The organism is Spirulina major PCC 6313 (assembly GCF_001890765.1).
Classification (GTDB): Bacteria; Cyanobacteriota; Cyanobacteriia; order Cyanobacteriales; family Spirulinaceae; genus Spirulina; species Spirulina major.
Genome location: NZ_KV878783.1, coordinates 2,288,583 through 2,346,253 on the forward strand (window position 1 = coordinate 2,288,583; position 57,671 = coordinate 2,346,253).

Annotated in this window: 52 protein-coding genes (2 of these 52 cut by a window edge); 33 read left to right on the forward strand and 19 right to left on the reverse strand. The window is 54.2% G+C overall.

Going from position 1 to position 57,671, the window contains the following annotated elements; all coding sequences use genetic code 11:
* From pipX to psaA, 3 genes are all read right to left on the reverse strand, one after another.
* Window positions 1–113, reverse strand: the 5' end (the start) of a protein-coding gene (pipX, locus tag SPI6313_RS09980; RefSeq protein WP_072620861.1) for a transcriptional coactivator PipX. The gene continues 160 nt to the left of window position 1, outside the view; the window shows 113 of its 273 coding nt (coding positions 1–113); the start codon lies at window positions 111–113; its stop codon lies off the left edge, out of view.
* Between the two features lie 652 nt (window positions 114–765).
* Window positions 766–2,994 (reverse strand): photosystem I core protein PsaB, encoded by a 2,229-nt coding sequence (gene psaB / locus SPI6313_RS09985; protein ID WP_072620862.1) that lies wholly within the window; start codon window positions 2,992–2,994, stop codon window positions 766–768.
* Window positions 2,995–3,155: 161 nt separating this feature from the next.
* Window positions 3,156–5,408: a photosystem I core protein PsaA gene (psaA, locus tag SPI6313_RS09990; RefSeq protein WP_072620863.1), complete on the reverse strand. Its 2,253-nt coding sequence runs from the start codon at window positions 5,406–5,408 to the stop codon at window positions 3,156–3,158.
* A gap of 479 nt (window positions 5,409–5,887) precedes the next feature.
* Between psaA and SPI6313_RS09995 the strand changes: the two genes are divergently transcribed.
* The 7 genes from SPI6313_RS09995 (at window position 5,888) to SPI6313_RS10025 (ending at window position 12,008) form a co-directional block, all read left to right on the forward strand.
* Window positions 5,888–7,288 (forward strand): hypothetical protein, encoded by a 1,401-nt coding sequence (locus SPI6313_RS09995; protein WP_139276605.1) that lies wholly within the window; start codon window positions 5,888–5,890, stop codon window positions 7,286–7,288.
* A gap of 103 nt (window positions 7,289–7,391) precedes the next feature.
* Entirely contained in the window at window positions 7,392–7,733 is a 342-nt protein-coding gene (locus SPI6313_RS10000) for an anti-sigma factor antagonist (protein WP_072620865.1), read from the forward strand.
* 140 nt (window positions 7,734–7,873) lie between these two features.
* On the forward strand, window positions 7,874–9,361 hold the full coding sequence (locus tag SPI6313_RS10005) for a PP2C family protein-serine/threonine phosphatase (protein ID WP_175551113.1): 1,488 nt from the start codon (window positions 7,874–7,876) through the stop codon (window positions 9,359–9,361).
* Window positions 9,349–9,783, forward strand: a complete 435-nt coding sequence (locus SPI6313_RS10010; protein ID WP_072620866.1) for an ATP-binding protein — start codon at window positions 9,349–9,351, stop codon at window positions 9,781–9,783. The genes SPI6313_RS10005 and SPI6313_RS10010 overlap by 13 nt, the downstream gene beginning before the upstream one ends.
* A 37-nt stretch (window positions 9,784–9,820) precedes the next feature.
* Window positions 9,821–10,090, forward strand: coding sequence for a hypothetical protein (locus tag SPI6313_RS10015; RefSeq protein ID WP_072620867.1), 270 nt, complete (start codon window positions 9,821–9,823; stop codon window positions 10,088–10,090).
* A 327-nt stretch (window positions 10,091–10,417) separates the two neighbouring features.
* On the forward strand, window positions 10,418–11,059 hold the full coding sequence (locus tag SPI6313_RS10020) for a YqiA/YcfP family alpha/beta fold hydrolase (protein ID WP_072620868.1): 642 nt from the start codon (window positions 10,418–10,420) through the stop codon (window positions 11,057–11,059).
* A gap of 49 nt (window positions 11,060–11,108) precedes the next feature.
* Window positions 11,109–12,008 (forward strand): alpha/beta fold hydrolase, encoded by a 900-nt coding sequence (locus tag SPI6313_RS10025; RefSeq protein WP_072620869.1) that lies wholly within the window; start codon window positions 11,109–11,111, stop codon window positions 12,006–12,008.
* 255 nt (window positions 12,009–12,263) lie between these two features.
* Here the strand turns inward: SPI6313_RS10025 and SPI6313_RS10030 are convergent, their stop codons facing one another.
* Window positions 12,264–12,995, reverse strand: a complete 732-nt coding sequence (locus SPI6313_RS10030; protein ID WP_217650561.1) for a glucosamine-6-phosphate deaminase — start codon at window positions 12,993–12,995, stop codon at window positions 12,264–12,266.
* 272 nt (window positions 12,996–13,267) lie between these two features.
* On the opposite strand from SPI6313_RS10030, the gene SPI6313_RS10035 reads away from it, so the two are divergent.
* Window positions 13,268–14,635, forward strand: coding sequence for a 16S rRNA (cytosine(967)-C(5))-methyltransferase (locus tag SPI6313_RS10035; protein ID WP_072620871.1), 1,368 nt, complete (start codon window positions 13,268–13,270; stop codon window positions 14,633–14,635).
* A gap of 6 nt (window positions 14,636–14,641) precedes the next feature.
* Here the strand turns inward: SPI6313_RS10035 and SPI6313_RS10040 are convergent, their stop codons facing one another.
* The 4 genes from SPI6313_RS10040 to SPI6313_RS10055 form a co-directional block, all read right to left on the reverse strand.
* Window positions 14,642–15,331: a Uma2 family endonuclease gene (locus SPI6313_RS10040; protein ID WP_072620872.1), complete on the reverse strand. Its 690-nt coding sequence runs from the start codon at window positions 15,329–15,331 to the stop codon at window positions 14,642–14,644.
* A gap of 86 nt (window positions 15,332–15,417) precedes the next feature.
* Window positions 15,418–16,152 carry a cobyrinic acid a,c-diamide synthase gene (locus tag SPI6313_RS10045; RefSeq protein WP_072620873.1) on the reverse strand — a complete coding sequence of 245 codons (735 nt, stop codon included), beginning with the start codon at window positions 16,150–16,152 and terminating at the stop codon, window positions 15,418–15,420.
* Window positions 16,153–16,383: 231 nt separating this feature from the next.
* Window positions 16,384–17,328: a glycosyltransferase family 2 protein gene (locus tag SPI6313_RS10050; protein ID WP_072620874.1), complete on the reverse strand. Its 945-nt coding sequence runs from the start codon at window positions 17,326–17,328 to the stop codon at window positions 16,384–16,386.
* 29 nt (window positions 17,329–17,357) lie between these two features.
* Entirely contained in the window at window positions 17,358–18,431 is a 1,074-nt protein-coding gene (locus tag SPI6313_RS10055; protein WP_084669195.1) for a ligand-binding sensor domain-containing protein, read from the reverse strand.
* Window positions 18,432–18,640: 209 nt separating this feature from the next.
* Here SPI6313_RS10055 and recF point away from each other — a divergent pair, with 209 nt between their 5' ends.
* The 5 genes from recF (at window position 18,641) to SPI6313_RS10080 (ending at window position 27,211) form a co-directional block, all read left to right on the forward strand.
* On the forward strand, window positions 18,641–19,762 hold the full coding sequence (recF, locus tag SPI6313_RS10060; RefSeq protein ID WP_072620875.1) for a DNA replication/repair protein RecF: 1,122 nt from the start codon (window positions 18,641–18,643) through the stop codon (window positions 19,760–19,762).
* A gap of 757 nt (window positions 19,763–20,519) precedes the next feature.
* On the forward strand, window positions 20,520–22,925 hold the full coding sequence (locus tag SPI6313_RS10065) for an ATP-binding protein (RefSeq protein WP_245788688.1): 2,406 nt from the start codon (window positions 20,520–20,522) through the stop codon (window positions 22,923–22,925).
* A gap of 116 nt (window positions 22,926–23,041) precedes the next feature.
* Window positions 23,042–24,496 carry a CheR family methyltransferase gene (locus SPI6313_RS10070; RefSeq protein ID WP_175551114.1) on the forward strand — a complete coding sequence of 485 codons (1,455 nt, stop codon included), beginning with the start codon at window positions 23,042–23,044 and terminating at the stop codon, window positions 24,494–24,496.
* A gap of 45 nt (window positions 24,497–24,541) precedes the next feature.
* Window positions 24,542–25,654, forward strand: coding sequence for a chemotaxis protein CheW (locus tag SPI6313_RS10075; RefSeq protein WP_072620878.1), 1,113 nt, complete (start codon window positions 24,542–24,544; stop codon window positions 25,652–25,654).
* Between the two features lie 39 nt (window positions 25,655–25,693).
* Window positions 25,694–27,211, forward strand: coding sequence for a methyl-accepting chemotaxis protein (locus SPI6313_RS10080; protein ID WP_245788690.1), 1,518 nt, complete (start codon window positions 25,694–25,696; stop codon window positions 27,209–27,211).
* A 352-nt stretch (window positions 27,212–27,563) separates the two neighbouring features.
* On the opposite strand, the gene SPI6313_RS10085 is transcribed toward SPI6313_RS10080, so the two are convergent.
* Together SPI6313_RS10085 and SPI6313_RS10090 are read right to left on the reverse strand one after the other, a co-directional pair.
* Window positions 27,564–28,514, reverse strand: coding sequence for an SPFH domain-containing protein (locus tag SPI6313_RS10085; RefSeq protein WP_072620880.1), 951 nt, complete (start codon window positions 28,512–28,514; stop codon window positions 27,564–27,566).
* 52 nt (window positions 28,515–28,566) lie between these two features.
* Complete coding sequence (locus tag SPI6313_RS10090; protein ID WP_245788692.1) at window positions 28,567–28,950, reverse strand: NfeD family protein; 384 nt, start codon at window positions 28,948–28,950, stop codon at window positions 28,567–28,569.
* Window positions 28,951–29,190: 240 nt separating this feature from the next.
* Here SPI6313_RS10090 and SPI6313_RS10095 point away from each other — a divergent pair, with 240 nt between their 5' ends.
* Complete coding sequence (locus SPI6313_RS10095) at window positions 29,191–31,278, forward strand: PP2C family protein-serine/threonine phosphatase (protein WP_072620882.1); 2,088 nt, start codon at window positions 29,191–29,193, stop codon at window positions 31,276–31,278.
* 135 nt (window positions 31,279–31,413) lie between these two features.
* Here SPI6313_RS10095 and SPI6313_RS10100 read toward each other — a convergent pair whose 3' ends face one another.
* The 3 genes from SPI6313_RS10100 to SPI6313_RS10115 are packed head-to-tail and all read right to left on the reverse strand — an operon-like array spanning window position 31,414 to window position 34,335.
* Window positions 31,414–31,998, reverse strand: a complete 585-nt coding sequence (locus SPI6313_RS10100) for a DUF3318 domain-containing protein (protein ID WP_217650562.1) — start codon at window positions 31,996–31,998, stop codon at window positions 31,414–31,416.
* A 37-nt stretch (window positions 31,999–32,035) separates the two neighbouring features.
* Window positions 32,036–32,854, reverse strand: coding sequence for a hypothetical protein (locus SPI6313_RS24750; protein WP_084668972.1), 819 nt, complete (start codon window positions 32,852–32,854; stop codon window positions 32,036–32,038).
* Between the two features lie 44 nt (window positions 32,855–32,898).
* Window positions 32,899–34,335 carry a NupC/NupG family nucleoside CNT transporter gene (locus SPI6313_RS10115; protein ID WP_072620885.1) on the reverse strand — a complete coding sequence of 479 codons (1,437 nt, stop codon included), beginning with the start codon at window positions 34,333–34,335 and terminating at the stop codon, window positions 32,899–32,901.
* 301 nt (window positions 34,336–34,636) lie between these two features.
* Between SPI6313_RS10115 and SPI6313_RS10120 the strand changes: the two genes are divergently transcribed.
* From SPI6313_RS10120 to SPI6313_RS10165, 10 genes are all read left to right on the forward strand, one after another.
* Entirely contained in the window at window positions 34,637–34,897 is a 261-nt protein-coding gene (locus tag SPI6313_RS10120) for a hypothetical protein (RefSeq protein WP_072620886.1), read from the forward strand.
* A gap of 63 nt (window positions 34,898–34,960) precedes the next feature.
* Entirely contained in the window at window positions 34,961–36,304 is a 1,344-nt protein-coding gene (gene accC / locus SPI6313_RS10125; protein ID WP_072620887.1) for an acetyl-CoA carboxylase biotin carboxylase subunit, read from the forward strand.
* A 57-nt stretch (window positions 36,305–36,361) separates the two neighbouring features.
* Entirely contained in the window at window positions 36,362–36,730 is a 369-nt protein-coding gene (locus SPI6313_RS10130) for a PDDEXK family nuclease (protein WP_072620888.1), read from the forward strand.
* A 134-nt stretch (window positions 36,731–36,864) separates the two neighbouring features.
* Window positions 36,865–38,379: an adenylate/guanylate cyclase domain-containing protein gene (locus tag SPI6313_RS10135; protein ID WP_072620889.1), complete on the forward strand. Its 1,515-nt coding sequence runs from the start codon at window positions 36,865–36,867 to the stop codon at window positions 38,377–38,379.
* A gap of 39 nt (window positions 38,380–38,418) precedes the next feature.
* Entirely contained in the window at window positions 38,419–38,880 is a 462-nt protein-coding gene (gene psbQ, locus SPI6313_RS10140; RefSeq protein WP_072620890.1) for a photosystem II protein PsbQ, read from the forward strand.
* Window positions 38,877–39,965: an NAD(P)/FAD-dependent oxidoreductase gene (locus SPI6313_RS10145; RefSeq protein WP_072620891.1), complete on the forward strand. Its 1,089-nt coding sequence runs from the start codon at window positions 38,877–38,879 to the stop codon at window positions 39,963–39,965. The genes psbQ and SPI6313_RS10145 overlap by 4 nt, the downstream gene beginning before the upstream one ends.
* A gap of 214 nt (window positions 39,966–40,179) precedes the next feature.
* Window positions 40,180–42,105 (forward strand): DNA topoisomerase (ATP-hydrolyzing) subunit B, encoded by a 1,926-nt coding sequence (gyrB, locus tag SPI6313_RS10150; RefSeq protein WP_072620892.1) that lies wholly within the window; start codon window positions 40,180–40,182, stop codon window positions 42,103–42,105.
* 59 nt (window positions 42,106–42,164) lie between these two features.
* A complete protein-coding gene (locus SPI6313_RS10155; RefSeq protein ID WP_139276606.1) occupies window positions 42,165–43,265 on the forward strand; it encodes a murein hydrolase activator EnvC family protein in 1,101 nt (366 codons plus the stop codon).
* Window positions 43,266–43,742: 477 nt separating this feature from the next.
* Window positions 43,743–44,465, forward strand: coding sequence for a cache domain-containing protein (locus SPI6313_RS10160; RefSeq protein WP_084668975.1), 723 nt, complete (start codon window positions 43,743–43,745; stop codon window positions 44,463–44,465).
* Window positions 44,466–44,668: 203 nt separating this feature from the next.
* Window positions 44,669–45,832: a methyl-accepting chemotaxis protein gene (locus SPI6313_RS10165; protein ID WP_072620894.1), complete on the forward strand. Its 1,164-nt coding sequence runs from the start codon at window positions 44,669–44,671 to the stop codon at window positions 45,830–45,832.
* Between the two features lie 5 nt (window positions 45,833–45,837).
* On the opposite strand, the gene SPI6313_RS10170 is transcribed toward SPI6313_RS10165, so the two are convergent.
* Window positions 45,838–46,152: a hypothetical protein gene (locus SPI6313_RS10170; protein ID WP_072620895.1), complete on the reverse strand. Its 315-nt coding sequence runs from the start codon at window positions 46,150–46,152 to the stop codon at window positions 45,838–45,840.
* Window positions 46,145–46,462, reverse strand: coding sequence for a hypothetical protein (locus SPI6313_RS10175; protein ID WP_139276607.1), 318 nt, complete (start codon window positions 46,460–46,462; stop codon window positions 46,145–46,147). Before SPI6313_RS10175 ends, SPI6313_RS10170 begins: the two co-directional genes overlap by 8 nt.
* Window positions 46,463–47,176: 714 nt before the next feature.
* Between SPI6313_RS10175 and rpoD the strand changes: the two genes are divergently transcribed.
* The gene (rpoD, locus tag SPI6313_RS10180) at window positions 47,177–48,322 is read left to right on the forward strand and encodes an RNA polymerase sigma factor RpoD (protein WP_175551219.1); all 1,146 of its coding nucleotides are present in this window, start codon (window positions 47,177–47,179) and stop codon (window positions 48,320–48,322) included.
* Window positions 48,323–48,413: 91 nt separating this feature from the next.
* On the opposite strand, the gene SPI6313_RS10185 is transcribed toward rpoD, so the two are convergent.
* Together SPI6313_RS10185 and def are read right to left on the reverse strand one after the other, a co-directional pair.
* The gene (locus SPI6313_RS10185; RefSeq protein ID WP_072620898.1) at window positions 48,414–49,265 is read right to left on the reverse strand and encodes a Clp protease N-terminal domain-containing protein; all 852 of its coding nucleotides are present in this window, start codon (window positions 49,263–49,265) and stop codon (window positions 48,414–48,416) included.
* 109 nt (window positions 49,266–49,374) lie between these two features.
* Window positions 49,375–49,911 (reverse strand): peptide deformylase, encoded by a 537-nt coding sequence (def, locus tag SPI6313_RS10190; protein ID WP_217650563.1) that lies wholly within the window; start codon window positions 49,909–49,911, stop codon window positions 49,375–49,377.
* Window positions 49,912–50,066: 155 nt separating this feature from the next.
* Here def and dnaA point away from each other — a divergent pair, with 155 nt between their 5' ends.
* Window positions 50,067–51,422 carry a chromosomal replication initiator protein DnaA gene (gene dnaA / locus SPI6313_RS10195; RefSeq protein ID WP_072620900.1) on the forward strand — a complete coding sequence of 452 codons (1,356 nt, stop codon included), beginning with the start codon at window positions 50,067–50,069 and terminating at the stop codon, window positions 51,420–51,422.
* Window positions 51,423–51,634: 212 nt separating this feature from the next.
* Window positions 51,635–51,928 carry a hypothetical protein gene (locus SPI6313_RS10200; protein ID WP_072620901.1) on the forward strand — a complete coding sequence of 98 codons (294 nt, stop codon included), beginning with the start codon at window positions 51,635–51,637 and terminating at the stop codon, window positions 51,926–51,928.
* Between the two features lie 167 nt (window positions 51,929–52,095).
* On the opposite strand, the gene SPI6313_RS22890 is transcribed toward SPI6313_RS10200, so the two are convergent.
* Together SPI6313_RS22890 and SPI6313_RS10205 are read right to left on the reverse strand one after the other, a co-directional pair.
* Window positions 52,096–52,278, reverse strand: a complete 183-nt coding sequence (locus tag SPI6313_RS22890) for a hypothetical protein (protein WP_139276608.1) — start codon at window positions 52,276–52,278, stop codon at window positions 52,096–52,098.
* A 102-nt stretch (window positions 52,279–52,380) separates the two neighbouring features.
* The gene (locus SPI6313_RS10205) at window positions 52,381–52,755 is read right to left on the reverse strand and encodes a single-stranded DNA-binding protein (protein WP_072620902.1); all 375 of its coding nucleotides are present in this window, start codon (window positions 52,753–52,755) and stop codon (window positions 52,381–52,383) included.
* A 361-nt stretch (window positions 52,756–53,116) separates the two neighbouring features.
* Here SPI6313_RS10205 and SPI6313_RS10210 point away from each other — a divergent pair, with 361 nt between their 5' ends.
* The 6 genes from SPI6313_RS10210 to SPI6313_RS10235 all read left to right on the forward strand — a co-directional run.
* Window positions 53,117–54,124, forward strand: a complete 1,008-nt coding sequence (locus SPI6313_RS10210; protein WP_175551115.1) for a rod shape-determining protein — start codon at window positions 53,117–53,119, stop codon at window positions 54,122–54,124.
* Window positions 54,125–54,196: 72 nt separating this feature from the next.
* Window positions 54,197–54,943 (forward strand): rod shape-determining protein MreC, encoded by a 747-nt coding sequence (mreC, locus tag SPI6313_RS10215; protein WP_072620904.1) that lies wholly within the window; start codon window positions 54,197–54,199, stop codon window positions 54,941–54,943.
* 107 nt (window positions 54,944–55,050) lie between these two features.
* Window positions 55,051–55,593, forward strand: a complete 543-nt coding sequence (gene mreD, locus SPI6313_RS10220; RefSeq protein WP_425443125.1) for a rod shape-determining protein MreD — start codon at window positions 55,051–55,053, stop codon at window positions 55,591–55,593.
* Window positions 55,594–55,617: 24 nt separating this feature from the next.
* The gene (locus SPI6313_RS10225; RefSeq protein WP_072620906.1) at window positions 55,618–56,490 is read left to right on the forward strand and encodes an S-methyl-5'-thioadenosine phosphorylase; all 873 of its coding nucleotides are present in this window, start codon (window positions 55,618–55,620) and stop codon (window positions 56,488–56,490) included.
* Between the two features lie 115 nt (window positions 56,491–56,605).
* Complete coding sequence (locus SPI6313_RS10230; protein WP_072620907.1) at window positions 56,606–57,358, forward strand: hypothetical protein; 753 nt, start codon at window positions 56,606–56,608, stop codon at window positions 57,356–57,358.
* Window positions 57,359–57,388: 30 nt separating this feature from the next.
* Window positions 57,389–57,671, forward strand: the 5' portion of a protein-coding gene (locus SPI6313_RS10235) for a Uma2 family endonuclease (protein WP_072620908.1). The gene runs 338 nt beyond the window's last position; the window shows 283 of its 621 coding nt (coding positions 1–283); it begins with the start codon at window positions 57,389–57,391; the stop codon falls past the right edge of the window.

The window sequence follows — 57,671 nt, forward strand, 5'->3', positions numbered from 1 at the left end:
AATAAGCGTTGAGCGTAGAGAGTCGTATAGAGTTCTTGATTATCTTCAATCGGACAAACCTTGAAAAGGAGGCCAAAAGTTGGATGATTGAGATATGTTTCGTTACTTTTCATTCGGTCTTGTCTAAAAGATTCTCCATGACTCATCGATGGCGGTAATCAAGAACTTCAATAGGCAATTAGCCTATAGATGGATCACCGAGCAATCCCAAAATCTGGCCTATTCAAACTTACGCTTCGACTACGCTCAAGATAAGACAGAGTCTATCTAACAACATTGTTTGAGACCTTCCCCAAGGTGACTTGCAACATTAAAGTGAATCTAAACGACTATGATATCTTGATTTGTCCCTTTTCAGGAAATTCCGTGCTCCTCCCACCTCAGCAAGACAGGATTCTAGCCCTGATTCTCACCCCGAAGTATCCCCCGATCGATGTCACTTGAGGTGGTTTTTGATGGGCAGGCAGACATTACTTTTTGGGGGCAATGTAGAGTGTTAATCCTAATCCAAAACCAGTCTAATCGGCTCGATCTATAGCAATCAACAAGGGCATTAGGACAGGCAAGGGGCTGATAAAGCCCCTTGTTCCAGAGTCTCTGAATGTCCTAACCGCTCTGGCTAGTGCTATACATAGCAGTTCCGGAAGTCATGGGGGACATCCATGCTGGCTGGATACTGCCCCAAGTCACCAACGCTACTACTCCATGCAAAAAGCCCCCACCCGGAGGTGAGGGCTTTGACAGCATTAAGCGTCAGCTAAACGGTTAGCCGAATTTACCCGCTGTTGAGGCAATCAAGAAAGCGGCGTAGGTTAGGACATACCCCACTGAGAAGTGAGCCAGACCCACCACACGAGCTTGAACGATGGAGAGTGCTACGGGCTTATCTTTCCAACGAATCAGGTTCGCCAGAGGAGTGCGCTCGTGAGCCCAAACGATCGTTTCGATTAGCTCTTGCCAGTAACCCCGCCAAGAGATGAGGAACATGAAGCCCGTTGCCCAAACCAGGTGTCCGAAGAGGAACATCCAAGCCCAGACCGACAGGTTATTCACACCGAAGGGGTTGTAGCCGTTGATTAACTGTGCGGAGTTCGCCCAGAGATAATCCCGGAACCAGCCCATCAGGTAGGTAGAGTTTTCGTTGAACTGAGCAACGTTGCCCTGCCAAATACCGAGGTGCTTCCAGTGCCAGTAGAAGGTTACCCAACCAAGAGTGTTGAGCATCCAGAACATGGCGAGGTAGAAGGAATCCCAAGCGGAGATGTCGCAGGTGCCGCCACGGCCGGGGCCGTCGCAGGGGAAGCTGTAGCCGAAGTCTTTTTTGTCGGGCATCAGCTTGGAACCGCGAGCATCCAACGCGCCTTTGATCAGGATTAAGGCGGTGGTGTGGAGACCGAGGGCGATCGCATGGTGAACCAAGAAGTCCCCAGGCCCAATGGTCAAGAACAAAGAGTTTGTTCCACTGTTGATGGCTTCTAACCATCCCCCTAACCAGACATTGCCAGAATTGGGCCAAGCGGTAGATGCAATACTGTCAGGGTTCGACAGCAATACATCAAAGCCATAGAGGAGTTTACCGTGGGAAGCTTGAATCCACTGGGCAAACACCGGCTCAATCAGGATTTGTTTTTCAGGAGTACCAAAGGCAACCACCACATCGTTGTGGACATAGAGACCCAGGGTATGGAAACCGAGGAACAGGGAAACCCAGCTTAAGTGAGAGATGATCGCTTCTTTATGTTCGAGCATCCGCGCCAAGACGTTATCTTTGTTGGCTTCAGGATCGTAGTCCCGAACAAAGAAGATCGCACCGTGGGCAAACGCACCAACCATCAGGAAGCCAGCAATGTACTGGTGATGGGTATAGAGCGCCGCTTGGGTGGTGTAGTCCTTGGCGATGAAGACGTAGGACGGCAGCGAATACATGTGTTGCGCCACCAGCGAGGTCACAACCCCAAGGCTAGCCAGGGCTAAACCAAGTTGGAAGTGGAGGGAGTTGTTGATTGTGTCATACAACCCTTTGTGACCTGCACCCAGTAGTCCACCGAAGGGCGTGCCTTTGGGGGGATTGTGGGCTTCGTGAATGGTCTTGATTTCGTGACCAATCCCGAAGTTGGTTTTGTACATGTGACCGGCAATGATGAAGATCACTGCGATCGCCAGGTGGTGATGCGCAATATCCGTCAACCACAACGATTCCGTCTGGGGATGGAAACCACCCAAGAAGGTCAAAATCGCCGTACCTGCACCTTCGGACGTACCGAAGACATGGCCCGCCGTATCCGGGTTCTGAGCGTAGACGCTCCAGTTCCCCGTGAAGAAGGGAGCCAAGCCCGCCGGGTGAGGTTTCACCGACAGGAAGTTATCCCAACCCACATGAATACCGCGAGATTCCGGAATTGCCACGTGAACCAAGTGACCCGTCCAAGCCAAGGAACTCACCCCAAAGAGGGCAGCCAAGTGGTGGTTGAGACGGTGTTCAGCCAACTTGAACCATTGCAAGCTGGGGCGGAACTTGGGTTGCAAGTGCAGCCAACCGGCGAACAGCATCAACGCTGACAGGATTAACAAGAAGATCGAACCTTGATAGAGGTCTTGGTTCGTCGTCATCCCAATGGTGTAGAACCAGTGGTAAACCCCGGAGTAGCAGATATTAACAGGGTTGCTCGCCCCGGCTTGGGTGAACGCATCGATCGCGCCACTCCCAAACTGAGGGTCCCAAATCGCATGGGCGATCGGACGGACATTCAGAGGATCTTTAATCCACTGTTCAAAGTTGCCTTGCCAAGCGACGTGAAAAATCGTGCCAGAGGTCCACAAGAAGATGATGGCCAAGTGACCGAAGTGCGAAGCAAAGATCTTTTGGTAAAGATTTTCTTCGGTCATCCCATCATGGGTTTCAAAATCGTGGGCCGTGGCAATCCCGTACCAAATCCGACGTGTTGTCGGGTCTTGGGCGAGATCTTGGCTAAATTTTGGAAATTTAGTTGCCATAAACCTTTTTAGGAAATACTCCTAGCGTGAACAATGATGCTTGAACAAGCAGCTCATTTGTTTGATGCCCCCCACCGAACTCCGTCCGGTGGAGGTCGGGTGCAAAGCGATCGAGGATCAGAACAGAATGTCCCTAGGGCGATCGCTTCTAGTTAGGATGTTCAACCGACGGATAGCATCCGCGCCAAGAAGAACGCCCACGTGGTAACAATGCCACCTAAGAGGTAGTGAGCTACCCCAACAGCGCGACCTTGAACGATGCTGAGCGCACGGGGTTGAATGGCCGGAGCCACTTTCAACTTATTATGTGCCCAAACAATCGACTCGATCAGTTCTTGCCAGTAGCCGCGACCACTGAACAGGAACATGAGGCTGAAGGCAAACACAAAGTGACCGGCCAGGAACATAATGCCGTAGGCCGACAGTGCTGAACCATAGGAGTTGATCACGTTAGCAGCTTGGGCCCAGAGGAAATCTCGCAGCCAGCCGTTGATCGTAATCGCACTTTGGGCAAAATTGCCAGCAGTGATATGGGAGACATTGTCACCGGAGACCGTTCCCCACACATCGGATTGCATTTTCCAACTGAAGTGGAAGATCACAATCGAGAGAGAGTTATACATCCAGAACAGACCGAGGAAGACGTGGTCCCAACCAGAAACCTGGCAAGTACCGCCGCGACCGGGCCCGTCACAGGGGAAGCGGAAACCCAATTCAGCTTTGTCTGGAACCAGACGGGAGCTGCGGGCATAGAGTACACCTTTCAAGAGGATCAACGCGGTAACGTGGATCGTAAAGGCGTGGATGTGGTGAACCATGAAGTCCGCCGTCCCGAGGGTGATTGGCATCATGGCAACTTTTCCACCGACCGCAACAATACCGCCGCCAAAGGCGTAGCTCACAGGCTCAAGGGCATTGGGTGCGGTCCCACCGGGAGCGAGGGTGTGCAGATTTTGCACCCACTGCGCGAAGATGGGCTGGAGTTGAATCGCCGTATCCGAGAACATGTCTTGGGGACGACCCAACGCACGCATGGTGTCGTTGTGGATGTAGAGTCCAAAGCTGTGGAAGCCGAGGAAAATACACACCCAGTTCAGGTGCGAGATGATCGCATCGCGGTGACGCAGAACGCGATCGAGGAGGTTGTTGACATTCTTGGCGGGGTCATAATCCCGAACCATGAAGATCGCACCATGAGCGCCTGCACCCACGATTAAGAAGCCGCCGATCCACATGTGGTGGGTAAACAGCGAAATCTGAGTTCCGTAGTCAATGGCTTGATACGGATAGGGGGGCATGGCGTACATATGCTGGGCCACAATGATGGTGAGTGAACCGAGCATGGCGAGGTTGATCGCCAGTTGTGCGTGCCAAGAGGTGGTGAGGATCTCATAGAGACCTTTGTGACCTTCCCCGGTGAATGGGCCTTTATGGGCTTCAAGAATTTCCTTGAGGCTGTGACCAATTCCCCAGTTGGTGCGGTACATATGACCGGCGATGATGAACAGCACGGCGATCGCGAGGTGGTGATGTGCCACATCGGTGAGCCAAAGGCTGCCCGTCACCGGGTTCAAACCACCTTTGAAGGTGAGGATATCCGAATAAGCACCCCAGTTGAGGGTAAAGAAAGGTGTTAACCCTTGAGCAAAACTGGGGAACCACTCTGCCATCTTGTCCGCATTGAGTACGTACTCATGGGGCAAGGGGATATCTTTAGCTGCCACACCGGCATCCAGCAGTTTGTTCACAGGTAAGGACACGTGGATCAGGTGACCCGTCCAACCCAAGGAACCGCAACCTAAGAGCACCGAAAGGTGATGGTTAAGCATGGATTCGGTGTTTTGGAACCACTCCAGCTTCGGAGCTGCTTTGTGATAGTGGAACCAACCCGCAAAGATACACAGAGCAGCCATCACCAGACCGCCGATGGCCGTTGCCATCAGTTGGTAGCTGGTGGTGAAGCCACAGGCGCGCCACAGATAGAACAATCCAGAGGTGATCTGGATGCCGTGGAAGCCGCCGCCAACGTCGCCGTTGAGAATGCCTTGACCCACGATGGGCCAAACAACTTGTGCACTGGGCTTGATGTTAATCGGATCATTGAGCCAAGCCGTGTAGTTGGAGAAGCGAGCACCATGGAAGTACATTCCGCTTAACCAAACAAAGACGACGGCTAGGTGACCAAAGTGAGCACTGAAGATTTTCCGAGAAATATCTTCTAGGTCACTGGTTTGACTATCGAAATCGTGCGCATCGGCGTGTAGGTTCCAAATCCAAGTGGTGGTTTTGGGGCCTTTTGCTAATGCGCGGCTGAAATGACCAGGTTTACCCCACTTCTCGGTTGAAGTGGCTACTGGGTCTTTATCTACCGTTACTCTGACCTTAGCCTCTCGTTCTGGAGGACTGATTGTCATGAGGATTCTCCTCCCTAGACAACGAAAATGAGCGTATTCCCGTTTGAGAATTTAGATGATGAATCGCAAACAAACCAAGGGGTTGTTGCTTTTCTTAAAGTATCCGTGGCTTGACGAGCAAGATTACGGATAGCGCAAGTTCAATCGGTTCTGATGACAGAACGCTTGTAGTAGATGATAAGTCTTGCTTTCACCCGATGCCGGAGAGGTTAACAATATTTAAAATTCCCCAATGTCTTGATTTGACTGGATTTGGTCGGTGTTTTTTGGGCTTGGCTCGTCAAGAATCTTCACGAATATGTTTACAAAATGAAATATTGTCTTAATAAAGGGAGGGTGCATTTTCAGGGGGAAGGGGGTATGGGGGAGGGTGGGGTTCTGGGGTGTTTTGGTCGGGGGGCTGATTCGGCTATAGTCCTATAGAGGAGGGCGATCGCAGGATTGGGTTGCCTCTGGGTTGATGCTGTGTTGGAGGGCGTATGAGGTCAGGATTACGGGCAGGAATTGCCATTTTCTTATCGTTACTGTTGGGGATTGGCGTGACGGGTTGTGGGGGCGATCGCCCTGCCGCTTCGACCTCTGATGCGCAGCAGACGGCGGCGACGATGCTGACGGAAATGGCCCCGCCGCAGTCGGTGCGATTGTTACAGCCTGCCCTTGAGGCCTATCAACCCCAAGTGATGATCCAACAGCCAGTGCTGGGCGCGGTTGTCAGCGACTCCACTGTAAAGGTGGTGTTGCAGGTGGAGGATCTGCCGCTGTTTCAGGGGTTAGATCTGGGGTTGGGGCCTCATTTGATGGTGGGGTTGGATAATCAGCCGGCGCGGCCTATATATAGTGTGGAGGAGGCGATCGCCTTTGAAGATGTTACGCCCGGAACCCATACCCTGCGAGCGTTTGCGGTGAAACCTTGGGATGAAAGTTTTAAAAATGAGGGGGCTTTTGCCCAAACGACGTTTAGTGTTTTAACCCCCAATCGCCAAAATAACCCTGATCCTGCGTTGCCCTTGATTACCTACAACAGCCCGGTGGGGCGCTATGGGGCCGAGCCGATTTTGTTGGATTTTTATTTGACCAATGCGCCGCTGAAGTTTGTGGGTGAGGGACCGGGGGCGATCGCCGACTGGCGGATTCGCGTCACGATTAATGATCAAAGTTTTGTGCTGGATCGCTGGCAACCGATCTATCTCAAAGGGTTTAAGCCAGGAACCAACTGGGTCAAGCTGGAGTTCCTCAATGCCCAAGGGGAACCAGTGGACAATGTGTTTAACAATGTGGTGCAACGCATTGAGTACCAACCGGGGCAACCTGATCCCCTGGCGGCGTTGATTCAGGGGCAGTTAAGCGATCGCCAACTCCGCGCCCTGGTTGATCCCCAACTTCCCCCAGCCGAATCAACCCCAGCACCCCAAGCGACAGAAATTGAAGACAGTGATTCTGAGCGTACCGAGGCCGAGGGCGAACCCCAAACCGAGGCGATGGAGGACGATGAACTGAAATCAGACGCGCAGGCCGAAGATCCTGCGATCGCTCCCGCATCTCCCAGCGAAGACCTTAAGAAACCCGATACCGAACCCACTGCGGCAGATGTTGAGCCTCAAATGGAGGGAACAGAACCTGAAGACGCTGAACCCGAAGACATGGATTCAGCCGAGGGTGAGGATTCAGCGATGGACGCTGATCCGCCACCCACTGTACCGGCAGTCACGCCAACGACCCCAGCGCCTGAGCTGACCCTAGAACGCCCTGCCGTTGAGGATCATTCCAGTGAGGCTGAGGGTGATGAGGCGGCGGTTGAGGAGGGCGCGATCGCCACGCCAGAAGCCGAGGAACGTTCCCTAGATCAATCCCGCGATTCCCCCATGGATGAGACGCTCTAGAGCTTAGCGATCCGGACAAGCCCCCGCATCGAGGAAAAAAACCATATACCCTATTAATCGAATAGCTCAGCGGTTTTTATCGTCCAGCCCCAACCCCGTCACTATGAAAATCAATATTAAAACGGTTGGTGATATCCAGGTCATTGCTCTAGAGGGTGATGTTGATGCAAATACCGCGCCCAAAGTGCAGCAGCGTGTCTTGTCCTTGGCGGAACCGAAGAGCAAAATTTTGCTCAACCTCACCGATGTTCCCTATATGTCCAGTGCGGGTCTGCGGATGTTGCTCTCTCTCTATCGGCAAACCACGACCAAACAAGGGCAATTGGTGCTTGTCGGGTTAGGAGAAGATATCCGGCGCACGATGTCCGTGACGGGCTTTCTGAACTTTTTTACCACCTGTGACACTCTGGAAGTAGGTTTAACCGTTTTTGACCGTAACTTCTAGGTTGCAGGGCTTGAGTCCTGGGCGGGGTCTGCTAGAGTTGATCAAGCTAGACCCCGCCTTGCAATCCAGGTCAAAATGCAATGGGGGTCAGCGATCGCAGGCGAAGGTCTTCGTCATTTTTTGGGGGGGGGATTGATCTGGTGGCTAATGGTTTACGAGAACAGATTCTGCTTCAGGAAATTGTCCGACTTCAGCAGAAAGTTGCAGAACTCACCCTCGCGCAAACGGCCCTCGAAGCCCAGCGACAACTACTCGCAGGGTTTGTGGAAATTGCGCGATCGCCCATTAACACCGAAATCCTCAAACAATTTCTCTTCGAAGCCCTCACCCTCTCCACCACCATGACCGGCGCGGAGCGGGGCAGCCTCCTGCTCGTGGATCACCACGGCAAGATTGAAGATGCCATTTTTACCCACGATCTCACCCAGACACCCGGCACGCTGTTTAATCAATTCATCGATCGGGGGTTAGCAGGGTGGATTAATACCCATCGTCAAATCGTCCTCATCCCCGACACGGAGCAAGACGAACGCTGGCTGAAGTGGCCCGATAATCAATACAAGGCGCGATCGGTGTTAGGCGTGCCCATCCTCAAAGAACAGACCCTCTATGGTGTGATCACCCTGCTCCACAGTGTTCCCCACTACTTCAGCCCGGCCACCGTGAATGTAATGGACATGACCGCCGGTCAAATGAGCCTCGTCCTCGAAAATGCTCAGATCTACGGTCGGCTGCAACGCTATTCCCAAAGCCTCAATATGGACTTGGAGAAAGGCCGCCAAATTCAAATCAATTTCCTGCCTGCCATGATTCCCCACGTACCAGGCTGGGAGATTGCCGCCCATTTTCAGCCGGCGGATCAAATGGCGGGGGATTTTTACGATATTTTTGAGTTGCCCCAGGGCCAGGTGGGGCTGGTGATTGCGGATGTCTGTGATAAAGGGGTGGGGGCGGCGCTGTTTATGGGGTTGTTCCGCAGTTTGATGCGGATTTTTTCGGGGCAGACGGTGTTAGCAGGATTGAGTGTTCAGTCGCTCGAAGAGCATCAAATGCTGGCGGAGCAATATGGCGGGGATGCGATCGCCCCCCCGGCCGATGCCTCCCACCCCATGCGCCTCGATGCCCAACACATGCTCGCCCTCCGCGCCATTCGCCTCACCAACGACTACATTGCGATTAATCATGGTGATTTGGGCATGTTCGCCACCCTGTTTTTTGGGGTCTTGAATCCGAAAACAGGCGAACTCACCTATGTCAATGCGGGTCATGAGCCGTTGATGGTGCTGACGGCAGCCGGGGCAGTGCGTGAAGAATTACGCGCATCGGGGCCCGCCTTGGGGGTGATGCCGAAAATTCCGTTTCGGATGCGGCGGACGGTGCTGACTCCGGGGGAAATGTTGCTGGGCTATACCGATGGGGTTACGGATGCGCGGGCAACGGATGAACGTTTTTTTACAAAACTCGAACTGTTGCGGCATCTTTCTCTGTCGATGACCTCTGCGCAAACCCTGTTGAACAATATTATGGCGGCGGTGCGGGATCATACTGGGGTGGCGAAACAGTTTGATGATGTGACGTTGTTGGCGGTGCGTCGTTTACCGAGGGAGGAGGACGGATGGAGGGTTTAACGGTGGCGGGAAATTTAGAGGCGTTGGGGGCGATCGCGTCCTATGTCCAAGCGGCGGCAGCATCGGCGGGCTTGTCCAAGGCGCGGACGTATAATCTCCGTCTCGCCGTCGATGAAGTGATCACCAACATCATCATCCACGGCTATCAAGAATCCGGGTTAACGGGGGATGTGTCGATTCAGGCGTGGATTGATGATGCGGCGTTGACGGTGTGTTTAGAAGATGCCGGAGCGGACTATAACCCCTACCACATTCAGGACGAACTGAATTGCGAGAAGGTTATTCATCAACCGCTAGAGGATCGACCCTTGGGCGGTTTGGGGGTGTATTTAGCGATGCGCAGTGTGGATCAGTTTCGCTATGAACGGATTGGCGATCGCAATCGCACCTCATTTGTCGTTTTCCGTCGATCTCCGTCATAATAGAAGCAAGTGATGTATTGTTTTATACGGGAAATTCATGCGTACTCTCAGTCGTCTCCTGCTCTTCGCTCTCCTCGCCGTGAGCATGATCGGCGGCATTCTCCTCAGTCAACCCCCTGCCCAAGCGACGGCGGATGTTGTCACCTATAGCTGGTCATATCCCAGCCTGGGCAGCCACGAACGAGTCTGCAAAGCCGTGACCACCCATCTGTTTACCCCCGATCGCGCCCCGGTGGATCAATCGGTGCAGCCGGTGAAGGTGCGATCGCAGATTGTCGATCCTCACTACTGTCAATCTGCCCTCTAAGCGTTTCTCTCCCATCCCAACGAGATCAACAGCCTTGGTTCAAGGCTGTTTTTTTGGGCTGATACCCAATCCACACTCCAAATCCCGATTGTATTTGGGGGTAGTCCAAATCTGGGGGTAGTGAGCCAGAGGCTCACACGACTATGATTAATCTGGATTAATGCTCTGTAGTGCGAGCTTCTAGCTCGCTGCTGTCTCTATGATTAATCTGGATTAATTCTCTGTATTCAGTGTTAGTGAGCCAGAGGCTCACACGACTATGATTAATCTGGATTAATGCTCTGTAGTGCGAGCTTCTAGCTCGCTGCTGTCTCCCCACTATCGTTTATGACTGATCCCTTTTGGCTCTATCTCCATGGCTTCGCCTCCAGTCCCCAATCGGCTAAGGCGCAGTATCTGAGCGATCGCTGCACCGAGCAGGGCCACCCCTTAACCATTCTCGACCTCAACCAAAACGACTTCACCCACCTCACCCTCAGCCGCCAACTCACCCAAGCCGCCGCCAGTTTTCCCCCCGATCGCCCCGTTACCGTGATCGGCTCTAGTTTAGGCGGACTCACGGCAGCCTGGCTCGCCCAGCAGCAGCCCCAAGTGGAGCGGTTGATTTTACTCGCGCCCGCCTTTGGCTTTTTAAACCATTGGTTGGCGCGACTGGGGGAGGATGCGATCGCCCAATGGCACAGCACCGGATTTCATCCCGTCTACCACTACGGCGCACAGCGCGAAATCCCCCTCCATGACGACTTCCTCACCGACGCTGAAGCCTACGAACATCTCGCCGCCCTCACCCGCCCCATCCCCACTCTGATCCTCCACGGCATTCACGACGACGTGATCCCCGTGGCTGCCTCCCGCGACTATGCCCAGTCCCGTCCTTGGGTAAAATTGATCGAACTCGACAGCGATCACCTCCTTGCCCATGTGATGCCGGAAATTTGGGAGGCGGTGCGATCGTTTTGCAGGGGATGAGTGCCATCGTCTGCGATCGCGAGTGTTCTTTCATGAATCTTGACCTCCCATGACCTCTACTCTCTTTCACCCCTGGCAATCCTACACCTGCGCCTACGATCGCCATCTCCCCCCCAACGGCGATCCCCAAGGCCCGCCCATCGTTCTTGTCCACCCCATCGGCGTGGGACTCTCCCGCCAGTTTTGGCACCGCTTCATCACCGCCTGGTACGACCACGGCCACCGCAACGCCATCTATAACCCCGACCTCCTTGGCTGTGGCGAAAGCTCCATGCCCCGCGCCGCCTACACCCCCGCCGATTGGGCAAGGCAATTACAAACCCTTGTCGATACCGTCATTCAAGAGCCGGTGATCGTGATCATCCAAGGCGCATTAGCTCCCGTGGGCTTGGAATGGGTGGCCCAAGCCCCCGACCAAGTGCGAGCCATGGTGTTATCCGGCCCCCCAGCTTGGCGGTTGATGACCAGCCCCACCAAACCCAGCCGCCAAAAATTAGCGTGGAATCTCTTTGATACGCCCTTGGGGAATGGGTTCTATCGCTATGCGCGGCGGGAGGCGTTTTTGCGATCGTTTTCCGAGCGGCAGTTATTCGGCACAGCGGCGGATGTGGATCAAGACTGGCTTGATTGCCTCCATCGGGGATCGCGGCAGATGGCCAGTCGTCACGCGGTATTCGCGTTTTTGGCGGGCTTTTGGCGACAGGATTATGGCGATGCGATCGCCGCTGTCCCCTGTCCCACCCTCGTCATCTTCGGCGAAACAGCCTCCAGCGTCACCCGTGGCTACGTGGAAAGCGCCGACCAACGCCTTGAAGCCTATCTCCACCATCTCCCCCAGGGCCAAGGCCGCAAAATCCCCGGCCGTAACGTCCTCCCCTACGAAGCCACCCAAACCTTCACCGAAGTCGTCGGAGAATTCCTCCAGTCCATTCACGTCAAAGTTTTGTAGTTTTGTAGGGTGCGTTAGCAGGCGAAAATTTTTGCTAGAAATAGCTTAACCTTGCTTCCTGCGTAACGCACCTGCCAAAGGCTTGCTATTGATGTGGTGTGTTACGGCGGATTTTAGATTGTTTGCTCTGATGTACAGTTTTAGCCGCCTAACACACTGGACTGTTTCAGCTAAAGCCAAAGGCTTGCTATTGATGTGGTGTGTTACGGCGGATTTTAGGAGGTATATTTTGGCTCTATGATAACGCCTGATTGATTAGTCCGGTGTTGGGGCGGCGGCGGTATCGAGGAGGAGGGTGGCGTGGGGATGACGGCGGAGGAGGGTGGCGGGACAGGTGGGATCAATGGGGCCGGTAAGGAGTTGGTGGACGATCGCACGTTTATGTTCCCCTTGAGCTAAACAGAGGAGGCGCTGACTTTTCGCGATTTGGGAGAGGGTGAGGGTGAAGGCGTAGGCCGGGACGGCGACGAGGGTGGGAAAATGACCTTGGTGGTATTGCTGTTCGCGGTTTTTCGCGTCGAGTTTAACCAGTTTTACAGCGACGGGATCATTAAAATCGGCGACGCTCGGTTCATTGAAGGCGAGATGGCCGTTGTTGCCAATGCCTAAACAACAGAGGTCAATGGGGGCGGTGTTGAGCAGTTGATTGTAGCGATCGCATTCCCGCAGCGGCTCCAAACAATCCCCGGCGAGATAGTGAAACCCAGCGGGATTGACCCGATCCGCAAGGCGCGTTTTTAAGTAGTGGCGAAAACTGGCGGGATGATCGGCGGCAATTCCTAAATATTCATCCAAATGAAAACAGGTGACGCTAGACCAGGGAATTGCATCATCTTTGATCAGGTAGCTTAAACAAGCAAGCTGAGAATTACCTGTGGCCCAGATGATCCGGGCATGGCCGTGAGTCGCGATCGCCTCTAAAATTACCTGCCGAATTGCCGTTGCGGCTGCGATCGCCACCTGATCCGCCGTCTCATAACATTGCACCTGTAACCGATCCACCTTCTGCCTGTTAATGATCTTTCCTCCACTTAACCCACAACATCACGCAACTCCCTAATCTTATGAAACTTAAGGAAATAATCCGGTAATTCCGTAATGCGAGCATCTTGCTCGCTAGAGGTTTAGAGCCTTTTTCAATGACCGGATTAAATAGTGAACCTCCATCAGATTAGGAGAAAATTAGCCCCCCTTGTTCCTAAACCCGCTATTGTTGAAAATCCCATTGATTCACGATGCCCACCGTTTCTAAACCCTCCATGACTGTTAACGCCCGCCAACTCGCCCTCACTGCTCTCCAACAAATCGATCGCCACGCTGCCTATACCGATATCGCCCTCGATCGCACCCTCGGCAAATATAAAAAAGATACTCTTGGCAAGGCCGATCGCGCCCTCACGACAGAACTCGTCTACGGTGTGGTGCGGCGACAGCGCACCCTCAATGCAATCATTGACCATCTCGGCGCGAAAAAAGCCCAGGATCAGCCGCCAATGTTGCGATCGATTCTCCAAATCGGCCTCTATCAATTGCGGTATTTGGATCAGATTCCGCCGTCGGCGGCGGTGGATACGGCGGTGGAGTTGGCGAAAACCAATGGACAGGGACGACTGGCGAAGGTGGTGAATGGGCTGTTGCGGCAGTATTTACGGACGATTGAGGCGGGGCATGAGGCGATCGCACTTCCCGATGATCCGGTGCAACGGGCGGCGATCCTCCACAGTTTCCCGGATTGGATGGTGGCGCAATGGTTTGAGCAGTTTGGCGAGACCGATGCGATCGCCCTCTGTGATTGGTTTAATCAAACCCCGATGTTAGATCTGCGGGTCAATCCCCTGCGCTCGACTCGTGAGGATGTCCAAGCTGCCCTTGCTCCGTCCGGTGCTAATGCGCAACCCGTGGCGACGCTGCCCCAAGCCCTGCGCCTCGTGGGTTCCGTGGGGGCGATTCCGAAATTGCCGGGGTTTAAGCCGGGGTGGTGGACGGTGCAGGATAGCAGTGCGCAATGGGTGGGGCTGTTGGTTGACCCGCAACCGGGGGAAACGGTGATTGATGCCTGTGCTGCGCCGGGGGGCAAAACCACCCATTTAGCGGAATTGATGGAGGATTGCGGCACAATCTGGGCCTGCGATCGCACCCCCCACCGCCTTCGCAAAGTCACCCAAAACGCCCAACGCCTCGGCCTCACCTGCATTAAAACCGAACTCGGCGACAGTGCCAAGCGCACAGAATACCGAGGCATGGGCGATCGTGTCCTCGTCGATGCCCCCTGTTCCGGTTTGGGAACCCTCCACCGTCACCCCGATATCCGCTGGCGACAAACCCCCACCACCATCGCCGAACTCCTCCCCCTCCAAGCCCAAATTCTCGCCAACGCTGCCACCTGGGTCAAACCCAGCGGCCGCCTCGTCTATGCCACCTGCACCCTCAACCCCCCCGAAAACGAGCAGCAAATCACGCAGTTTCTCGCCGCGCATCCCGGCTGGGCGATCGCGCCCCCTGCCCCCGATTCCCCCCTCGCCCCCTTCGCCCGTCCCGACGGTTCCCTCACGATCTTTCCCCCCCATCACCACATGGACGGCTTCTACATGGTTGCCCTCACCGCACCCAGCGATCCGAGCGAGTAACGCACCTTAAGCATCACTTTCAGGGTCAATTCCCAAGGCTTGCAAGCGGGATTTTAAGGCTGCGAGCCGGGCTTCGGCTTGGTTGGCGCGATCGCGTTCCGCATCGGCGCGTTGGGTTTCGGCGGCGCGTAATTGCCCCAATTCCACATAGGTTAAGAAGCGATCGCCCGTCGGACCATAGAGTTCTAGGGTTTCGGCAGTGAGTTCAAACCGAATCTGTAAACGCGGACTTACCCAGCCTGCCATATCATCAACGATCGCCAATTTTTCATCCTGGCGAATAAGGCCGGTTAAATCGAGGGTATCGGGGTTGTAGATGTAATATTCTTCAACGTCGTAGCGATCATAGAACTCTAATTTGCGCACCATTTCTGCGAAGCGATTACCGGGGGAAAGAATTTCAAACACCACTTGCGGGGCAATGTTGTCTTCTTGCCATTGTCGGTAGGAACCTCGGTCGCCTTTCGGTCGCCCGAAGACCACCAGCGCATCCGGTGCCACACGAATTTTCGGCTCACCCATCACCGGATACCACAGTAAATCCCCTGCCACGAAAACGTCATCCCGATCGGCATAGAGCAGTTCAAGATTTTCTTTGATCGTGACAATCCAGCGAAACTGTTGGGTATTGTCTGCCATCGGTTGACCGTCGCGCTCAGGGTAGATGATGTCCGATTTTTGGGGAGTGGAAACCATCGGCGACTCTCCAACATTGAGGAAAAATGTACTTAAACTCTAGCATGGGTGCTCAAGGGGGGCGATCTCACCTCCTGCCGCCCTCTTTACGTGAAAATCATTTCTTCTTCCGGGCGATAGATAAAGTCATAATCAAACGGAACCGGGCGAATATTGCGCACGATCGCAAACCCCAAATTACTCACTAAATCCGTCGTAAACGTCACCATCGCCAATTCCACTAACTTACGCTCAGAAATTTTCGGTTCTTTAATAAAATAGTTGCGCTGGGCAAAGAATAAATTGGCATCTTTGGGGTTAATAATGCCGTTGAGGCGATGGGCGTGCTGAATGGGTTTGACATAGGTGAGAAAGAATTCCTCTTGGTTATGCTGCATCAGATAAAATCGCTCTTGCTGCAACCAACTCATTTGAAAAATCATCTTAATTAGCTCAAATCCTAAAATATAGTTCAAGACATAATTTTTTTCCTTGGGACTGAGCACTAAGCGCAGGGCGGATTCTAAGAACTTGTCGGGTTTGCGGCGAGCATCTTGGGCGGAATGGATGTAGAACTGTCGAATGTAGTGGCGCAGAGTGTCGCTGGTGAGGATGGTTTGAATGTGGAAACTTTCTAAATGCCGTTGCACTTTGGCCTGGGTTTCATAGTCTTGGATGATTTTGGCAATTAACCCATCTGCGGTGTATTGATCGAGAAAATGGGCTTGATCATCGGGTGCGGCGGCACAGAGTAAATGACACAGCGACAACAGATAGCGACGCTCTTGCCAGGGCAGTTTTTCGGCCCATTTTTGGGCTTCATGGGGAAGTCGCTCAAGCATGATGTTTGGTAGATGCGGTGTATAGATGCACGGAAAAAGTGGCACTGGCGCAGCACCGTTAACACATCATGGGTTAAAGATGGAAACTATGGGGGTGAGGTGTTGGGCTGCGCGGGGAAGTGCTGTTGTAATCCTAGTGTGATCCTAGGAGATCTAACCCCGGATGCGTCAATGGTGAGATAGCTGAATCTTAGGTGGGTTGGGGGGGGTTGGGATGGGGGGAGTGGGGGGTTAGGGTGCGGGGCTGGATTGTTCGGCGTAGGCGGCGTAGAGGCCTTGGACGTTGTACCAGTTGAGGAAAATGCGGGCGATTTCGAGGGCGAGTTGAGGTTTGCCGCGATCGATTAGCCATTGCAGGAGGGGGGCCATGCGTTTTTCGTTGAGCCAACCGCGTAGGGAGAGGATATCCCAGAGGAGGCGGTGCATCCAAGTCATTTGGATCATCATCCGCACGTTCCAGGTGGGATGTTTGCGGTAGAAGAGAACGCCCATGCGGCCGCGTTGGATTTCTTTGTCGATCAGGGTGGGGATTTGGTCGAGGCTGAAGGGGGGATGCCAATGGTAGCCGACGGCTTTGGGGCATTTGATCAGGGTGAGTTCTAGCTGTTTGAGGCGCACGCCAAGTTCAAGGTCTTCCCAGCCGTAGAGTTGAAATTGGGTGTCGAAGAGTCCGGCGGCGAGGAGCCATTGTTTGGCGATCGCGACATTCCCGGTGGCAAAATAGGCGGCGGAAAAGTCGGTGAGTTTGTAGGGTTCGGCGGTGGGATGGTCGAAGTTGGCGGTATTAATCACCGCGCCGTAGGTGAAACAGCGATCGCTGCCGAGTTCTCGCTGGCCTTGGGTGAGTCCGTCGGCATGGGCTTGGAGAAAGGCGGGAGTCACGACGAGATCGCTATCAATAAAAATAATCGTGTCCCCTTGGGCTTTTTCCACACCAAGGTTACGGGCTTGGGCGGGGCCGGCGTGGTCTTGGGCATAGGTGACAACGAAGGGGAGTTCCTTGCGATGGGCGGCAATCCAATCCAACGTCCCATCAGTGGAACCGTCGTCCACGAGGATCACTTCGTAGCCTTGGATGGGGGTATTGGGGGTGAAGGTTTGGTGGGCGAGCGATCGCAAACATTTCTGCAAAATCGCCAAGCGGTTATAGGTGGGAATCACAACCGAAAAAAACATAGTCTTACCCTGAAATGACAACGACACCACTAAAACGGCGAAACCGGCGGCGGCACAAATCCTAAATGGGGCCGCACCAGTCCCGTGGTTTGGCTCACCCAGGCTAACCCCTGGCGCGTCCCGACCCATACTTTATTCCCCGTATCCGGCGACAGGGAGAGCACATGACCCGACGGCAAACTGGGCATTTCCCCCAGAATCGCGCCGCTGTCGGGTTGGACTTGGAAGAGGCCCGCTTCGGTGCCGATCCAGACGGTGCGATCGCGGGCGAACCGAATCGAGGTCACACTTTCGCCCCGAAACGGGGTCACCGATCGCACAATCCGCCGCTCTAGGGGATTAATTACCAACAGGGAGTTGGGGGTTCCCGCCCAGATCAGGCCATCGGGGGCCGTGGCGAGGGTTTGCACCACGCCGCCGGGGAGGTTGGTCATCCGCCCCATGGGGTAGGCGCTGGCGGTGTTGACCTGGACCAAGCCGTCGAGGGTTCCCACCCACAATTGACCCGTGGTGTCCACCGTGAGGGCGTTGGCACTGACTCCGGCCAAGGCTTGCAGGGTGGTCATCATTAAGCCTTGATCGGGGCTGATCAGGCTGAGGCCGCGATCGCCCCCCGCCCAGAGATAACCCCGCTGATCCACCGCCAAGGACAAAATTCGATTCGACGGCAACGCAAACTGATAGGCCGTTACCTCATTACTGCGGGGATCAACCCGGACAATGCCGCTATTCGTGCCGCCCCAAATCCGCCCGGCTCGATCCATCGCCAGGGACTCCATCCGATAATTCGGCAACCCCACCCGCGCCAAGATTCGGCCCGTATTGGGATCAATCCGGCTCAACCCCAACCAAGAGGCAATCCACAACGCCCCGGTGCTGTCTTCCTGTAAAGCCGTGACGCGAAAATCCCGGTCAAAGGGGTCGGGGCGGGTCAGATCGTCAGCAGCATCGGGGGGAGCCGGCGGGGGGGCATCACTCGCGAAGGGGGGCAGTGCCGCATCGGGTTCCGGGAGCCATTGGGCAAGACTTGGGGAGCCACTCCAGCAACCCACCAACACAGAACTTAACAGACTCCAACGGCTCAGCCAACACCAGCGCATCATTTCAGTTACACAATAAAGGGCGAGTTGGGGGATGATTCCAGCATGATTCAATCGGTTTCAAGCATAACTTGACCTTTGACTATTGTAACGATTGGGGCCCATGGGAGATGGGGCGGTCTGGATTCCGGGAGCGATAATTCGGTGAGTCATCGGATGGGTGATTTGCTACAGTGATTGCTGGCCAAACTGTTGAGCGATCGCTCCTTTCGATGTACCTTCAGCACCTGCATTTACGCAATTTTCGGAACTATCACGATCAGATCGTCCAGTTCCAAGCACCCAAAACCATCATTGTGGGTGACAATGCTCAGGGGAAATCGAACCTTCTCGAAGCGATCGAACTCCTGGCTACCTTGAAAAGCCATCGCGTCAGCCGCGATCGCGACCTGATCCGCCATGGCATTCCCGATGCTCAGGTGGCGGCCACCGTTGCCCATCGCTACGGCACGAATGATCTCGACATCACCCTGCGCGATCGCGGACGACGCACCATTCACCGCAACCATGAAGCCCTACGCCGCCAACTCGATGCCCTCGGCAGCCTCAACGCCGTGCAATTCTCCTGTGTGGATTTAGAGTTGGTGCGGGGTGCTCCGGACTGTCGCCGCCGCTGGCTCGATAGCTTAGTGGTGCAACTCGAACCCGTTTACGCCCATATCTTGCAGCAATACACCCATGTGCTCCGTCAACGCAACGCCCTCCTGCGCCAAAGTAAACGGGAATCCGCGTCCGTCCCACCGGATGCGATCGCCCTTTGGGATGCCCAACTGGCCACCACCGGTTCCCGCGTCACCCGTCGCCGCGCCCGCGTCCTCCAGCGTCTCGCCCCCCTCGCCCAGCATTGGCATCAGCAAATCAGCGGCCAACCGGAAACCTTAACCCTCCACTACGCCCCCAATGTGCCCTGGCAGGAGGATGAACCGCAGCAGGTGCAAGCCGCCTTTCTCACCCACATTCATCAACAGCAACGGGCTGAACAGCAGCGGGGCACAACGGTCGTCGGCCCCCACCGGGACGACATCGACCTATTGATTAACGACAGTCCCGCCCGGCTCTATGCCTCCCAGGGCCAGCAGCGTACCCTCGTCCTTGCCCTGAAATTAGCGGAACTGCATTTAATTGAATCCGTGGTGGGGGAGCCGCCCTTACTCTTGCTGGATGATGTCTTAGCAGAATTGGATCTTCAACGCCAAAATCACCTCCTCACCGCCATTCAAGACCGCTTTCAGACGGTGATCACCACCACCCATCTGGCCACCTTTGAGGCGGGCTGGTTGGCCGCCTCGCAGCAATTGCGCGTGGCGGCCGGTGCGATCGCACCCCTACTGTGAACGTTGCTCTGTTGCCCGCTTTAGCATCGAACCTGTGTTTGATCTCTTAAGAATTACAACAACTTGCGGATCACACCTCTCTGAGAGCGGTAATCAGACGAGATAATGAAACTCAAGGGACGGTGATCACTGGAATGATTGTCAAACACTCAATTCTCTGATCACTGTGACAGGGTGCAGCCGAAGCAATATGCTCAAAACTTGGGCAATCGTTAAAGAGTGCAACAATGGGGATGCTGGAACCATAAATAATTCGTGATGATTTGGTCTATATAGCAATCCTATTTGCTTCATGAACAGGCAAGGGGCTTAAGCCCCTTGTTGATGAGGAGATCAGATCTTCGATTGATTTAGGATCGCTATAGTCACGATTGTTAAAATGGAAAAGGACAGATTCTAAACACTCGTTTTTTTCCTAGGTTAAAACTAATAAGCTGATCGGCATTCAAACTACATTGTGCCAGTTGCGCTGAAACCCTTGTACAAAGGGGCTTAGAAAAACTAGGGTGCAATTTAGATGCTGATTAGCTTATCTAAGATTGAACCCATTTATTTGTAGTCCAAGTGTTCTACAAGTGTGTTCGAGTTTTGCTCTCTCTGGTCTTGATGGATCAAAATTTAAAGATAGATTGTCTTGTCTTGCTCACGATTTTGCCGCTGCGATCGCAACTCAATGACTGTTTTTCCCAGTGAGATTACCTAAGATTAAGTGAATCATGACCATCCGGAAGATTGGCGACTGGGGAGGAATTGTGTAATGGTTTTGAGCGTTATGAATGTGAGCTTTTTTGACAACGCTTCCGATGCTGTATTCAGCATTGACGAGCAATGGCAGTTTCTGGCGGCTAACCATGCAGCAGCCCAACTGCTGGGCAAATCCATCAATAGCCTCGTGGATGGCAACCTCTGGCAACTGTTTCCCCAATGGCTGGGCACTATTTTTGAGGCGGAATATCGGCGGGTGATGAGCGACGGGGGCACGACCCATTTTGAGGCCTTTTCCGCTGTGGGCAACTGCTGGCTTGTGGTGAATTTGCAGCGCAATGATGCCGGTCTGTTTGTGTATTTGCGGGATGTGAGCGATCGCAAACGGATCGAAGCCGATGTCCTCGAACAATCTCGCCTCGCCCATCTGATCAATCGCGTCAGCCGCTTTCTTGTCCATGCCCACGGCCTCGGCGACAGCCTCCAATATTGCACCGATGCCATCATTGACGAACTCGACGGCGCAGTGGCCGCCATTTGGGTCTACAACAGCCAAGGCGACTACCTCGAACGTCAAGGCTTTAGCTACAACCCCGACACCAGCGCCCCTCTCCTCACCTCACGTCTCTTTAAATCACCCATTCTCGCCCTCGACCATTCGATCATCGGCACCATTGCCAGAACCCAAAAACCGATCATTGATGTGGTGTTCCCTGCCTTTGGTGATCCGCTCCAATCCAATGCAGTGGCGATCGCCACCGCCCACCATCCCGAAGCCTCCGTCTTCTGTAACCTGAGTAACCACCCCAGCAGTCCCCCCACGAAACTGCATCTGATCAGTTACCCAATGGTGCTAGACGATCGCCTCATTGGAGTCGTTGCCCTCTGGACCTATCAATCTCTGCGGCCCTTTATCCATGAGGGGATCGCCTCCCTGGCCGATAGCCTTGCCATCGACATTGATCGCTGCTGGGCCCGCACCGCTCTCCTCTCGCGCCGGGAAGCCCTGCTCTTTCGCCTCGCCAACCAAATCCGCAACTCCCTTGACCTCAACACCATCCTCGACACCGCCGTGTTTGAGATTCGCCAACTGCTCAAGGTGGATTCTTGCACCTATCTCTGGTGTTGGTCTCAGGAAGAGACAATCAGCTTGATGGTCAGTCATGAGGCGGGCAAGGATGCCCAATGTGGCCAGCGGATTTCCACCTGTCCTCCGGAACAGTTGAGTTTTTTAGCCAAGCAAATCAGCCAACAGAAAATTCTGCGCATTGATGATATTCAACAGCCGCCACAATTTCCCAGCTTGAGTCCGTCTGAACAGGATCTGTTGATGGCGCTGTTGCAGGATCTAGAGATTCAGTCGCTGTTGTTGTTGCCGTTAAAAACGCGGTCGGATCATCTTGGGGCGATCGCTTGCAGTCAACGCCATGACAGTCGGCACTGGAGTGACCAAGAAGTGGAAGTGCTCCAAGCCGTGGTGGATCAATTGGCCCTCGCCATTGACCAAGCGGAACTGTTCGCCCAAACCCGCGCCGCTGCCCTTGCCGCCCAAACCCAAGCCCAACAAATTGAACTCACCCTCCAAGAACTGAAACGCACCCAAGCCCAACTGATTCAAACCGAAAAAATGTCCAGTTTGGGGCAAATGATCGCCGGAATTGCCCATGAAATTAATAACCCGGTGAATTTTATTTCGGGGAACCTGAGCTATACCAGTGAGTACGTGAACGACTTGGTGCGGTTGGTGGAAACCTATCGGAAATATTTACCGGAAAACGAGGAAATTACCGCGCTTGAAGACGAAATTGATCTTGAATTTGTGATTGAAGATTTGCCAAAAACCTTGGCATCGATGCAGATTGGGGCGGAGCGGATTCGCCAGATTGTGCTGTCGTTGCGGAATTTCTCGCGGTTGGATCAAGCGGAAATGAAGCCCGTTGATATCCATGAGGGGTTAGAAAATACGCTCTTGATTTTGCATAACCGGATTAAGGCACGGGGCGATCGCACTGAAATCGAAGTGATCAAACAATATGGTGAGTTGCCGGCGGTGGACTGCTACGCGGGCCAACTCAATCAAGTGTTTATGAATATTCTCGCCAATGCGATCGATGCCATGGACGAGCAGCCCGATCCTCGCCAAATCACGATCTGCACTCAGTTTATCCCTGACCCCCACGCCCCGGAAACGGAAGATGGAGAACCCCAAGGCATCGCCATGATCCAAATGCAAGATAATGGGTCAGGGATGCCGCCAGATACCGTTAGCCATATTTTTGACCCCTTCTTCACCACAAAACCGGTGGGGAAGGGAACCGGGCTAGGCTTAGCGATTAGTTATCAAATTATTGTGGAGAAGCACCATGGTGACCTGACCTGTGAGTCAACCCCCGGCACTGGAACCACCTTTACGATCCGGATTCCGGTTAATCCTGCTGCTGAGTTCCGGAGTACCTAGGAGGCATCCTGTGATGTCGGGGCTTCCGGTGCGATCGCCCCCGTCTAGGGCCCGCTGTGCCCCAGAGTTTCCTTGTCTTCACTGTCTTTTTGTGTGTGTTTTGCGTTATGGCGTTCATGCAGTTTACGCTCCCCGATCATTGGCTTTATCCCTTTGTCCAACTCGTTAACGAACGGACTGGCATTCGAATTCGTGACCAAGACTATGGTGAACTGGCTCGGAAAATTGGGCTGCGCATGGCCGCGCTCCATCTGGTGAATCCTGACCAGTATTATCAACGCTTATCCATGGTGGGAGCCGTCGGAACAACGGAATGGGATGCGTTGATCACATTGCTCACGAATATTGAAAGTTATTTTTTTCGTGATCAAGGTCAGTTTCAACTGTTGGAGCAGGTGTTGTTGCCTCGGTTAATGGTGCAGAAACGGCCGGAGCGACGGTTGCGGATCTGGAGTGCGGGCTGTTCGACGGGGGAAGAACCCTATTCCCTGGCGATTTTGGTGCAGCAGTTGTTGGCCCATGAGTCGGGGTGGCAGTGTGAGGTGATTGGCACCGATATTAATCCGACGGTGTTGACACGGGCGCGGCAGGGATATTATCCGCTGTGGTCGTTGCGATCGCTCGCTCCCGCCCTTCAAACCCGTTACTTTCAACCCTGTGGCGACGGCTTCCAACTCGATCCACAAATCCGGCAATCGGTGCGGTTTGAGGCGTTCAATTTGGCCAAGCCCAGCACCGAGCAATGGTGTCCCAGTGATGTGGACTTGATTGTCTGTCGCAATGTTTTTATTTATTTTTCCGCCCCAGCCATTGCCACAGCCTTAGACTCCTTTCGCCAAGCCCTGAACCCGTCGGGCTATCTAATGACGGGCCATGCGGAGCTTTACGGTCAACAACTTCAAGCCTTCCAAAGCCATTTGTTCCCGGAATCCGTGGTGTATCAACGGCGCGATCGCCCCTCGCCCCTCCCATCAAAGCCCCACCCGACCCCGCTGCCGATGCGATCGTATCCCACTCCCCCGCTACTGCCGCGCCCCCCTGCCCCCAGCGTGATCACCGCCCCGCCCGCGACTCCGATTCCCACAGTACAAGACTTACTCACCGAAGCCGAATTCTTTTTTCAACAGAAAAACTATCGCCTCTCTCGTAAAAAAGTAGACGTGATCCTCAGTCGCGATCCCCAGTCCTTTGCCGCCTATTTTTTGCGGGCGCAACTCGATGCTAATTCTGGGCAGTACGAAGCCGCGCTCCAATCCTGTGAAAAAGCCTTAGAGCTAGAACCGCTCTCTGTGTCAATTTATTACCTGATGGCTCAAATTTTTGAAGAAAGGGGAGATACTGAAAAAGCAAAGCAACTGTTTAAAAAGATTATTTATTTGGAGCCGACGACGATCTTAGCTTATTACGAATTAAGTCAACTTTATGATCAAGAAGGCAACTCAAATCGAGGTCAAAAAATGCGCCAAACTGCCTTGGCTTTTCTGCAACAATTACCCCCCAAAAGTCGAGTCGATGAACGGAGTGATCTAACTGTCGCCGATCTGATTGATCGGATTCTAACCTCGTCTTGACTGTGATTAATCCTGCAACACCTACCCGTTGTGTAGTGATGCGTTATGCCTGAATCCTTAGCCACTTCTGATATCCTCATCACCGGACAAACCACGTATTTAATTTTTACGTTGGATCAAACCTTTTATGGCGTTGATAGTCTCTTTGTGGAGGAAATTTTCTTTTTGCCGGAGTTAACGCCAGTGCCGGAATCGCCCCGCTACATCATTGGGGTTTTAAATCTCCGGGGGGAGGTGATTCCGGTGCTGGATGTGAATCTCCGCTTGGGCTACCGAACCCAACCCTATAGTGTTCACGATCGCATCGTTATTTTACAAGGCAGCGACCACCGCTTTGGCATTTTGGTCAACGAGGTGCATAATGTGCGATCGCTCAATGACAGCGACATTACCGCCCAGGTTCGCTACCGGTGGGAACAGGAGCAAATCCCCGTCCAAACCGGACTCGCCCATAGCGGCGATGAAATTATTGTCCTGCTGAGCCTGGATACCTTACTCCATCCCCCCGAACGGGCGCACCACACGGTTCAAGATTTGTTTTCGTTGACCGCCGAAGGGGTGGATCACCTGCGGCAAAGTTTGGGCGACTTAGAGGCACAACTGCAAACCCAACGCCATTTTTGCGCCACCGCCAGCCCCGAAGACCGCAAGATTTTCCGCGATCGCGCCGAACATCTGCGCCACCCCCCCGATAGTCAAGACAATCAGGGCATGGCATCCCTCGCTGTAGTGCGCTTAGGGCCAGAACTCTTTGGGATTGATTTGGCCCATGTGCGGGAATTTACTGACATTGGCCGGATCACGCCGATTCCCTGCTGTCCGTCCCATATTGTCGGCAATGTCAATCTCCGGGGTGAAATTGTCACCCTGATCGACATCACCTCGTTTCTCGCCTTGCCTGCGATCGCCACCACCGGCCAACGTCAGGCCATGATTATCGAATGTGACGGCCTTGTGGTGGGGGTAGTGGTGACGGAAATTCTCGATGTGGTGCTGCTGAACCCCAAGAAAATTTCGCCAGTTCCCACCGCCATCCACGGCATCACCGATGAATATCTCCAGGGTGAAACAGACTATCACGATGCAATGATGAGTATTCTGTCTCTCCCAAAACTATTACACCAAGGGCAACTGATGGTGGACGACAGTATTCTTTAACATCCCGTCATCCCCCCATCTGTTACCCCAGAGGTTCCCATGAAAACGCCTTATCACGCCCAAGAAACAATGTCTACAATCAACAACGCCACAGCCTTTCAAAAACAGTTAAGCGGTTTTAAAGTGCGCACCTGGATTATTGGGGGCTATGCCATTCCCATTGGCCTCTCGATTTTGTCTGCGATCGCGGTTTTTTACAATGTGCAAATCGTGCGCACCAAAGAAACCGAAGTGACTCGTAGCATTAACACCTCTGAATATATTAGCCTCATCGGCTTTGAAGTGCAGACCCTCTCACGAACAACGCGGGGCTATTTGCTTGATGCTAATTCACTGTCGAAACAGTCCTATGAGGAAGCCAGTGCTACGATTACCGAAACCATTCCAAAATTACAGGATCTTGTTCTGGATGATCAGCAACAGCAAACCTTCGATCAGTTAGTTAAAGACATTAGTGCCCTTGAACAAATCAATCGCACTCTCTTTCAAATTGTGGATCGAGGACAAACTGATTTAGCGATTGAGACGTGGAAAACTCAAAGGGGACGAGAGCAAATTGAAGCCATTAGCCGTAGTCTTGAAGACTTCAATAGTCGTGAAGAAGCGATCGTTGATGCCAATATGACCCAACAACGGGAAACTTTAAATTTCCTGTTATGGGTGGTGGTGCTCTCGGCGATCATGTCGATTTTAATCGCTTCAGGGGCAGCCTCTTGGATCATCTACAACATTACCAAACGGCTGAATGATGCGGCGAATAGTCTCGCCTCTTCCACCACGGAAATTGCCTCCACCGTGGAGCAACAGGAGCGCACCGCCAGTCAACAGGCGGCATCGGTGAGCGAAACCACCACCACCATGGATGAATTAGGGGCATCGTCGCGGCAATCCTCGCAACAGGCCGAAGCCGCCACCGATGCCGCCCAACGTGCTCTCCATCTCAGTGATGGGGGAACCCAAGCGGTGGATCAAACCTTAGCGGGGATTACGGTGCTGCGGGATAAGGTGAGTGCGATCGCCGAACAAATCCTCCACCTCAGCGAACAAACCGGCCAAATCGGCAACATCTCCCAACTCGTCTCCGACCTCGCCAACCAAACCAACATGCTCGCCCTTAATGCCGCCGTCGAAGCCGTCCGCGCTGGCGAACATGGTAAAGGCTTCTCCGTCGTCGCCTCAGAAATCCGCAAACTCGCCGACCAAAGCAAACAATCTGCCCAAAAAATCAACGACCTCGTCACCGACATTCAACACGCGATCAACTCCACCGTCATGGTCACCGATGAAGGCACAAAAACCGTTGAAGTGAGTGTACAAAGCACCCAAAAAACCGCCGATGCCTTTGCCGGGGTCGCCGATGCTGTGAATAATGTGGTGCTCAACAATCAACAAATTTCCCTCAACATCAAACAACAGTCCACCGCCATCGAACAGGTCGTCCAAGCGATGAACAGCATCAACCAAGGGGCGAAAGAAACCGCCAACGGTATCCGCCAAACCAAAACCGGCACCGAGCAACTTAAGCAAGCCGCTCAACTCCTCAAAGAAATGGTCTAGTGGGCAGTCAGATATTTATTGACGGGCAGCCAACGTTCACAATTCTTGCCTGGAGGATTTTTCAGGAATAATTTACCCGTCATTAGTTTTTGACTCAGCACTAGGCTGGGTATGGGGCGGAACGTGACATACTCCCGACGCTCATGCTACGCATAGAGCGCGGGCTTCTCCATCCCGTTACCGAGACTTCGCGTTTTTGACTCAACAGGGGCATGATTTGAAATTTAGCCTCTGTACACCAAAATCACGAAGGTTGAGGATCACTGTGGATTCAGTGACCCTCTGTAGTGCGAGCTTCTAGCTCGCTAAGAATTACTTGTTGATTCACTTCGCTGTCTGGCAGTCTCACGGATTATGACCACTGTTCCATGGCGTTGCCCTTTGCCTCATGGGGATATTCTCCCATTACCGATCGCATCCCTTCGAGGGTGGACACGATGCTGCTGGGGTCCATGAACATGATTTTGCTGCTTTCGCTGCTGCCGACGATTTTACCCATGGTGAGGTAGTCTTGGGCGAGGATGAATTGCAGGGCATCGCGGGCGTTGGGGTCACTGCGCAGCTTGGTGATAATGATGTCCATGGCTTTAGCGGTGGCTTGGGCCTTGAGGACTTCTTTTTGGGCATCGGCCTCGGCGTTGAGGACTGCTGCTTTTTTCTGGGCTTCGGCATCGAGGAGGAGGGCTTCGGCTTTCCCTTGGGCGGAGTTAATGGCGGCATCGCGATCGCCCTCTGAAGTCAGCACTGAAGCTCGCTTCCGGCGTTCGGCGGCCATTTGTAATTCCATGGAATCTTGCACCGCTTTAGAAGGGGTGATGTCCCGCAGTTCTACCCGTAGCACTTTCACGCCCCAGGGGTCGGTGGAAATGTCTAGTTCTCGCAGCAGGATTTCATTGATTTCGCTGCGGGCGGTGAAGGTTTGGTCGAGTTCGAGTTTGCCCATTTCGGAGCGAATTTGCGTTAAGACTAGGTTTGCCATCGCTTTATGGAGATTTTCAACGCGATAGTAGGCCTTTTCCATATTGACGATTTTCCAGTAGACGACGGCATCGGCGCTGATCGAAACGTTGTCTTTAGTGATGCAGGATTGGGGCGGAATATCGAGCACTTTTTCGCGGGTGGTTTCTTGGTAGACCACTTTGTCGATGAAGGGCATCATGAAGTTGAGGCCGGGGGTGAGTTTGCGTTTGTAACTCCCTAGGCTCTCGACGAGGGCTTCATGTTTTTCGTTGACAATGCGCACAGACCCCGCGACGGTGGAGCCGCCAAGGGCAAGGGCTAGGAGTAAAAGGAAGGTGGGCATTCAGGTCAAGCCTCTCAAAAATTAGGGGTATTTGCGGATAAACTACACCGCATCAGGGCTGGATCACGGACGTGGGCAGGATGATCAGGGTGTTGCCTTCCCGTCGGAGGATGAAGACTTTGGTGTTGGGAGGAATGGCGATCGCCTCATCTTCACACCGCGCTTGCCAAGAGTTCCCGTCACACAGCACCCGTCCGGCTTCACCGGGGGGAATTTCCGTGAGGGTGCGGCCATCGCGAGACTCTTCGAGCACCAGGCGCGATCGCTGTTTCGGGGTGAACATCCGCCGGGAGAGCAGAATTCCCGCCGTGGTCAATGCCAGCCATGTCAAGATTTGGAGGCCAAACACCGGCACCACCAGGGACATCACCCCCACTAACAGGGCCGCCACCCCCATCATGAATTCGATAAATGCCGTCGGAAAAAACAGTTCCATCAGACATAAAATTGCCCCAGCTAGTAACCAAAGCAGAGTCAGACTAAACATCAGTTGAAAATGTCACGTTGCGATCGCCTCATCATTCCAATCCACCGTGGCTAGACAAGACCCAATGATTAGGGCAAGCTAATTTGAGTACAGCGATCGTGGAGTTTGTGCTTTCCATCTTAGCCACTGTTTCCGACACCTTCGGTGTCATTTAACCTTTCATTATCTTTCGTGATCTCAGCGTCCCCTATGACCCGTTCATCGCTTTCTCCCCATCCTTATCTCTGGGCAGTGGGGCCAGTGGCTGGCAAGCTCACCGCACCCAATGTAGTCGAAGGACGGTATAAGGTCATCCTGCCCCATATTTGGCAAGATATTTACCCCGAACAACGCCCCACCTTGCCCGACCCGATCCCCGCTTCGGTGCTGCCCTACCTGAAGCTGCATCCCCTGCGTCTCTACTTACCGGAGGTCTACGGAACCTGTCAAGTGGGCGGCCAAACGGTGCTCTTGCTTCACCATGGCGCGATCGATCGCCACGGTCAACCCTTGCCGAGTTTGCGCAGTGCTTGGCCCACGGCTCACCCCTTGCGCCAAGGCGAATGGGTGTGGCAGGCGCTGTCGTTGTGGTCGGCCTTGGCGGTGCAGGGGGTGGCGGCGAGTGTCGTGGATTTGGATAATCTTTGTGTGGAGGGGGGACGGCTGCGGCTTCAGGGGTTAATTCCCAAAACGGCCACCCTAGGGGATTGGGCCGAGGCCTGGTCAACGCTCCTGACGACGGCCCAGGCGGCGATCGCGCCGCCCCTCGAAAATATTTTCACCATCCTTGCCCAGCCTAACCCTTCCCTCCCCGTCGCCCAAACCGCCCTCAATCAACTCCTGATCGAACAGGCGGCCGAGCTTCCCCTCTCGATCCAGGTGGCCAGTGCCACCGATCCCGGTACTCCCGATCGCATCAATGAAGACCGCTACTATCCCACCGCTGGGGAAATTAAAGGGCAGAATCATGATCATCTCCTGCTGGTCTGTGATGGCATTGGCGGCCATGATGGGGGTGCGATCGCCAGTCAAATGGCCGTCCAATCCCTCCGCCTCCAGGTACAAGCCCTGCTCCAGGAAATTGTGGAAGACCCCGAAATCATGGCCCCCGATGTGGTGGCGGATCAACTCACCACCCTGATTCGCATTGCCAATAATGTGATCTGTAGCCGCAATGATCAGCAAGGCCGAGCAGCCCGCCAACGCATGGCCACCACCCTCACCCTCGCCCTACAACTGCCCCAACAGATCGACACCCCCGACCGGCGCGGCACCAGCCATGAACTCTATCTCGCCCATGTGGGGGATAGTCGCGCCTACTGGATCACCGAGCAAGCCTGTCATTGTCTGACGGTGGATGATGATATTGCCGGGCGCGAGATTCGCCTGGGGCGGAGTTTTCCCGTTGAGGCCTGGCATCGACCCGATGCGGGGGCCCTCACCCAAGCCTTGGGAACCCGTCCGGCGGACAAGATTCACCCGACGATTCAACGATTTTTGATTGATGAAGATGGGATTTTGTTGCTCTGTTCCGATGGGTTGAGCGATCGCCGTTTGGTGGAACGTTGTTGGCGCGATGTGGTGCCAGCGGTGTTAGAGGGGGAAATGAGTCTCAAGGCCGCCGTAGACTTTTGGCTGCAATTGGGGCGGCAGCGCAACGGTCACGATAATGTCACCGTAGTAGCGGCGCTCTATCGGGTCACGGAGTCAGAAGCGATCGCCCCCGACCCCAGCCCCGCAACCCCAGCCCCCGATTTTCCCGCTGAACTCAACCCAGCCGCCTGGGAGATTCCCCCCCACAGTGCCACTGAGGGTGAAACCGAGCATCCGGCCGAACCTGTGCCACCTGATGCGTTCGTTCCTGATCTCCAGGCTGCGGGCGATTCATTCAATTCGATGGAAGAACTGAGGGTGGCCCTTGATGAACCTGCCCTGCCTGCGGCCATGCCTGACGAGCACTCCCCTGAACCGCCCCCCGCGGCCGCTTCGCCGTCACCCTCCCCTCATTATCCCTTTGCCTCCCCGCCCCCAGAATCTCGCCAAGATGACGAGATTGATCCCAACTTGGAAGTTTCCGATGCCTTTTTTGAGGATGTGGACGGCTATGACGGGGAGGAAGCCACCGCACCCACCGCGTCGGCGCGGCAAATTCCGCGACCCTCGCGCCAATTGCTGCTGTGGACAAGTGGGGTGGCGATCGTGGTGGTGGTGATTACGGCGATCGTGATGGTGATGCAGGGACAATTTAATCGCACCGGGGAGCCAACGCCGCCGGCTCCGGTGGAATCGGAAGACTAAGATCCGAAGGGGTCGCTAGTGGTATGGCACAGTTAAAATAGTGCTTTGCTGTGGGGTGGGTTAGGCGGCTAAAATTCCGCCATCACTAAAATCCAGCAATCCGCCGTAACCCACCAATCAAGCTGTGCTGTGACACTAGATTGGTGGGCGGTGGGCGATCGCTCGTAGGGTTTGGATGCGGAGGAGTTCGATGCCGGTGGGATGGGGAGCGGCGATCGCTTCAAGCCCTAAGTATAAATGTTCCGCCGCCTCTGGAAGGGTATAGCCGCGCCGTTCCGCCACTTGCAGCGCCGCCGCATCGGCATCCAGGTCACGCTCCGGGCCGTGGTAGTCTCGCCAGGCTCGCCGCAGGGCGATCGCCGTTAATCCCCCCGCCACCACCACCCCGACAGCATTGTGCTGCACCCATTCAAACCCAGCGCCCACGACCCCCAAGGCTACGAGGCCATGAATCCCTTTGACCTGAACCCCGCGTCCCTGGAGTTGCCACGTCACCGCCCGCAACAGCAGCAAATCCCGCTGGCCTTGGGGGAGGGGCAACCACTGGGCAAAATTGAGGGTGATCCTGAAGCGATCGCGCCGCCAAGGATAGGGAAAGGGAGATGCGATCGCTTCAGGCTGGTGCGGTGCGGCTGCGATCGTGATCAACATCCGACCCGATGCGGGCATTAACTCCCGCAAGCGGCGAATCTCGTCTTGAATGTGGGGCACAGTGCTCACTTGCTGTGGCCCCCCACCACGTCGTTTCCTCACGCCATCACCCCGCCGCGTCCACCATGGTCAACGTCGGCGTTAAGGTGGTCACCACCGCCTCCACCTGATCCGCCGCCGCATCCGTGGCCGCCACCATCAAAATCACCACCCGTCCCGGTAATTGACGGGCCACCATCACCCCCTGCATCGGCGTACCACTGCCCCCACTGCCCAATGATCCCGTCCAGGGGAGTCGGGCCGTTTGGTCATCCACCGGCACAAATGCCCCAGCGGCAAACCCTTCCCCAGCTCGAAAGGTATCAATGGCCACCTGCGCCAAACTGCCAGCGTTTAATGCCGCTTCCGTAGCCCGCGGCCGCACCGCCACCGTGTAGGCCAACAGGCCCGCAGGCATAACAACCTCACCATTCTCATCCGTCACCGCCGGCGATTCAAACACCGTCACGCCCGCGACGCTGCTTTGGCTGTAGCCCTGAAGCACGCCCACTTGAAACCCTTGCTCTGGTTCTTGATAGGGGGTCGGAGCGATAGGCAGCGCCGTTGGGGCCGCCGGTGCTACGGATTCCGGTGCTTCAGGCGTTGCGGCAGGATTGGGAACTGGACTGGCGGCGGGATTGGGCACAGGGCTAGCCGCTGGAGTCGGGGCAGGACTGGCGGCTGGGGTGGGTAGCGTCGCCGGCGTGGGACTGGCGGCGGGATTGGGCACAGGGCTAGCCGCTGGAGTTGGGGCAGGACTGGCGGCTGGGGTGGGGGCTTGGGCATAGGCGGCCGGTTGCCAGAGGGAGGGCTGCCACTGCCAACTGATTAAGAGGGCGGCGGTCAAGCCAACTAAGCCGATAAACCATTGGGTGCTGCGTTTCATGGGTGCTGTTTGTAAGGGGCGAAAACAGGAGGGAGGATGGAGCGTTAGCCACCGATGATGTTGGTGGGATCGCCGAGCAGTCCGAAGAAGAGACCAGCCACGGCTCCCGTCATCAACGTGGCGAGGGTGGCTCCCCAGAGGGCTTTAAACCCCAGTTCGGAAATTTCCGATCGCCGCTCCGGGACGAGGGAGGACAGGCCACCGACAAAGATGCCGTAGGAGGCGAGGTGGGCAAACCCGCAGAGGACGTAGCTCACAATCAAGAGGGTGCGATCGCTGATTACACCCGACACGGAGAGACCATTCAACGCTAAATAGGGCGGAATACTGGTTTCAAAGAGGCGTTGACCAATTAACAGCGAAGCCGTCCAGAGGTTTTGCCAATCCAACGCCACCCCCGTCAAAAAAGTCAAAGGCAAGAACAGCATCCCCATTAAATTGCGTAGCGGTTGGGCAAAAAATTGACCGATGAGGGAGTCGTCTCCCGATGCCCCTAACCAGATCGCCAATTGATTGAAGGGCGCATTGAAGAGGGCAATCACCCCCAAAATGGCGATCAACACCGCCGCAATCCCCATGGCCATCTTCACCCCATCGAGAGCACCGACGATCAAGCTATCCATATAGCTGGGTCTCTTCTCGTTTTCGTCCACTTCATCGTCGGGAATATGTCCCATGGTTTCCGGCTCGCCGGTTTCGGGGACGAGCAATTTAGAAATCACAAAACAGGCGGGGATCGTCAGAATCGAGGCGGAGACCAGATGCCCGGCAATGTCGGGAAAGCTGCCCCGTAGAAACCCAGCGTAAAGTCCGAGTACGGAGGAGGCGATCGACCCAAAACAACTGGTGAGGATGGCGCAGAGTTCACTGCGGGTCATTTTGGGTAAAAAGGGTTTGACGGCGATCGCAGATTCAATCCCCACAAAAATATTCGCCGCCCCAGATAAGGATTCCGCGCCGCTAATCTTCATTGTGCGCTGGAAGACGATCGCAAACACTTTCACAATCGGTTGAATCACATTCATTCGGTAGAGCAGCCCCACCAACGCCGCGAAGAAAATAATCTGCGGCAAAGCACGGAACGCCAACACATAGGTAAACCCAGGATTAAGCTGATCCGGGCCGAGGCGATCGCCCGGTACAGGCACATAGCCATTCCCCACCGCCCGCGCAATCCACCGCGCTGCGGCCCCTGGCCCTGCGGTGGGATTCGGATCGGTCGCAAGTAAAGAACTAGGGCCGCCAAAAAGGAACTTCGCCCCCGCTTCCGACGCATCTAAAATCGGGTTAATGATGTTATTGATGCCTGCGATCAGGGTGCTGCCCCCGCCGAAGACTAAAATTCCCACCAAAAGCTGAAGACCAATCCCAAAAATAATCACATTCCACTGCACAACGCGGCGGTTTTCCGACCCCAACCACGCGATCACACAAAAGATCGCAATCCCAAGGGCCGAGAGAAGGTTCAGTGCAAGGTTCACAGTTGTCTATCCTGCTAGGAAATGGGCAATTGTCATGGGGAGGTGGACGATCAACCGGATTCTCTCCGCCGCATGACTCAAGGGGATCATAGTACGATTTGCGAAATCTGAGTATGCGACGTAGGAATCTGTTGCATTCCCAGCCCCTCTTCCTTCGCCAACTGGCCACAACCGGAAAATTCTTCCCGTTGATCCCGCTAGAGAATTGGCTCTGAACCCTGCACCGGGCTGACATGATGCGATCGCACCGCTCCCCAGGAAACCTGATAAGCTGAAGGGGCGTTTAATTTATAAAGTCTGCATGGAAGCGTTCGAGCCTCTCCCTCCCGCCTGGACAGAACCGGCCCTCCACGCCTTAAATTTTCATTGTCCCCGCTGTGGTGCATCCCCTCACCAAGCCCAACGGGTCTGGCTCAATCGTCGCGCTCCGGTGGTGAATGAAGACTATCGGCGCAAGTGGCAAGAGTTTTATCACTGTGAATGTGAGCAAGCCTGGTGGGCCTGGAGTAGCGATCGCCCCCCTTCGGATCTGGCCCAGCGGCACCGCGACCCCGAAGACTAGGGCAGACGAGCCTAAAAACTGTATAGTGGATTGCACGACCGAGAGCCATTGCTGTGTAACCGAATGCAGTTTTCTAAAGTCCTTATTGCCAATCGGGGTGAAATTGCCCTTCGTATTCTCCGCAGTTGTCAAGAACTGGGGATCGCCACCGTGGCTGTCCATTCCACCATTGATGAACACGCCCTCCATGTCCAACTCGCGGACGAAAGCGTCTGTATTGGCCAACCCCCCAGCAGCAAAAGCTATCTCAACATTCCCAACATCATCGCCGCCGCCCTGACCCGCAACGCCACCGCCATTCATCCGGGCTATGGGTTCCTGGCTGAAAATGCCCGTTTCGCTGAAATTTGCGCCGATCATCATATTGCCTTCATTGGCCCCACCCCGGCGGCCATGATGTCCATGGGGGACAAGTCCACGGCTAAATACACAATGCAGCGGGCTGGTGTTCCCACCCTACCGGGTAGCGATGGCCTGCTCAGCGATGAACAACAGGCGATCGCGATCGCTGGCAAGATCGGCTATCCCGTCATTCTCAAAGCCACGGCGGGCGGCGGTGGGCGGGGCATGCGCCTCGTCAACGATGAAAGTGAATTGATCAAAATGTTTCGGGCCGCCCAGGGAGAAGCTGAAGCCGCCTTTGGTAACGCTGGGGTATATTTGGAAAAATTCCTCGAAGCCCCCCGCCATATTGAATTTCAAATCCTTGCCGACAGTTACGGCAACGTTGTCCACCTCGGCGAACGGGATTGCTCCATTCAACGCCGTCACCAAAAACTCCTCGAAGAAGCCCCCAGCCCCGTTTTGACCCAGAAATTACGCAAAAAAATGGGCACAGCAGCAGTACGGGCGGCCCAGTCGATTCAATATGTGGGGGCGGGAACGGTGGAATTTCTCCTCGATAAAACGGGGGAATTTTATTTTATGGAAATGAACACCCGGATTCAGGTGGAACATCCCGTTACGGAAATGGTGACCGGGTTGGACTTGATTACCGAACAGATTCGGATTGCTCAGGGCGATCGCCTCACCTTTTCCCAAGCCGATGTGCAACTCAAGGGCCACGCGATCGAATGTCGGATCAACGCCGAAGATCCCGCCCATAATTTCCGCCCCCATCCCGGCCGAATCACCGCCTACCTGCCTCCTGGCGGCCCCGGTGTGCGCATGGATTCCCATGTCTATACCGATTACGAAATTCCCCCCTACTACGATTCCCTGATTGGTAAATTAATCGTCTGGGGCCCCGATCGCGCCACGGCGATTACGCGGATGCGCCGAGCCTTACGGGAATGTGCCATTACCGGCATTCCCACCACGATTAGTTTTCACGAGCGGATCTTAACCACGCCCGCCTTCTTGAGTGGCGAGGTCTACACCAATTTCATCGCCCAGCACATGCAATAGATCACGATCAATCACTAGGATGAAACAAGGTTACGAATTCCGGATTAGGAGGTCAGTGTGAATCAAATTGCCCAATGGAATTTATCCGGCATTGGCTGTAGTTTGCTGATTTTGCTTGGGGTGATGGGTCTCAGCGCGGTGGGGTTGGGGTGGATTGTGAATGGGATTTTCCTGGCGGTGTTTTTGTTGGCCCTGCTGCCGGTGGTGGCGGTGTATGGGCTGCGCTGGTGGGTGAAGCGGAATGTGGTGGAAGATCAATGCCCGATGTGTGGCCACGCCTTTGCCGCGTTGAATCAGGTGGCGTTTAATTGCCCGAACTGTAGTGAAGCCCTCCAGATTAAGGATGGGCGGTTTGTGCGGATCACGCCACCGGGCACGATTGATGTGGATGCGGTGGAAGTGGATGTGCAGGTGTTAGAAGACTAGGAAGCGCGATCGCTGTGCGCCATCCGCAGCGGTGGTCGTCCTGAATGTTCCCAGAGTGACGCGAAAACCTGAATAATGGGAGTAGGGGGTGCAGTCAACAAGTCCACGAAACCAAAGGTCACTCACAGGGCATTATGGGTTTTTCTGGAGACGTTCGTACACCATGCAATGCGGCAACTTCGCTACAGTCGTTTTTTGAGTTGTCGGTAGATTTAATGTGTGTGCGCCACGAGGATGGCTATTTTGGGGAATTGAATCACCTGTGGCAAGATCTACTGGGATGGACACCGGTGGAACTCCGCCAACAGCCTTGGCTGGACTGGATTCACCCGGATGACCTCGAAAGCACCCTCGCCGCTGAGCAACGCTGTCACCAGTCCCAACGCACAACCCCTGTGGACTATAAAAACCGCTTTCGCCATCGTAACGGTAGTTATCGGTGGTTATCGTGGCGGGTGTCGCCCTATCGGGACGGGGTGAGTGTGGCGATCGCTCAAGATGTGACCGAAATCCAATGGCATCAGCGGGGGATCTATCAAAGTGGTGTCCAGGCGGCGTTATATTTGCGGGATCAAGCGATCGCCGCGAGTCGAGTCGGGATTGTGATCGCCGATGCTCGGCTCCCTGATATGCCGCTGATCTACGTTAATCCTGCCTTTGAAACGATGACGGGCTATTCTGCCACCGAAGTGCTCGGCCTCAACTGTCGCTTTCTCCAAGGTTCCGAAAAAAATCAAACCGCCCGCCACGAACTCCGCACCGCCATTCAAGAACGCCGCCACTGCACCGTCATCCTGCGCAACTTTCGCAAGGATGGCACGCTGTTTTGGAATGAACTCACCATCTCCCCGGTGTTTGACGAAGAGGACAAACTGACCCACTTTGTCGGCATTCAAGCCAATGTCACCCAACGCATTCAAGCCGAAAAAGCCCTCCTCGTCGAAAAAAATAAATCCGAACGTCTCTTGCTCAATGTGTTGCCCCGCCCCATTGCTGACCAATTGAAACGCTTTGAGGGGAGTCTCGCCCAACAATTTCCGAGCGTCACGATCCTGTTTGCAGATTTGGTTAGTTTCTCGTCCTATGTCAGTCAATTTGAAGCCTTGGAGTTAATTAGCACCCTGAATCAGATTTTTTCCGTGTTCGATCAATTAGCGGAAACCCACGGTGTGGAGAAGATCAAAACGATTGGGGATGCGTATATGGCGGCGGCGGGATTGCCATTACCCCGTGCAGATCATGCGATCGCGATCGCCGCCATGGCCCTCGATATGCAACAGGCGGTCCAGCAGTTTCACTGGCCCGATGGTTCTCCGATGGAACTCCGCATTGGTATTCATACCGGCTCGGTGGTGGCGGGGGTGATTGGGATCAAAAAATTCATCTATGACCTTTGGGGGGATGCGGTCAATGTGGCGGCGCGGATGGAGTCCCAGGGCAAGCCAAGACGCATCCAAATTACCGCAGCGACCCAGGCGGCGATCGCACCTCACTTCATCTGTCAGCGGCGCGGCATCCTCCCGATCAAAGGCAAAGGCCCGATGGAAACCTATTGGCTGCGCGATCGCCGCCCATCACCGCCTAGAGAGGATGGCGTTTTCTGGCCAAAATCGGATTCTGGGTGTGGGGATTCCGATTTTCCCGTATAGTTTTCTCAGACGATGAGACTGTTACCCGAAAATTTTTGTATGAAACCGATTCGATCCTTACTCGCTCTACTCCTCGTGGGTTTAACCACCTTTCTCACGGGTTGTGGCGGTGCGATGGTGCAAGCTCCCCCCACCTATACCCCTGAAAAAATTGCGGCCATTGACCGGGCCCTCGCTCCCATCGAAGCCGTGCGCGATCGCCTCCCCGAACTCGAAGGCTATGTGGCTAAGAACGATTGGAATAATGTTAATTCCTTCCTCCACGGCCCCTTGGGCGGGTTGCGGGCCACCTTGGGCTACCTCGATCGCAGCCTCCTGCTCGAAAAAGACCAAGCCGTTGCCACCGACCTCGCCGAGTCCCTATTTAACGACATTGAGCGCCTAGACGCGGCCGCCTCGGAGGGTGTGCCCAACTTTGCCACCGAAGCCTTAGCCGCCCTGGAAAAGGATTTTGAGGTGTACCTAGACTATATTCCCCGCGAACCCGACAGCGAGGCATGAACCCGATTGTGATTGTGGGTGGTGGAGTCGTCGGGGCAATGATTGCCTACGAACTCAACCGCCAAAAGCAAGCCGTCGTCCTTGTTGAACAAGCCAACGCCGCTGCCGGTTCTACCGGTGCGGCGTTGGGGGTGTTGATGGGGGTGATCAGCCAAAAAACCACCGGGCGCGGCTGGCGGTTGCGCGAGCAGAGTCTACGCCGCTACGCCACGCTAATTCCGGAACTCGAACAGGTGACAGGCTGCCCGATTCCCACCAATCCCCATGGTTTAGTGATGCTGCGATTCCGTGACGATGAACGGGATGAACGGTGGCAACGGTTGCAGCAGGTGCGATCGCAGCAGGGCTGGCCGCTTGACCTGTGGGATCGGGCCCAATTAGCGGCCCATTGTCCGTTTGTGGATTGCGATCGCCTCATCGGAGCGGTGCATTCCCCCCAGGATGGCCAAATTCAACCCCGCCCGTTAACCGCAGCCCTAATCCAAGCCGCCAGCCAAGCCGGCGCAGACTGTCGCTTTGGCCAGGCCGTCACCGCCCTGCGTACCGAGGCCGAGGGGGACGCGCACCGCTGCACCCATGTTCAGATCGGCACGGATTGGCTGGCCTGCGATCGCCTCATTCTCGCCGCCGGTCTTGGTTCCACCCCCCTCACCGCTCAACTTCAGCAAACCCTTGATCTCCGTCCCGTCCTCGGCCAAGCCTTTCGCGTCCGCTGCCCTCACCCCCTCCATCCCGTGGAGCCGGTGATCTCCGGCCATGATGTGCATCTCGTTCCCCTTGGCGGCGGTGACTATTGGGTGGGCGCGACGGTGGAGTTTCCCGATGAACAGGGCATCGTGGCCGCCCAAGCTCACCTGAAAGAAGCCGTCTGGCAGCAAGCGATCGCCGTCTGTCCCGCCCTCGCCCAGGGTGACATCATTGAATCTTGGTCGGGTCAACGCCCCCGCCCCCACGGCCAACCCGCCCCTGTCATCGGCTCCCTGGCGGGCTACACCAACGTCACCCTCGCCACCGGCCACTATCGCAACGGCGTTCTGCTCGCCCCCGCCACAGCCCAGCAGGTCTGGGGCGAAATCGTGCGATAATGGGAATTCCTACCGCGCCAAAAACCGATCGAGAGCGATCGCTCCATTCCCTGCTCTTGATGCAATAATTGGCAATTTTCTCGGCATGGTATCCAACTTTTTTTTGCAAGCTACAGAGCCTAGCATCGCCACTAACCCTTTTATGTTAGAATTTGATAGGTTTTTTACCATTTGAGAGCCTTAAGCCCGCTTCTCCGCGATTCGAGGAATTTTTATGGCCAGTAACTATCGTGCCGATCAGATTCAGGTTTTAGAAGGGTTAGATCCGGTTCGTAAACGTCCGGGGATGTACATTGGCACCACCGGGCCCCGTGGACTGCATCACCTCGTTTATGAGGTGGTCGATAACTCCATTGATGAGGCCCTCGCTGGCTATTGCACCCATATCGAAGTGGAAATTAACCCCGATGGTTCCGTCTGCGTCACTGACGACGGCCGGGGGATTCCCGTCGATGTTCACCCCACCACGGGTAAATCAGCCCTGGAAACCGTGATGACTGTGCTTCACGCGGGGGGAAAATTTGGCGGCGGCGGCTATAAGGTCTCCGGTGGCTTGCACGGTGTGGGCGTGTCGGTGGTCAATGCCCTCTCAACTTGGGTCGTGGTGGAAGTGCGTCGCGACCAAACCCTTTACACCCAACGCTACGAACGGGGCGTTCCCATGGGAGAACTCACCGAAACCGCCGACCCCACCCAAACCAGCAGCGGCACCTCCCTCACCTTTTTGCCGGATACCACCATTTTTTCGGAGACGGTGGATTTTGACTACAACACGCTGGCGGGGCGGCTGCGGGAACTGGGCTATCTTAACGCGGGGGTGAAGATTACCTTTAGCGATCGCCGTCCTGAAGTGCCCCGCATTGAAACCTATTGCTACGAAGGCGGCATTCGCGAATATGTCACCTACATGACCCGCGAAAAAGAACCCCTCCACGTCGATATTATCTATGTGGAAGGCGAGCGGGATGGCGTGGTGGTGGAAGTGGCGTTGCAATGGTGCATCGACTCCTACAGCGATAATATTCTTGGGTTTGCCAACAACATCCGCACCATCGACGGCGGGACGCACCTCGAAGGCTTAAAAGCGGTGCTGACCCGGACGATGAACAATGTCGCCCGCAAACGCAACAAGATTAAAGAAAACGAAGCCAACCTCGGCGGCGAAAATATCCGCGAAGGCTTAACGGCGGTGATTTCCGTGAAAGTGCCTGACCCGGAATTTGAAGGGCAAACCAAGACAAAGCTGGGCAACAGTGAAGTGCGCGGCATTGTGGATTCCCTCGTTGGGGAAGTGTTGAACGAATATTTAGAATTCAACCCCGCCGTTGCCGATACGATTATTGAAAAGGCCGTGCAGTCGTTTAAGGCGGCGGAAGCGGCGCGGCGGGCGCGGGAATTGGTGCGGCGGAAGTCGGTGCTAGAGTCGTCACCGTTGCCGGGGAAATTGGCTGATTGTAGTTCTCGTGACCCTTCCGAGTCGGAAATCTTCATTGTGGAAGGGGATTCGGCAGGCGGTTCGGCGAAACAGGGGCGCGATCGCCGCATCCAAGCGATCCTCCCCCTGCGCGGTAAAATCCTCAACATTGAGCGCACCGACGACGCGAAAATTTATAAAAACAACGAAATCCAATCCCTGATCACCGCCCTTGGTTTGGGGATTAAAGGGGAAGATTTCAACCCGGATCAACTGCGCTACCACAACATCATTATCATGACTGATGCGGACGTGGACGGGGCGCATATTCGGACGCTGTTATTAACCTTCTTTTTCCGCTATCAACGGGATCTGATCGATCAGGGCTATGTCTATATTGCTTGCCCGCCGCTGTATAAGTTGGAACGGGGTCGCAATCATCAATATCTTTACAGCGATCGCGAATTGGCTCAAGCGATCGCCCAATTCCCCGACAATGCCAACTACACGATCCAACGCTTTAAAGGTTTAGGGGAAATGATGCCCAACCAACTTTGGGACACCACCATGAACCCCGAAAGCCGGATGCTCAAACAAGTGGAAATCCAAGATGCCGCCGCAGCGGATAATATTTTCACCGTCTTGATGGGCGACAAAGTAGCCCCCCGGCGCGAATTCATCGAAACCGAAGGCTCTAAACTCGACCTCGACGATCTCGATATTTAACGCTAGGTTGAAACACGAACGCCCCGCTCCAACGGGGCACAGCAGCACAGAAGGCAGCGGTGAGGGTTTCAAAACAGGTGCGAAATCTGGTGGGTATTTTGCTCATGCTTGGGGCGTGGCTATGCTTCACTGCGTCCGCTGGGGCGAATTCGCTCCTGGATGAGTGGAACCAACCGGAACCGAAGACCGCCACGGAAGCCGTACAGCAATATATCCAGAGCTTGCAGCGCAATCGGCAGGTGATGGATCTGCAATTGGACTATTACGAAGACCAACTCAACACCGCTAATCAACGCTTGGCGGCATTGGAAACGGCCCTAGCCAAGGAACGGCAACAGTACGCGCCCCAGATGAATGCAACCATTGCCCGGCTGCGCTTTTTACAGCAGCAATCCCTTGCGAGTCAGGGGTGGTCTGTGTTGCTCAAGAGTGAAAACCTGAACGAATTTTTTGATCGGCGCGATCGCCTCCGCCAACTCTACCAAGCCGACCGCGATCGCCTCGCTCAACTGCAAGTAGTCGCCCAGCGTCTTTTTGACCAAAAAACCGCCCTCGAACAACAACAGGCCGAAATCACCACGATCACCCACCAAATCCAAGCCCAAACCCAAGACCTCGAAGCCCAACTCCAACTCCAGCAGCAACTCCTCGCCAACGACAGCGATCGCGCCACCCTCCAAGCCGCCCAAGCCCAACTCAGCCAAGACTCCGCCCAACTCGAAGCCCTAATCCAACAGTGGAACGCCCCCGCCAACAATCCCAACAGCGGCACAGGAACCTACATCCTGCCCCACGACGGCGAAATCAGCGATACCTACGGCTGGCGCAAGCATCCCGTCCTCGGTGGGCAACGTCTCCATGCCGGCATTGACTTCAAAGGCCCCTACGGCAGCCCGATCCAAGCCGCTGATGCTGGTGTTGTCGCCTTTGCGGGCTGGTATGGCGGCTATGGGCGCACCGTGGTGATCGAACATGGCGACGGGTTCGCCACCCTTTACGGCCATACTAATAAAATGTTCGTCACTGTCGGACAACCCGTGGAACAGGGAGACGCGATCGCCGAAGTCGGTTCCACAGGCATCTCCACCGGGCCCCACCTCCATTTTGAACTCCGCCAAAACGGCAAACCCATCGACCCCGCCCCCTACCTCCGTCCCTAGCGACCGATCCACACCAGCGATTAAACCCCCAAGAGGATCAATGAACACGCTAAACTCTAGCTATACTCAGGGTTTTTCCAATACTGGCTTGTCGTATTTTAAGCTAGCTCAGGTCTGAATATTTTAGCCAATCGAGATACACTAGATTTCCCCTCATCTAGTGATCCTAAATTAAGGGAAAATCAAACCCCAACTTCCAGTGAAAGAGAGAGGAACCCCAAACTTCACACAGTATTGAGAACTGCTAAGTAGGTCGGTGTAGAAAAGTCTACCTGTATTGAAAAATGTAAAAGTCGCTGCATTCTTTGTCGGATGAGGCTATTGGGCTTGTTTACAATCAGAAACATAGTTAATGATTTCAAGGCTGACCTCCTGATAGCGATTTATGATGACCTCAGAAATTCAGATCATCTTTCGTGAAGTGCCGGTGCAAAAAAGGCAATCAATGAACTGGTTTACTCTAATCTATCTTGACCTATGACTGTTCAATCCAAATTTCAAAATAAAATCTTATTCGTTTTGTTAGCTAGTCTGATTACGCCTGTGGGAATCATTAGCAGTTATAGTATTGTTTCATCTAGGTCAACAATTCGCACGGTTGTTTACGATGAGATGAAAAGTGATAGCTCTGTGGTGATCGATTTTTATATCAAAGAGCTAGAGTCTGATTTAGAATTCCTCAGTCAAGTCCCTCCTATTCAAGGTATTATTCGTGCTAGGGAAAATGAAGGCATTGATCCATTAGATCAATCTTCTGAAAGAGTGTGGAAAAATCGATTAGAAGTTATTTTTAGAACATTCTTGAGTTCTAATCCCACCTATTATCAGCTTCGTTATCTTGATGAAACCGGTAAAGAGCTAGTGCGAGTGGACTACCGTGATGCTAATCCAGTCGTTATTCCAGAAGCTGAATTACAAGATAAAAGTCAGTCAGATTATTTTCAAGACACGATGAGACTGCAACCCGGCGAGATGTATGTGTCTAAGATCAACCTCAACCGGGAACAAAACCAAATTGAAATTCCCTACCGTCCTGTGATTCGCTATGCTGTGCCGATTTTTAATGCGGCAGGGCAGCGACGAGGCATTGTGGTGACAAATATTTTGATTCAACAGGGATTTGAACTCAGCCAGACCAATATTCAAACGAATCGCGATTTAATTGTTGTTAATCGTGATGGTGACTATTTACGAGCGTGATGCGTAAAGCCCCCTGAATTTTATTCGGGGGATATAAGCGAATAACCGAATTGATTCGGTGGTGATACAATAAAAGCGTTCGCTAGCGCGAAGTAAAATTCCGGGGTGAGCACCTTATGGGCAGGGCGTTGTCCATTGGGCGAGGCAAGATAAGACGGGCTACGCCTGCAATTGCTGTCTGAACCCAGAATCCCCCGTCATTTATGCGGGGGAGTACGTCAATCCATCCTGATGTTGAAAAAGAATGGGGGTTTGAGTTGGGTCATTCTGACAATCTCAAGAATGATTATCCCCCTGAGGTTGCTGAGGCGATTCTTACCAATGAGTCGGGATTTATTCAAGCCGGAACTCCATATCTGATTTACTACGATCGCGTCACCCCGGATGCGCAACACCCGAATAGTACGTTTATTTTGATATATCAGAGCTTAAGTGCTTCGGTCTTTGCTCCGGTACGCCGCTTGACCCTTTTAACCCTGGTGAGTGTGCTGGTGACGCTCGGACTGGCTACGCCGATTGTGATGATGGTGTTGCGGCGTTTGCTCCGCTCGGTGTTGGGGTTAACGGGCACTGTGGCGGGGTTTTCGGGTCAGTTGTTATCGACGCTCGATCAGCAGAGTTCAATCATGAATCAACAGTCGCTGATGGTGCAACAAACGACCGCCACGATGGAGCAATTGAATCAATCGTCGCAAGAGTCAGTTCAACAGGCAGAGCGGGCGTTAGCTACGGCTCAACAGGCGATCGCTCGCTTGAACGACGGCACAGCGGCGATGACGCGATCGCTCCATGCCCTAGAGACGCTGAATGAGACGGTCGATGCGATCGCCACGCAAATCCAAGGCCTGCAAGCCAAGGCGTTACAAATTTCCCAGGTGTCTACGCTGGTGGGCGATCTCGCCGGTCAGACGAATATGTTGGCGTTAAATGCGGCGGTGGAAGCGGTGCGAGCGGGGGAACAGGGGAAAGGGTTCGCCGTGGTGGCGGCGGAGATTCGGAAACTAGCCGATGCGAGTAAACAATCGGGGGCCACGATTCAAACCCTGGTTCAGGACATTCAACGGGCTGTGCAGGGCACAGTGAGCGCAACCGCCGACGGCACGCAAACCCTAGCAACAAGCACCACCATTTCCCACGATACGGCGGCTATTTTTGCAGAGGTCACCCATGCGATTCAGTCGGTGGTGGAGAGTAGTCAACAGATTGCTCAGAATTGCAGTGAGCAGGCTCAGGCTGTGCAGCAGGTGAGCCAGACCATGACGGTGCTCAATCAAGGGGCGCAAGAGAATGTGCAAGGTATTCGCCAAACCCGTCAAGGGGCGCAGCAACTTAATGATGCTGGAGCGGATCTCGAAAAGGTGATTTAGGCTCGCTAGGGGGGCGGCGGCAGGAGAATCTTGGGGCTGGGGGTGGGGCTGGGCACAGGGAGGGAACGCCCGGTCAGGGTTTGGGTGACGCGATCGCTCAATTGTTGACTGAGTTGGGCGGCTCCCGTTTGATTCAAATGGGTCGGATCGGCAAAATAGGCGGGATTGTTTAACCATTGGCGGCTGAGGTCGAGAAACTGCCACCCTTCTTGATTGGCTTTGGTGGCCATAAAGGTTTGAAATTCGGCTTCTACGTGTTGGCGGGTTACGTCTAAATAGGAGGCGGTCACGGGCAGATTAATCACGGGCAGATTAATCAAGAGTGGAGTCGGGGCGGCTGCTGTTGAGCGATCGCACCCCCTCCACCCAGAGAATCAACCGGGGTAACTGGGCTGGGGTCAGCACGTCCCGCAGCAACCGCCACGCCACCTGATGCCATGCCGCCAAAGTCGCCGCCTCCTGAGCCAAAGTCGCCGCCTCAAACGCCGCCGCCAAACCCGCCTTCAATGGGGGCAAGGTTGCACAGCCCACCACCGCAGATGGGGAGTCTGGCATCGACTGCGACCCCACCATACAACTCCCCAATAGCAGCAAACATACAGCCGGTAGGCTTTGGGACTTCCAATCCACCACTCCCTCCACTCCTTGCCCTTGTGCCAGTTCAGAACGACACAGGACAAACCTGATCTCTCATTCCACGTAAACCCTAGGGCGATCGCAGCATGCCCCCACCGCAGCCCCAGGACAGACGCAGCGATCGTCTTCGTATCACTTGGATTATCAATCTGAGGAGCAGCTCAGCCTCATTAAAAATGCCCCAATTCCCCCTGAAATTTTCAATACAAAAGAACTAAAAAGCTATCTGAGTCGCCAGCAACTTCAACAATTTGATTAAGACATGTCTTGAATTTTGCGATTTTTGCAAAATCCACGATCAATGGGCTGTCATTTCGATTTGAATTCATTACAATGTCTGACAGCCCAACCAAAACTGAGTTCTTAAATTAACGCTCAGGGAATCATTAAAGCAGGATCTGTCCTTGATAGAAGGTTAAAAACGTTACACTCTGCCAACGAATCAATCCAACTCATGCCATCAGTCTTGGCCAACCATGAGTTTCAAAGGGATTCACGTCAGGAGTGTAACATCCTGTCCAGTCAAGAATTTGTGCGGTCGCGTCTTCAACTTTGCGCAGAGTGCCGTGCGACTCCATGGGAAAAACCCAAGGATTTATCCGAATGATATTTGCGTTAAGGTGATGGGCGATGTAGTACTTCGGTAATGCAGAATGATTATCGAAACCATCGTGAAATCACAACAATGAACGATGTTCTGGTCTTGAACTGAAGGAGCAAGAGGAAAACAGCATGACTCAGGCGAATTACGATCTCGCAAAGATTACCCAACCTCAGAACGAAGCCCTAGAGTATCTGATTGAACAAGAATCAGATGAAACTCTGATCAAAGCAGATATCACCGAAGATGAGGATTCAAAACAGAAAAAGGGCGCATCCCGTCGTCGTGAGCAAACGCGCAAGAAACCCTACACAGAGGATTCCATTCGGATCTATCTCCAAGAAATTGGTCGGATTCGCCTCCTTCGTGCCGAAGAAGAGATCGAACTCGCTCGAAAAATTGCTGAACTTCTCGAATTTGAACGGATTCGCGATGACCTCTTTGACTCCCTCGAACGTGAACCCAATCTTCACGAATGGGCTGCCGCCACTGAGTTAGCCTACCCGGATTTTCGTCGTCGCCTGTTCATTGGCCGTCGTGCCAAGGACAAAATGGTGCAGTCTAACCTCAGACTGGTGGTGTCCATCGCGAAGAAATATATGAATCGGGGCTTGTCTTTTCAGGACTTGATTCAAGAAGGCTCCCTAGGGTTGATTCGGGCGGCGGAAAAATTTGACCATGCGAAAGGGTATAAGTTTTCCACCTATGCCACCTGGTGGATTCGCCAAGCGATTACGCGAGCGATCGCAGATCAATCCCGCACCATTCGCCTCCCCGTCCACCTCTACGAAACCATCTCCCGGATCAAGAAAACCACCAAAATCCTCTCCCAAGAAATGGGGCGCAAACCCACCGAGGAAGAAATCGCCACCCGGATGGAAATGACGATCGAAAAGCTGCGGTTTATCGCCAAATCCGCCCAACTTCCCATTTCCCTCGAAACTCCCATCGGCAAAGAGGAAGATTCTCGCCTGGGCGACTTCATCGAAGCCGACGGCGAAACCCCTGAAGACCAAGTCTCGAAAAATCTTCTCCGCGAAGATCTCGAAAGTGTCCTCGACACCCTCAGCCCTCGCGAGCGCGATGTGTTACGCCTCCGCTATGGGTTGGATGATGGTCGGATGAAAACCCTTGAAGAAATCGGGCAAATCTTCAATGTGACCCGTGAGCGCATTCGCCAAATCGAAGCGAAAGCCCTGCGGAAGTTACGCCATCCGAACCGGAATAGCATTCTGAAGGAATATATCCGCTAAGGCTTTTGGGTCTTTAGTTTGCAATATTTTGGGTGAAATCTAAAAGCCTAGAGCCGATGCTCTGGGCTTTTTCCCGTTGGGCGGGGGGCAATCATGCCTGATCTTGGAGGGTGGTGAGCATGGTTTCAGGATCGAGGTTGAGTTGGACGAGGAATTGAGAGGCGATGGAGAGGGGATGATTGCGGGTTTGGGATTCTTGGAGGGCGCGAATCAGGCCGACCAAAATATGTTCTGTGTTGATCAAGATATCGCCACTTTCGTTGGCTTCGACCAGGGCCAGGGTGAGGACGTGGGAGGCTTCGGGGCTGAAGGGGATATGTTGGGGGGGTTCGGTTACGTCTAGGTGGGGGGTGATCACCTGTCGCATGGCAAATGCGGTGAGGCCCCACTGTTGCAAGACGGTGGTGGCGAGGCCGCTGCCTTCTAAGATCAGCCCAAGGAGGAGGTGTTCTGCGCCGATTTGTTGATGGCCGGAGCGGATCGCTTCGGTACGGGCGAGGAGGAGGGCTTGGAGGACTTTACCACCGAGGCGATCGTAGATGGCGGTGTCGATCACGTTTTCGAGGCTTTCTTGATCGACGGTGGCGACTTCGGCTTCGGTTAAGAGCCGCTCTTTTTTGTCGTTGACTCGTCCCCAGTCAATTACACGCTGCCGCACACAACATTCGGCATAAAAGAAGGCGAGGAGGTCTTCTAGGACATTGACATCAACGGTGTAGTGGGTGGCTGCGTTGGGGTCGGGGATGATTAAGATTCCCTGTTGGCGGAGTTTGTTGAGGTGTTGATTGAGGATGGAGGCTGGAATTTTGAGGCGTTCTTGGAGTTGTTCGATGCTGAGGGGGTGGGGCGATTTTTTAACTAAGAGGCGCACGATGGTTAACCGGGCGGGTGTGCCGAGGGCTGCGAGGAGATCTGCGTAGTGGGTGACGTTATCGTGTTGCATTGAATTGAAGGGACCAAGAATCGGGTGGGAAAACTAGCGTGGGGTCAATGGATAATGCTGATGCGATCGCCAAACAAACGATGAAGCCCTAATGAATCCACGCCGTAGCCTAGCATAGGGAGGGCTTAATCCTGGCGAGATAGTCGGTTTCGGTGTGGCGATCGCCCGCTGCGAGATGCTCGGTAAAGAGAATGCCCTGGAGGTGGTCGAGTTCATGTTGGATAATCCGGGCGACGAAGCCGTTGTAGGTGTCACAGTGGGGCTGACCGTGGCGATCGCCATAGGCCACCTGCACCCACTGCCAGCGGGGCACAATCCCCCGCACATCGGGCACACTTAAGCACCCTTCCCAGTCTTCCACCCTGTCTTCGCTATGGGCGAGGATCTGCGGGTTAATCAGGGCAAAGGGGGCTAGGTCTGGCGCGTTGGGATAGCGGGGGTTAGGATGGGAGGCGACAATGACCAGTTGCAGGGAATGCCCCACTTGGGGGGCGGCCAAGCCGACTCCATTCGAGGCCTGAACCGTCGCGAGCATGGCTGTAATTAAGGCCTGGATCTGCGGGGCGGTGGGGTCAGCGATCGCGATCGCCCGTTGATGTAAAATTGCCTGCTCATGGGACAAAATTGATAAATGCTCGTCGCTCACAGTCCCGTTCTCTCCAACACATCCAGTTAGCCCCATTGTATCGATTCCCCCTCACCCCGCTGCCGTTCATCCCAGAATGCTAGCCATCCCTAATTAAACGGGCTAAGATACAAAACTCATCGTCCTCGTTTGTCCTTTTCTCCTCTGCATCCCCTATGTCTCCTGAGCAACTGTGGCAAGAGGTCTTGGCTCGCCTAGAACATCGTTTAACCCAACCCACCTTTGAAACGTGGGTGAAGCCAACTCAGGTGAAGCACCTCACGGAACAGAGCTTAGTGATCGAAGCGCCGAACCTGTTTGCCTGTAACTGGCTCCAAAAACACTATCTCCATCCTATCGGTGAGGTGGTGACGGAAATTCTCGGCCATTCCCTCGAACTGCAAATCACCACGGCTCAGGTAGATCATGATCAAAGCTGGCGGATTGAACCGACGGCGGGGAGCGATCGCGACCTCGACATCAGCCGCCCCAGTGAAACCCCCTTTAACCAAAAATACGTCTTCTCGCGGTTTGTGGTGGGAGCCAATAACCGCATGGCCCATGCCGCGTCCCTGGCTGTGGCGGAAGCGCCGGGCCGAGAATTTAACCCCCTCTTTCTCTGTGGCGGGGTGGGATTAGGAAAAACCCATTTAATGCAAGCGATCGGTAACTATCGCCTCGAAATCAACCCCCAAACCCAAGTCTTTTACGTCTCCACGGAAAAATTCACCAACGACCTGATCACCGCCATCCGCCAAGACAATATGGAAGGGTTTCGGGAGCATTACCGCGCTGCGGATGTGTTGATGGTGGATGACATTCAATTCATCGAAGGCAAAGAATATACCCAAGAAGAGTTTTTCTACACCTTCAACACCCTGCACGAAGCCGGAAAACAGGTCGTCCTCGCCGCCGATCGCCCCCCCAGTCAGATCCCCCGCCTCCAAGAACGCCTCTGTTCGCGCTTTTCCATGGGGTTGATCGCCGACATCCAATCTCCCGACTTTGAAACCCGGATGGCGATCCTTGAAAAGAAAGCCGACGACGAAAATGTGCGCTTACCCCGCACGGTGATTGAATATCTCGCCACTCATTACACCTCTAATATTCGGGAACTCGAAGGGGCTTTGATTCGGACGATCGCCTACACCTCCATTTCCGGGCTACCGATGATGGTGGAAAACATTGCCCCCGTCCTCAATCCCCCCGTGGAAACGGTGGATGCGACCCCTGAGGCGATTTTAAACGCGATTACCGCCGTGTTTGAGGTGTCAGCAGATCTTCTGAAAGGTAATTCTCGCCGCCGGGAAATCAGCCTCGCCCGCCAAGTGGGGATGTATTTAATGCGCCAACATACCAATTTAAGTTTGCCCCGCATTGGCGAAGAATTTGGCGGCAAAGACCACACCACCGTTTTGTACAGTTGTGACAAGATTGCGCAATTACGGAAAAAAGATACTAAACTCAATCAAACGTTAATGCAATTGAGCGATCGCATCACTCGATCTCAGCCATTCCCCCCACTGTTTTAACGAAACTGCGTCACTTCAGCCATATCTAGCTATCTTTACAAACTAATTTAATAAATTCTTAAGATTTGCGACATAATGCCATTCTCCTCACGGATTGCCTTTATCGTGAGAGGCAAGTTCACCAAAGTCTGTCATCAGGTCTTGCGTTTCGCACTTCTGTCTTGAACGAAACTAACGGTGAATAACGTCCGCACTAAGGAGCCGTCTCGGATATGCGTTTATCCAACCATCACATCCAATCCTGTTTTCTCACAGCCCTGTTGAGCTTTGTGATGCCCTTGATGTTGATTGGCATTGTGTTGGCCAGTTCCTTCATGGTGCCCTGTCTCTTGGGCCTGGTTCAGATGGGTCACCAAGCCTTTGATTTTGTCATTACCATTCTTTCCACCTTTGGGGATGGCCATCCCCTCAATGGCAGTTTAGTGATTGCCACCGCCTTTAGCTTTGTCGGGACACTCTTCTATATCTGCACCCCGTACCATCAAAACTATTCACCATCGACGTAACTTTGAATCGATCCCACAAATCAACGCTGCAACCTCCACGGAAAAACCGGATTATGGACTGGACTAACCCCATCGGGTCACCTGCTCCATCGTCCGGTTTTCATCAAGGCATTGCATCACGGCGGATCAACTCGAATCGGATCAACCGGGCGATCGCACCCTGAATCCTAAGCCGGAAAAACCCGCTCATACTCTTCTAAGAGTTCGTCTAATTCTTCGAGGGCTTGGTTGACATCCAGGCGTAATGTCCCTAGATCCGGCTGTTCGAGGAGATCCAGTAAAAAGCCGCGCCGCTGACGCACGGTTTCAATGCGATCGCGCAACGTCTGTTCATCCATCAGTTCAGTCATAACAATAAAGAGTAGGCGTGGGCAGAAAAGCAATCCAACGTATCTTAACAAGCCCCATGGACGAATAGGCCAGCGAGGCGGGGAGTTGCGATCGCCCCCAAGCTAAAACTCACCCCCCGAACCATAATCGGTATAACCTGCCGCCCCCGCCGCATCATCCCGCTTCGACCCCAACAAATCAAGGCGAATCACCCGGATCACCGGCTTCGACCGTTCCGTCCCCGTGCGGCTATCTTGCCAGGTCTCAATCACCAACTCGCCCTGAATCCCCAACAACTTCCCCTTGCGCACATAATTCGCTGCAACTTCCGCCGTCTTCCCCCAAATTTCCAGGTTGAACCAATCGGGTTGATCCGTCTTACTCGTCGGTCGGTTCACTGCCAACGTCAACTTGCACAACACCGACCCCGACTCAAAATAGCGCACATCCGGATCAGCCCCCGCACGCCCCACCAAATTCACAACGTTTAAACTCATCGCCCCAACAACTCCTAAAAATTACGTAATGATTACAGTTCAACTGATGGTTTCAGCTTAATTCAGCCGATCTCATTATCTGAGATTTTTTGTACTATTTTAGCGAGTCCCTGACCCGCCCCCAAGTGATTTTGCCCTCAACCCCTGACTCATCCGTTCTTTTACCGCCCCATCACCTCACCCCCCATGCACCCGGCCAGGAAAATCCCCGATTTGACTAGACGGGGGACGGAAAACATAATAGAATCCACATCGGTTACATTGTGACCATCATGTCAGTTCTAAACTAGCCAGTAGAGTATCGCACTTGGGGGCGTAAAAAAGCGTGGGAATATTTAGTCGCTTTACATTATCCAGAGATATGGGAATCGACCTAGGGACAGCAAACACCCTGGTCTATGTCTCTGGAAAAGGGATTGTCTTGCAAGAGCCTTCCGTTGTTGCCATTGACCAAGACCTAAAATTACCCCTAGCCGTTGGTGAAGATGCCAAAAAAATGCTAGGTCGTACCCCCGGTAATGTGGTAGCCCTGCGTCCCCTCCGGGATGGGGTTATTGCAGACTTTGATACGGCTGAACTGATGCTGAAACACTTTATTCGGCAAGTCCATGAAGGCCGCACCCTAGTATCCCCCCGGATCGTGATTGGGATTCCCAGCGGTGTCACTGGTGTTGAACGGCGTGCCGTCATGGAAGCCGCTTCCCAAGCTGGGGCACGGGATGTGTACCTCATTGATGAACCCGTTGCCGCTGCCATTGGTGCAGGCTTGCCGGTGGCGGAACCCACCGGCAACATGATTATTGATATTGGTGGGGGAACCACAGAAGTAGCCGTCTTGAGCTTGCAGGGCACTGTCCTCAGTGAATCCGTGCGGGTTGCCGGGGATGAACTCAGCGAGTCGATTACCCAATACATGAAAAAGGTGCATAACCTGGTGGTTGGAGAACGCACCGCCGAAGAAATCAAAATCCAAATTGGTTCGGCCTATCCCTTACAAGGGGATGAGGACTTGACGATGGAAGTCCGGGGCTTGCATTTGCTGTCTGGGTTGCCCCGCACTGTGACGATTAAGTCCACAGAGGTGCGTGACAGTATGTCGGAACCCTTGGCGGTTATCGTTGATGCGGTGAAGCGTACCTTAGAACGGACTCCGCCTGAGTTGGCGGCGGATATTATCGATCGCGGCATTATGCTCGCGGGCGGTGGGGCACTTCTCAACGGCATTGATACCCTGATTAGCCATGAAACTGGCATTGTCACCCATATCGCGGCTGACCCCTTGAGTTGTGTGGTGCTCGGAACGGGCCGAGTGCTGGAGAACTTTAAGCAGTTAGAACGAGTCTTTAGCAGTCGCTCGCGCGTGATGTAGACATTTTGCACTGATGGCAGGAAAACGTGCCTGTATCGCTAAAATGACATCAAGACTGTTGAGGCAGAGTTAATGTTTACAGTGCGCCGCTGGTGGGATCGCTACGGACCAAAGTTCTTTGTAACGGGTTTGGTGCTAGCGATCGCCCTATTCCTTCGTCAGACCCAAGGGGCGTTTATCTCCGAGTTGTACTACCAAGCTGTTCAATCCTTTCAGCCCGGCCCGATTCCCCAAGAACGCTGGGCTGATGCGCGAGTCTCTGAGTTAGAAACAAAGCTCGTGGAGCTTGAACAGCAAAACCAAAAACTCAAGGAACTCCTCGACTACAGTGAATCTTTCCAGGGAGAACTGATCACCGCTCCGGTCATTGGCCGCAGTGTTGATCATTGGTGGAAACAGGTTACCCTCGGTCGAGGTTCTGAGAGTGGGATTCAGACGGGATATGTGGTCAGCAGTCCGGGGGGCTTGGTGGGTCGGGTGATTAAAGTCACCCCCAATACGAGCCGTGTCCTGTTGGCGAGTGACCCGACGAGCAAAGTGGGGGCGAAGATTGCCCGCACAAGTTATATGGGCTATATCCGGGGCCGAGGCTCAGAAACAGCGGTGATGGAATTTTTTGACAAGGTTCCGGATGTGAAGCCCGGCGATAAGATTGTCACATCACCAGCGAGTTATCTATTTCCGCCGGGTATTCCCCTGGGTTCGGTGGAAACGGTGGATCTGGAAAAAAGCCCGGCCCCAGAGGTCATCGTTAAGCTAACCGCGCCCTTTGATTATCTGGAGTGGGTGGTGATTCATCCCTTTCAAAGTCGTCTCTAGATTCTGAGGATTGCCAACAAACTGTGCTGAGATTTATTGAATTTTCTCCGTGGTTCCGAAACCTGTGTAATTGGTTAATTGTGGCGGGTTCGGTGTTGATCTGCTTGATGATTTTGCCGACCCGATTACCGGGGACTGAGTTGCTGGGGATTCGGCCGAATTGGCTGCTGATTTGGGTGGTGGTGTGGAGTGTAAAGCGCAATGTCTTCCAAGGGGCGATCGCTGGCATTGCCCTCGGTTTGATTCAAGATGGACTGACGGCCTTTGATGGTGTCCCCGTCATGGATGGCATTATGCCGATTGATCCCTCCATGCCTGGCGTTGAAAGCGATATTCTCCTGTCTTACCCCTCCCATATCATTAGCCTCATGCTCGTGGGCATTCTCACCGCTAAGATTCAAAAGCAACGCTACATCCAAGAAGACTTCATTTCCATTGCGCTGATTGTTTTTGGGATGGCGGTGGTGGCCGAAACAATTACCGCCATGCAGTACAGTATCCAAGGATTACGCAATGTGGCCCTCGTTTGGACGGAACATCAGCGCATTGCCCTATCTTCGGCGATTCTGAGTAGTCTCTGGGCCCCGGTGCTCTATTATCCCCTCAATCGCTGGTGGGAATACCTGAACGATTGCAATCAATCGACCTAAGTTAACTTCATTTTCAATTAGCTCATGAATCCGATCAAAATTGGCATCATTGGCGGCAGTGGTCTCTACAAGATGGATGCCCTGAGCGCGATCGCAGAAGTCAGCCTCGACACCCCCTACGGCCCCCCCTCCGATGCCTTGATCACCGGCGAACTCAACGGCACACCCGTCGCCTTCCTCGCCCGCCATGGCCGCAACCACCACCTCACCCCCTCGGAACTCCCCTTCCGCGCCAACATCCACGCCATGAAGCAATTGGGTGTGGAATATCTGATCTCAGCATCGGCGGTGGGATCACTCAAAGGCGAGATTAAACCCCTCGACATGGTGGTGCCGGATCAATTCATCGATCGCACCCAACACCGCCAAGCCACTTTTTTTGAAGCGGGCATCGTCGCTCATATCGCCTTTGGTGATCCGGTTTGTCCCCAGTTGGCAAAAATTGTAGGCGATGCCGTCGAAGCCGCGAATTTCACCGACGTAGATCTCCATCGCGGCGGCACTTACGTCTGCATGGAAGGCCCTGCCTTTTCCACCAAAGCCGAATCGAACCTCTACCGTAGTTGGGGCGCAAGTGTGATTGGCATGACCAACCTCACCGAAGCCAAACTCGCCCGCGAGGCGGAAATCGCCTACGCCACCCTCGCCCTCGTCACCGATTACGACTGTTGGCATCCCGATCATGACAGCGTCACCGTCGAAATGATTATCGAGCACCTCCACCGCAATGCCAGTAATGCCCAACAGGTGATTCAAGCCACCGTAGCCCAGTTGGCAGCGAATCCCCCTCAATCCGATGCCCACAGCGCCCTCAAATACGCTATTCTCACGCCATTAAACAACGCGCCCCCAGCCACCAAAGAGAAGTTAGCGGTGATTTTGCAGAAGTATTTGTAAGGCTCTTGAATTAACCGGACAGTCAAAACAGCTATCCCACGGGGACGGGGCGCGATCGCCCCCCCCCATTAGCGTCATTTGCCAGAATAGAGACGGTCTATGCGCTGAATTTGCTATGAAGTCTATTTTCACTCTGCTCCACCCCGCTCTAACGCTGTTGGCGATTTTGGTGACGTTTGCGGTCAATGCTTGGTCGAATCTTGACCCGATTGGCGGTGAATCCATTGGGGCGATCGCGAACAATACCTTTGGAGAAGTGGTGATCACTCCCGCCAATTACGCCTTCATTATTTGGGGGGTGATTTATCTGGGACTGATCACCTTTGGGGTCTATCAACTCCTGCCGAGACAGCGCGATCGCGCCGACCTCAACCCGGTACGCCATGCCCTCATTCTCAGTTCCGTGGCGCAGATTGTCTGGGTGTTTCTCTTTCTCTCGCGCCTCTTTTGGGGATCGATGGTGGCGATGGGGGTGATTTTGGCGGCGTTGATTTGGGGCTATGGACAATGGCGTGACGGGGGGCAGCGCAAGGGACGCGAGCGCTGGTTTGTGGATTACCCTTTGAGTCTTTATTTCGGCTGGATTAGTGTGGCGACGGTGGTGAACGGGGCGACGGCGCTCTATAGTTCTGGCTGGGTGGAGTTGGGCTTGGGGGCGCAGGTGTGGGCCTGTGTGATGGTGGGGGTGGCGACGCTGTTGGGAGGCGCGATCGCCCTCCATTACCGAGATGGGGTCTATCCAGGGGTGATGATTTGGGCCTTTGTGGCGATCGCCCAGCGTCAGGCGGAACTGATGCCCGTGGGTGCAAGTGCGATCGCCGGGGTGGTGTTGCTCGTGGGTGCGATCGCCTATTCCATTTTTCGATAAGATCAATAGTATCTTTTTCGGCTACGGCTCATGGTACAAGCTTCAACACTGGCTCTATCCTTTGAAGACTTCATTGCCACCTATCCGGAGCGGGGCGATCGCTACGAACTCATTGAAGGCGAGGTGATTTCCGTGCGTCCACGAGGTCAACACGAACTCATTGCCGGTTTTCTCGCGTTGCAATTCGGTTTACAGATTCAGCAACAGCAGCAAGATTGGGTCATTCCGACGACCTGTGTGGTGAAGCCGGATCGACCCGCAGCAGGTTATGTCCCGGACATCACGGTATTAGATTGGGCAGCCTTAGCAACAG

Coding starts and splice junctions, on each gene's coding strand:
- psaB (WP_072620862.1), bottom strand. CDS start 2,994: ATGGCAACTAAATTTCCAAAATTTAGCCAAGATCTCGCCCAAGACCCG.
- psaA (WP_072620863.1), bottom strand. CDS start 5,408: ATGACAATCAGTCCTCCAGAACGAGAGGCTAAGGTCAGAGTAACGGTA.
- SPI6313_RS09995 (WP_139276605.1), top strand. CDS start 5,888: ATGAGGTCAGGATTACGGGCAGGAATTGCCATTTTCTTATCGTTACTG.
- SPI6313_RS10000 (WP_072620865.1), top strand. CDS start 7,392: ATGAAAATCAATATTAAAACGGTTGGTGATATCCAGGTCATTGCTCTA.
- SPI6313_RS10010 (WP_072620866.1), top strand. CDS start 9,349: ATGGAGGGTTTAACGGTGGCGGGAAATTTAGAGGCGTTGGGGGCGATC.
- SPI6313_RS10015 (WP_072620867.1), top strand. CDS start 9,821: ATGCGTACTCTCAGTCGTCTCCTGCTCTTCGCTCTCCTCGCCGTGAGC.
- SPI6313_RS10020 (WP_072620868.1), top strand. CDS start 10,418: ATGACTGATCCCTTTTGGCTCTATCTCCATGGCTTCGCCTCCAGTCCC.
- SPI6313_RS10025 (WP_072620869.1), top strand. CDS start 11,109: ATGACCTCTACTCTCTTTCACCCCTGGCAATCCTACACCTGCGCCTAC.
- SPI6313_RS10035 (WP_072620871.1), top strand. CDS start 13,268: ATGACTGTTAACGCCCGCCAACTCGCCCTCACTGCTCTCCAACAAATC.
- SPI6313_RS10040 (WP_072620872.1), bottom strand. CDS start 15,331: ATGGTTTCCACTCCCCAAAAATCGGACATCATCTACCCTGAGCGCGAC.
- SPI6313_RS10045 (WP_072620873.1), bottom strand. CDS start 16,152: ATGCTTGAGCGACTTCCCCATGAAGCCCAAAAATGGGCCGAAAAACTG.
- SPI6313_RS10050 (WP_072620874.1), bottom strand. CDS start 17,328: ATGTTTTTTTCGGTTGTGATTCCCACCTATAACCGCTTGGCGATTTTG.
- SPI6313_RS10055 (WP_084669195.1), bottom strand. CDS start 18,431: ATGATGCGCTGGTGTTGGCTGAGCCGTTGGAGTCTGTTAAGTTCTGTG.
- recF (WP_072620875.1), top strand. CDS start 18,641: ATGTACCTTCAGCACCTGCATTTACGCAATTTTCGGAACTATCACGAT.
- SPI6313_RS10065 (WP_245788688.1), top strand. CDS start 20,520: ATGGTTTTGAGCGTTATGAATGTGAGCTTTTTTGACAACGCTTCCGAT.
- SPI6313_RS10070 (WP_175551114.1), top strand. CDS start 23,042: ATGCAGTTTACGCTCCCCGATCATTGGCTTTATCCCTTTGTCCAACTC.
- SPI6313_RS10075 (WP_072620878.1), top strand. CDS start 24,542: ATGCCTGAATCCTTAGCCACTTCTGATATCCTCATCACCGGACAAACC.
- SPI6313_RS10080 (WP_245788690.1), top strand. CDS start 25,694: ATGAAAACGCCTTATCACGCCCAAGAAACAATGTCTACAATCAACAAC.
- SPI6313_RS10085 (WP_072620880.1), bottom strand. CDS start 28,514: ATGCCCACCTTCCTTTTACTCCTAGCCCTTGCCCTTGGCGGCTCCACC.
- SPI6313_RS10090 (WP_245788692.1), bottom strand. CDS start 28,950: ATGGAACTGTTTTTTCCGACGGCATTTATCGAATTCATGATGGGGGTG.
- SPI6313_RS10095 (WP_072620882.1), top strand. CDS start 29,191: ATGACCCGTTCATCGCTTTCTCCCCATCCTTATCTCTGGGCAGTGGGG.
- SPI6313_RS24750 (WP_084668972.1), bottom strand. CDS start 32,854: ATGAAACGCAGCACCCAATGGTTTATCGGCTTAGTTGGCTTGACCGCC.
- SPI6313_RS10120 (WP_072620886.1), top strand. CDS start 34,637: ATGGAAGCGTTCGAGCCTCTCCCTCCCGCCTGGACAGAACCGGCCCTC.
- accC (WP_072620887.1), top strand. CDS start 34,961: ATGCAGTTTTCTAAAGTCCTTATTGCCAATCGGGGTGAAATTGCCCTT.
- SPI6313_RS10135 (WP_072620889.1), top strand. CDS start 36,865: ATGGGTTTTTCTGGAGACGTTCGTACACCATGCAATGCGGCAACTTCG.
- psbQ (WP_072620890.1), top strand. CDS start 38,419: ATGAAACCGATTCGATCCTTACTCGCTCTACTCCTCGTGGGTTTAACC.
- SPI6313_RS10145 (WP_072620891.1), top strand. CDS start 38,877: ATGAACCCGATTGTGATTGTGGGTGGTGGAGTCGTCGGGGCAATGATT.
- gyrB (WP_072620892.1), top strand. CDS start 40,180: ATGGCCAGTAACTATCGTGCCGATCAGATTCAGGTTTTAGAAGGGTTA.
- SPI6313_RS10160 (WP_084668975.1), top strand. CDS start 43,743: ATGACTGTTCAATCCAAATTTCAAAATAAAATCTTATTCGTTTTGTTA.
- SPI6313_RS10165 (WP_072620894.1), top strand. CDS start 44,669: ATGCGGGGGAGTACGTCAATCCATCCTGATGTTGAAAAAGAATGGGGG.
- SPI6313_RS10185 (WP_072620898.1), bottom strand. CDS start 49,265: ATGCAACACGATAACGTCACCCACTACGCAGATCTCCTCGCAGCCCTC.
- dnaA (WP_072620900.1), top strand. CDS start 50,067: ATGTCTCCTGAGCAACTGTGGCAAGAGGTCTTGGCTCGCCTAGAACAT.
- SPI6313_RS10200 (WP_072620901.1), top strand. CDS start 51,635: ATGCGTTTATCCAACCATCACATCCAATCCTGTTTTCTCACAGCCCTG.
- SPI6313_RS22890 (WP_139276608.1), bottom strand. CDS start 52,278: ATGACTGAACTGATGGATGAACAGACGTTGCGCGATCGCATTGAAACC.
- SPI6313_RS10205 (WP_072620902.1), bottom strand. CDS start 52,755: ATGAGTTTAAACGTTGTGAATTTGGTGGGGCGTGCGGGGGCTGATCCG.
- SPI6313_RS10210 (WP_175551115.1), top strand. CDS start 53,117: ATGGGAATCGACCTAGGGACAGCAAACACCCTGGTCTATGTCTCTGGA.
- mreC (WP_072620904.1), top strand. CDS start 54,197: ATGTTTACAGTGCGCCGCTGGTGGGATCGCTACGGACCAAAGTTCTTT.
- mreD (WP_425443125.1), top strand. CDS start 55,051: ATGATTTTGCCGACCCGATTACCGGGGACTGAGTTGCTGGGGATTCGG.
- SPI6313_RS10225 (WP_072620906.1), top strand. CDS start 55,618: ATGAATCCGATCAAAATTGGCATCATTGGCGGCAGTGGTCTCTACAAG.
- SPI6313_RS10230 (WP_072620907.1), top strand. CDS start 56,606: ATGAAGTCTATTTTCACTCTGCTCCACCCCGCTCTAACGCTGTTGGCG.